At 59.5% G+C, this 56,062-nt stretch carries 57 protein-coding genes (2 of these 57 cut by a window edge); 33 read left to right on the top strand and 24 right to left on the bottom strand.

All coding sequences use genetic code 11. The features are described 5' to 3' along the window. The 21 genes from mnmG to C9411_RS17145 all read left to right on the top strand — a co-directional run. A protein-coding gene (gene mnmG / locus C9411_RS17245; protein WP_033631384.1) for a tRNA uridine-5-carboxymethylaminomethyl(34) synthesis enzyme MnmG crosses the window boundary here: on the top strand, positions 1-1,010 show its 3' portion. Its footprint begins 880 nt before the window's first position; only the last 1,010 of its 1,890 coding nucleotides appear in the window; its start codon lies beyond the left edge, outside the window; it ends in the stop codon at positions 1,008-1,010. Positions 1,011-1,148: 138 nt separating this feature from the next. Then, positions 1,149-1,769, top strand: coding sequence for a 16S rRNA (guanine(527)-N(7))-methyltransferase RsmG (gene rsmG, locus C9411_RS17240; RefSeq protein WP_015379471.1), 621 nt, complete (start codon positions 1,149-1,151; stop codon positions 1,767-1,769). A gap of 639 nt (positions 1,770-2,408) precedes the next feature. Next, positions 2,409-2,792, top strand: a complete 384-nt coding sequence (gene atpI, locus C9411_RS17235) for a F0F1 ATP synthase subunit I (protein ID WP_004933796.1) — start codon at positions 2,409-2,411, stop codon at positions 2,790-2,792. Positions 2,793-2,814: 22 nt separating this feature from the next. Continuing rightward, complete coding sequence (atpB, locus tag C9411_RS17230) at positions 2,815-3,594, top strand: F0F1 ATP synthase subunit A (RefSeq protein WP_025160299.1); 780 nt, start codon at positions 2,815-2,817, stop codon at positions 3,592-3,594. A gap of 49 nt (positions 3,595-3,643) precedes the next feature. Continuing rightward, positions 3,644-3,883 carry a F0F1 ATP synthase subunit C gene (gene atpE / locus C9411_RS17225; protein WP_004093904.1) on the top strand — a complete coding sequence of 80 codons (240 nt, stop codon included), beginning with the start codon at positions 3,644-3,646 and terminating at the stop codon, positions 3,881-3,883. A 57-nt stretch (positions 3,884-3,940) separates the two neighbouring features. After that, the gene (gene atpF / locus C9411_RS17220) at positions 3,941-4,411 is read left to right on the top strand and encodes a F0F1 ATP synthase subunit B (RefSeq protein WP_004933804.1); all 471 of its coding nucleotides are present in this window, start codon (positions 3,941-3,943) and stop codon (positions 4,409-4,411) included. Positions 4,412-4,425: 14 nt separating this feature from the next. Further along, positions 4,426-4,959, top strand: coding sequence for a F0F1 ATP synthase subunit delta (gene atpH / locus C9411_RS17215; protein WP_025304741.1), 534 nt, complete (start codon positions 4,426-4,428; stop codon positions 4,957-4,959). A 12-nt stretch (positions 4,960-4,971) separates the two neighbouring features. Next, a complete protein-coding gene (gene atpA / locus C9411_RS17210) occupies positions 4,972-6,513 on the top strand; it encodes a F0F1 ATP synthase subunit alpha (protein ID WP_004933808.1) in 1,542 nt (513 codons plus the stop codon). A 59-nt stretch (positions 6,514-6,572) separates the two neighbouring features. Next, positions 6,573-7,436: a F0F1 ATP synthase subunit gamma gene (gene atpG / locus C9411_RS17205; protein WP_004933811.1), complete on the top strand. Its 864-nt coding sequence runs from the start codon at positions 6,573-6,575 to the stop codon at positions 7,434-7,436. A gap of 32 nt (positions 7,437-7,468) precedes the next feature. Beyond that, positions 7,469-8,851: a F0F1 ATP synthase subunit beta gene (gene atpD, locus C9411_RS17200; RefSeq protein ID WP_004933813.1), complete on the top strand. Its 1,383-nt coding sequence runs from the start codon at positions 7,469-7,471 to the stop codon at positions 8,849-8,851. Positions 8,852-8,871: 20 nt separating this feature from the next. Next, the gene (locus C9411_RS17195; protein WP_004933814.1) at positions 8,872-9,291 is read left to right on the top strand and encodes a F0F1 ATP synthase subunit epsilon; all 420 of its coding nucleotides are present in this window, start codon (positions 8,872-8,874) and stop codon (positions 9,289-9,291) included. Between the two features lie 290 nt (positions 9,292-9,581). After that, positions 9,582-10,955, top strand: coding sequence for a bifunctional UDP-N-acetylglucosamine diphosphorylase/glucosamine-1-phosphate N-acetyltransferase GlmU (glmU, locus tag C9411_RS17190; RefSeq protein ID WP_063989183.1), 1,374 nt, complete (start codon positions 9,582-9,584; stop codon positions 10,953-10,955). A gap of 151 nt (positions 10,956-11,106) precedes the next feature. Beyond that, positions 11,107-12,936, top strand: a complete 1,830-nt coding sequence (gene glmS / locus C9411_RS17185) for a glutamine--fructose-6-phosphate transaminase (isomerizing) (protein WP_049200563.1) — start codon at positions 11,107-11,109, stop codon at positions 12,934-12,936. A gap of 336 nt (positions 12,937-13,272) precedes the next feature. Then, the gene (pstS, locus tag C9411_RS17180; protein ID WP_043140725.1) at positions 13,273-14,313 is read left to right on the top strand and encodes a phosphate ABC transporter substrate-binding protein PstS; all 1,041 of its coding nucleotides are present in this window, start codon (positions 13,273-13,275) and stop codon (positions 14,311-14,313) included. A gap of 91 nt (positions 14,314-14,404) precedes the next feature. Next, complete coding sequence (pstC, locus tag C9411_RS17175) at positions 14,405-15,361, top strand: phosphate ABC transporter permease PstC (RefSeq protein ID WP_004933822.1); 957 nt, start codon at positions 14,405-14,407, stop codon at positions 15,359-15,361. Position 15,362: 1 nt separating this feature from the next. After that, positions 15,363-16,253, top strand: coding sequence for a phosphate ABC transporter permease PstA (pstA, locus tag C9411_RS17170; RefSeq protein ID WP_025304746.1), 891 nt, complete (start codon positions 15,363-15,365; stop codon positions 16,251-16,253). A 54-nt stretch (positions 16,254-16,307) separates the two neighbouring features. Next, positions 16,308-17,078 carry a phosphate ABC transporter ATP-binding protein PstB gene (gene pstB / locus C9411_RS17165; protein WP_016929614.1) on the top strand — a complete coding sequence of 257 codons (771 nt, stop codon included), beginning with the start codon at positions 16,308-16,310 and terminating at the stop codon, positions 17,076-17,078. Between the two features lie 11 nt (positions 17,079-17,089). Continuing rightward, entirely contained in the window at positions 17,090-17,824 is a 735-nt protein-coding gene (gene phoU, locus C9411_RS17160; RefSeq protein WP_063989181.1) for a phosphate signaling complex protein PhoU, read from the top strand. Between the two features lie 168 nt (positions 17,825-17,992). Next, positions 17,993-18,832, top strand: coding sequence for an ABC transporter substrate-binding protein (locus C9411_RS17155; protein ID WP_063989180.1), 840 nt, complete (start codon positions 17,993-17,995; stop codon positions 18,830-18,832). An 81-nt stretch (positions 18,833-18,913) separates the two neighbouring features. Continuing rightward, positions 18,914-19,627 (top strand): amino acid ABC transporter permease, encoded by a 714-nt coding sequence (locus tag C9411_RS17150; protein WP_025304748.1) that lies wholly within the window; start codon positions 18,914-18,916, stop codon positions 19,625-19,627. Between the two features lies 1 nt (position 19,628). Then, positions 19,629-20,369, top strand: a complete 741-nt coding sequence (locus C9411_RS17145) for an amino acid ABC transporter permease (RefSeq protein ID WP_049200565.1) — start codon at positions 19,629-19,631, stop codon at positions 20,367-20,369. Here C9411_RS17145 and yieH read toward each other — a convergent pair. Both yieH and C9411_RS17135 read right to left on the bottom strand, forming a co-directional pair. Continuing rightward, positions 20,366-21,034, bottom strand: coding sequence for a 6-phosphogluconate phosphatase (gene yieH / locus C9411_RS17140; RefSeq protein ID WP_063989178.1), 669 nt, complete (start codon positions 21,032-21,034; stop codon positions 20,366-20,368). The genes C9411_RS17145 and yieH overlap by 4 nt on opposite strands. A 46-nt stretch (positions 21,035-21,080) precedes the next feature. Next, positions 21,081-21,485 carry an NUDIX domain-containing protein gene (locus C9411_RS17135; protein WP_063989177.1) on the bottom strand — a complete coding sequence of 135 codons (405 nt, stop codon included), beginning with the start codon at positions 21,483-21,485 and terminating at the stop codon, positions 21,081-21,083. A 235-nt stretch (positions 21,486-21,720) separates the two neighbouring features. On the opposite strand from C9411_RS17135, the gene C9411_RS17130 reads away from it, so the two are divergent. Further along, on the top strand, positions 21,721-23,058 hold the full coding sequence (locus C9411_RS17130; protein WP_063989176.1) for an NCS2 family permease: 1,338 nt from the start codon (positions 21,721-21,723) through the stop codon (positions 23,056-23,058). Between the two features lie 35 nt (positions 23,059-23,093). Here C9411_RS17130 and C9411_RS17125 read toward each other — a convergent pair whose 3' ends face one another. From C9411_RS17125 to rpmH, 9 genes are all read right to left on the bottom strand, one after another. Then, entirely contained in the window at positions 23,094-24,146 is a 1,053-nt protein-coding gene (locus tag C9411_RS17125; RefSeq protein WP_063989175.1) for a hypothetical protein, read from the bottom strand. Between the two features lie 77 nt (positions 24,147-24,223). Further along, positions 24,224-24,790, bottom strand: a complete 567-nt coding sequence (locus C9411_RS17120) for an NADPH-dependent FMN reductase (RefSeq protein WP_025304752.1) — start codon at positions 24,788-24,790, stop codon at positions 24,224-24,226. 161 nt (positions 24,791-24,951) lie between these two features. Continuing rightward, on the bottom strand, positions 24,952-25,677 hold the full coding sequence (locus tag C9411_RS17115; RefSeq protein ID WP_107227541.1) for a 4'-phosphopantetheinyl transferase superfamily protein: 726 nt from the start codon (positions 25,675-25,677) through the stop codon (positions 24,952-24,954). 133 nt (positions 25,678-25,810) lie between these two features. Further along, a complete protein-coding gene (locus tag C9411_RS17110; protein WP_107227540.1) occupies positions 25,811-26,611 on the bottom strand; it encodes an MBL fold metallo-hydrolase in 801 nt (266 codons plus the stop codon). A gap of 149 nt (positions 26,612-26,760) precedes the next feature. Then, the gene (gene mnmE, locus C9411_RS17105) at positions 26,761-28,125 is read right to left on the bottom strand and encodes a tRNA uridine-5-carboxymethylaminomethyl(34) synthesis GTPase MnmE (protein ID WP_004933873.1); all 1,365 of its coding nucleotides are present in this window, start codon (positions 28,123-28,125) and stop codon (positions 26,761-26,763) included. Between the two features lie 96 nt (positions 28,126-28,221). Beyond that, entirely contained in the window at positions 28,222-29,859 is a 1,638-nt protein-coding gene (yidC, locus tag C9411_RS17100) for a membrane protein insertase YidC (RefSeq protein WP_063989172.1), read from the bottom strand. 2 nt (positions 29,860-29,861) lie between these two features. After that, the gene (gene yidD / locus C9411_RS17095) at positions 29,862-30,119 is read right to left on the bottom strand and encodes a membrane protein insertion efficiency factor YidD (RefSeq protein WP_074181168.1); all 258 of its coding nucleotides are present in this window, start codon (positions 30,117-30,119) and stop codon (positions 29,862-29,864) included. Continuing rightward, positions 30,083-30,442: a ribonuclease P protein component gene (gene rnpA / locus C9411_RS17090; RefSeq protein ID WP_004933883.1), complete on the bottom strand. Its 360-nt coding sequence runs from the start codon at positions 30,440-30,442 to the stop codon at positions 30,083-30,085. The genes yidD and rnpA overlap by 37 nt, the downstream gene beginning before the upstream one ends. 17 nt (positions 30,443-30,459) lie before the next feature. Beyond that, the gene (rpmH, locus tag C9411_RS17085) at positions 30,460-30,600 is read right to left on the bottom strand and encodes a 50S ribosomal protein L34 (protein ID WP_000831330.1); all 141 of its coding nucleotides are present in this window, start codon (positions 30,598-30,600) and stop codon (positions 30,460-30,462) included. Positions 30,601-31,282: 682 nt separating this feature from the next. Between rpmH and dnaA the strand changes: the two genes are divergently transcribed. The 5 genes from dnaA to yidA all read left to right on the top strand — a co-directional run bounded on the left by dnaA (position 31,283) and on the right by yidA (position 38,401). Next, positions 31,283-32,677 (top strand): chromosomal replication initiator protein DnaA, encoded by a 1,395-nt coding sequence (dnaA, locus tag C9411_RS17075; protein WP_071826153.1) that lies wholly within the window; start codon positions 31,283-31,285, stop codon positions 32,675-32,677. Between the two features lie 4 nt (positions 32,678-32,681). Further along, positions 32,682-33,782, top strand: coding sequence for a DNA polymerase III subunit beta (dnaN, locus tag C9411_RS17070; protein WP_107227539.1), 1,101 nt, complete (start codon positions 32,682-32,684; stop codon positions 33,780-33,782). Between the two features lie 161 nt (positions 33,783-33,943). Then, positions 33,944-35,029, top strand: a complete 1,086-nt coding sequence (gene recF, locus C9411_RS17060) for a DNA replication/repair protein RecF (RefSeq protein ID WP_107227538.1) — start codon at positions 33,944-33,946, stop codon at positions 35,027-35,029. Between the two features lie 18 nt (positions 35,030-35,047). Beyond that, positions 35,048-37,462, top strand: a complete 2,415-nt coding sequence (gyrB, locus tag C9411_RS17055) for a DNA topoisomerase (ATP-hydrolyzing) subunit B (protein ID WP_107227537.1) — start codon at positions 35,048-35,050, stop codon at positions 37,460-37,462. A 123-nt stretch (positions 37,463-37,585) separates the two neighbouring features. Next, complete coding sequence (gene yidA, locus C9411_RS17050; RefSeq protein ID WP_063989169.1) at positions 37,586-38,401, top strand: sugar-phosphatase; 816 nt, start codon at positions 37,586-37,588, stop codon at positions 38,399-38,401. 25 nt (positions 38,402-38,426) lie between these two features. On the opposite strand, the gene C9411_RS17045 is transcribed toward yidA, so the two are convergent. Both C9411_RS17045 and C9411_RS17040 read right to left on the bottom strand, forming a co-directional pair. Beyond that, the gene (locus tag C9411_RS17045; RefSeq protein WP_063989168.1) at positions 38,427-39,368 is read right to left on the bottom strand and encodes an ornithine cyclodeaminase family protein; all 942 of its coding nucleotides are present in this window, start codon (positions 39,366-39,368) and stop codon (positions 38,427-38,429) included. Beyond that, entirely contained in the window at positions 39,355-40,323 is a 969-nt protein-coding gene (locus C9411_RS17040) for a threonine/serine dehydratase (RefSeq protein WP_107227536.1), read from the bottom strand. The genes C9411_RS17045 and C9411_RS17040 overlap by 14 nt, the downstream gene beginning before the upstream one ends. Positions 40,324-40,358: 35 nt before the next feature. Here C9411_RS17040 and C9411_RS17035 point away from each other — a divergent pair, with 35 nt between their 5' ends. Together C9411_RS17035 and C9411_RS17030 are read left to right on the top strand one after the other, a co-directional pair. Beyond that, positions 40,359-40,634, top strand: a complete 276-nt coding sequence (locus tag C9411_RS17035; RefSeq protein WP_107227535.1) for a hypothetical protein — start codon at positions 40,359-40,361, stop codon at positions 40,632-40,634. A gap of 175 nt (positions 40,635-40,809) precedes the next feature. Continuing rightward, positions 40,810-42,090, top strand: a complete 1,281-nt coding sequence (locus C9411_RS17030; RefSeq protein WP_107227534.1) for a DUF3748 domain-containing protein — start codon at positions 40,810-40,812, stop codon at positions 42,088-42,090. Positions 42,091-42,120: 30 nt separating this feature from the next. On the opposite strand, the gene C9411_RS17025 is transcribed toward C9411_RS17030, so the two are convergent. Next, complete coding sequence (locus C9411_RS17025) at positions 42,121-42,468, bottom strand: YceK/YidQ family lipoprotein (RefSeq protein ID WP_016929593.1); 348 nt, start codon at positions 42,466-42,468, stop codon at positions 42,121-42,123. A gap of 309 nt (positions 42,469-42,777) precedes the next feature. On the opposite strand from C9411_RS17025, the gene ibpA reads away from it, so the two are divergent. From ibpA to C9411_RS17010, 3 genes are all read left to right on the top strand, one after another. Beyond that, entirely contained in the window at positions 42,778-43,191 is a 414-nt protein-coding gene (ibpA, locus tag C9411_RS17020) for a small heat shock chaperone IbpA (RefSeq protein ID WP_004933919.1), read from the top strand. A gap of 100 nt (positions 43,192-43,291) precedes the next feature. Next, positions 43,292-43,720: a small heat shock chaperone IbpB gene (gene ibpB, locus C9411_RS17015; RefSeq protein ID WP_004933922.1), complete on the top strand. Its 429-nt coding sequence runs from the start codon at positions 43,292-43,294 to the stop codon at positions 43,718-43,720. Between the two features lie 167 nt (positions 43,721-43,887). Next, positions 43,888-45,546, top strand: coding sequence for a putative transporter (locus C9411_RS17010; RefSeq protein ID WP_107227533.1), 1,659 nt, complete (start codon positions 43,888-43,890; stop codon positions 45,544-45,546). Between the two features lie 10 nt (positions 45,547-45,556). On the opposite strand, the gene C9411_RS17005 is transcribed toward C9411_RS17010, so the two are convergent. From C9411_RS17005 to C9411_RS16990, 4 genes are all read right to left on the bottom strand, one after another. Continuing rightward, complete coding sequence (locus C9411_RS17005; protein WP_063989163.1) at positions 45,557-45,937, bottom strand: type II toxin-antitoxin system VapC family toxin; 381 nt, start codon at positions 45,935-45,937, stop codon at positions 45,557-45,559. After that, positions 45,937-46,158, bottom strand: a complete 222-nt coding sequence (locus C9411_RS17000; RefSeq protein WP_063989162.1) for a ribbon-helix-helix domain-containing protein — start codon at positions 46,156-46,158, stop codon at positions 45,937-45,939. Before C9411_RS17000 ends, C9411_RS17005 begins: the two co-directional genes overlap by 1 nt. Before the next feature lie 74 nt (positions 46,159-46,232). After that, a complete protein-coding gene (locus C9411_RS16995) occupies positions 46,233-47,483 on the bottom strand; it encodes a valine--pyruvate transaminase (RefSeq protein ID WP_004933935.1) in 1,251 nt (416 codons plus the stop codon). A 135-nt stretch (positions 47,484-47,618) separates the two neighbouring features. Further along, complete coding sequence (locus C9411_RS16990) at positions 47,619-49,682, bottom strand: alpha-amylase (protein WP_107227532.1); 2,064 nt, start codon at positions 49,680-49,682, stop codon at positions 47,619-47,621. Between the two features lie 195 nt (positions 49,683-49,877). On the opposite strand from C9411_RS16990, the gene C9411_RS25855 reads away from it, so the two are divergent. Next, positions 49,878-50,030, top strand: a complete 153-nt coding sequence (locus tag C9411_RS25855; protein WP_165384406.1) for a hypothetical protein — start codon at positions 49,878-49,880, stop codon at positions 50,028-50,030. A 1-nt stretch (position 50,031) separates the two neighbouring features. Here the strand turns inward: C9411_RS25855 and ghrB are convergent, their stop codons facing one another. The 6 genes from ghrB to C9411_RS16960 all read right to left on the bottom strand — a co-directional run. Continuing rightward, positions 50,032-51,009, bottom strand: a complete 978-nt coding sequence (gene ghrB, locus C9411_RS16985; RefSeq protein WP_063989160.1) for a glyoxylate/hydroxypyruvate reductase GhrB — start codon at positions 51,007-51,009, stop codon at positions 50,032-50,034. 73 nt (positions 51,010-51,082) lie between these two features. After that, positions 51,083-52,351: an MFS transporter gene (locus C9411_RS16980; protein ID WP_055317378.1), complete on the bottom strand. Its 1,269-nt coding sequence runs from the start codon at positions 52,349-52,351 to the stop codon at positions 51,083-51,085. A 140-nt stretch (positions 52,352-52,491) separates the two neighbouring features. Next, positions 52,492-53,457 (bottom strand): sugar kinase, encoded by a 966-nt coding sequence (locus C9411_RS16975; RefSeq protein WP_063989205.1) that lies wholly within the window; start codon positions 53,455-53,457, stop codon positions 52,492-52,494. Positions 53,458-53,464: 7 nt separating this feature from the next. Next, positions 53,465-54,217, bottom strand: a complete 753-nt coding sequence (locus C9411_RS16970) for a sugar phosphate isomerase/epimerase (RefSeq protein WP_049200595.1) — start codon at positions 54,215-54,217, stop codon at positions 53,465-53,467. 166 nt (positions 54,218-54,383) lie between these two features. Beyond that, positions 54,384-55,418: a LacI family DNA-binding transcriptional regulator gene (locus C9411_RS16965; protein WP_107227531.1), complete on the bottom strand. Its 1,035-nt coding sequence runs from the start codon at positions 55,416-55,418 to the stop codon at positions 54,384-54,386. A gap of 124 nt (positions 55,419-55,542) precedes the next feature. Further along, positions 55,543-56,062, bottom strand: partial view of an OmpA family lipoprotein gene (locus C9411_RS16960; RefSeq protein ID WP_033631402.1) — the 3' portion only. It continues 143 nt past the right edge of the window; the window shows 520 of its 663 coding nt (coding positions 144-663); its start codon lies beyond the right edge, outside the window — the gene reads right to left on this strand; its stop codon occupies positions 55,543-55,545.

The raw sequence follows: 56,062 nt of genomic DNA, 5'->3' as shown, positions 1-56,062 counted from the left end.
AGATCTTCCTCGAGCCGGAAGGCCTGACCAGCAACGAGATTTACCCTAACGGGATCTCCACCAGCCTGCCGTTCGACGTGCAGATGCAGATCGTCCGTTCGATGGAAGGCATGCAGAACGCGCGTATTATTCGCCCTGGCTACGCCATTGAGTACGATTTCTTCGATCCGCGCGATTTGAAGCCGACGCTGGAAAGCAAATTCATTCAGGGGCTGTTCTTCGCCGGCCAGATCAACGGCACTACCGGGTATGAAGAAGCCGCTGCGCAGGGCCTGCTGGCTGGTCTGAACGCCGGGCGCTTCGCCGACGAACAGGAAGGCTGGGCGCCACGTCGCGATCAGGCTTATCTGGGCGTGCTGGTGGACGACCTCAGCACCCTCGGTACCAAAGAGCCATACCGCATGTTTACCTCACGCGCCGAGTATCGTCTGATGCTGCGTGAAGACAACGCCGATCTCCGCCTGACGGAAAAAGGCCGTGAACTGGGCCTGGTGGACGACGTCCGTTGGGCGCGTTATAGCGAGAAGCTGGAGCGAATCGAACGCGAACGTCAGCGCCTGCGCGACATCTGGATGCACCCGCACGCCGAGAACGTCGAACAGGTCAATGCGCTGCTGAAAGCGCCGTTGTCGCGTGAAGCGAACGGCGAAGAGCTGCTGCGCCGCCCTGAGATGGATTACGCGCAGTTGACCGGCACCGACGCCTTCGCGCCGCCGCTGGACGACGTACAAGCGGCCGAACAGGTCGAGATCCAGGTCAAATACGAAGGCTACATCGCTCGCCAGCAGGAAGAGATCGAAAAACAGCAGCGCAACGAGAATACCGTGCTGCCGTTGGATCTCGATTACCGTCAGGTTTCGGGGCTGTCGAACGAAGTGATCGCCAAGCTGAACGATCACAAACCGAACTCCATCGGCCAGGCTTCGCGCATTTCCGGCATTACGCCGGCGGCGATCTCAATTTTGCTGATTTGGCTGAAAAAGCAGGGACTGCTGCGCCGCAGCGCATAAATCTCGCACCCAGGCGGCCGTTTGTTCATCCCGTAGCCAAACGGCCGCTGACATCACTTGCGCCCTGAATTATCATAGTCGCCTCATTGCGCCAGCTAACCATCCGCTGGTCGTTCAGCGCCTGCCAGAGGATCCGTTGTGCAAAAAAAATTAGACTCGCTGCTCGCTGCAGCAGGCATTGAGCTGCCCGATCAGCAGAAACAGCAGCTGCTGGGCTATGTCGGCATGCTGGATAAGTGGAACAAGGCTTATAACCTCACGTCGGTGCGCGATCCGCAGCAAATGCTGGTGCGCCACATCCTCGACAGCATCGTGGTCAACCCGCATCTGCAGGGCTCGCGTTTTATCGATGTCGGCACCGGCCCCGGCTTGCCGGGCATTCCGCTGGCGATCGTGCGCCCGGACGCACATTTCACGCTGCTCGACAGCCTGGGCAAGCGTGTGCGTTTCCTGCGCCAGGTGCAGCATGAGCTGGGTCTGAACAATATCGAACCGGTGCAGAGCCGCGTCGAAGCCTTTCCGGCCGAGCCGCCGTTCGATGGCGTGATCAGCCGCGCGTTCGCTTCGCTGCAGGATATGCTGTCCTGGTGTCATCACCTGCCGGCGAAAGGGCAGGGGCGTTTTTACGCGTTGAAAGGCGTGCGCCCGGATGAAGAGCTGACGCAGCTGCCGGCAGGCGTTAGCCTGGAGTCTATCGTGCGGTTGCAGGTGCCTGAACTGGAAGGCGAACGCCATCTGGTGATTCTTAAGGCAAACTGAGTTTGCTTTTGATCAAACAAGCGTGAATTAAAGGCAGTACCAATCAGAAAGATAAGCAGGCTAATTAGTTGGTCGCTTTTTTTAGTTAATTTACTTCCTATTAACACAAAAAGCGCGGCTAATTAGCGACAATAGGGTAATTGCATTTGGAAATAGTCACGTTAGCAATCATGTGCGAAAGATTGGCGTTTGCTGCTAATGTTAATTGGCTGTTGGAATATTGCCCCGCTGCTTGTCAATAAAAGGTTTTCATCGAGTATACGGATTGTTTTTGAACAGTTAACTGATAATGTTTTGATTTATATAATCTTTTGATCGCTCAAATTGCTAAAGACGGTTTGGTTGACCATCGGCTATAAATCAGGAAGGGACATTACTGTGATCGGCTTCGCGTTTCTAAACGCAACGCTGGAATAATCAGACAATTAAATGCGCCCTATTATTCCGACCGTTTTCTTGTGAAAATAGGCTGGAATAGGGAAATTTAAATAATTGTTCACCTTTTCGCTACTTATCGATTGAATTCGTTGGTATGCCCCGTATAATTTGCTCGTTTTTTGCTGCTTGACTCAGGACAGCAAAAACAGTTGTATACGTCACTCAGCATACCCCCTCAGGGGTACGGAGAGAACAAACGTCATGTCTGTGTCCCTTTACAGCGGGAAAGTCGCACGCAAACTGCTGTTTTTGCAGTTAATGACTTTTGTTCTGATCAGCGTTGCTTTCTGGCTGAAAAGCCCGGAATGGAGCGCTTCGGCGCTGGCAGGCGGTCTCGCCGCCTGGTTGCCGAGTGCAATGTTTATGCTGTTTGCCTTGCGCCACCAGGCGCAAACGCCGGCGCCCGGTAGGGTTGCCTGGTCGTTCGCCATCGGCGAGGGGCTAAAGGTCGTGATCACCATCGTTTTGCTGATCGTGGCGCTGGGGGTGTTCAAGGCGGAGTTTATACCGCTTGGCCTGACCTATTTAGCGGTGTTAGTGGTGCAGATAGTGGCACCAGCCGTGATTAACAGTTACCGAACTTAACTAAATAAGGGTAAGAGGCATCATGTCTGCAGGAGAAGTCTTGACTCCACAGGAGTATATCGGTCACCACCTGACGCAGCTTCAGGTCGGGACTGGGTTTTGGTCGATTAACCTCGACTCGATGTTTTTCTCCGTCGTCCTCGGGGCGCTCTTCCTGGTGATCTTCCGTAAAGTGGCCAAAAACGCCACCAGCGGCGTGCCGGGTAAACTGCAAACCGCCGTGGAGCTGGTGGTCGGTTTCGTCGACAGCAGCGTGCGCGACATGTACCACGGCAAGAGCAAGGTGATTGCGCCGTTGGCACTGACCGTGTTTGTCTGGGTGTTCCTGATGAACCTGATGGACCTTATCCCGGTTGACTTCCTGCCTTATCTCGGCACCCACGTTCTCGGTCTGCCTGCGCTGCGCGTCGTGCCTACCGCTGACGTGAACGTCACGCTGTCTATGGCGCTGGGCGTGTTTATCCTGATTCTGTTCTATAGCATCAAAATGAAAGGCGTTGGCGGGTTCGTTAAAGAGTTGACCATGCAGCCGTTCAACCACCCTGTATTCATTCCTATCAACCTGATTCTTGAAGGTGTCAGCCTGCTGTCCAAACCTGTTTCACTGGGTCTGCGACTGTTCGGCAACATGTATGCGGGTGAGTTGATCTTCATCCTGATTGCCGGCCTGTTGCCGTGGTGGTCACAGTGGGTCCTGAGCTTGCCTTGGGCTATCTTCCACATCCTGATCATTACGCTTCAAGCCTTTATTTTCATGGTTCTGACGATCGTCTATCTGTCGATGGCGTCTGAAGAGCACTGATTTTCTTAAAACACTTGCACTTTTAAACTGAAACAAACTGGAGACTGTCATGGAAAACCTGAGTATGGATCTGCTGTACATGGCTGCCGCTGTGATGATGGGTTTAGCGGCAATCGGTGCTGCGATCGGTATCGGCATCCTGGGTGGTAAATTCTTGGAAGGCGCTGCTCGTCAGCCTGACCTGATTCCTCTGCTGCGTACACAGTTCTTTATCGTTATGGGTCTGGTCGACGCCATCCCGATGATCGCTGTAGGTCTGGGTCTGTACGTGATGTTCGCCGTCGCGTAAGTAGAGCAACCCTCTACGACGTAACCAAACTATTAACTTTTAAAGAGGCATTGTGCTGTGAATCTTAACGCAACAATCCTCGGCCAGGCCATCGCGTTCGTTCTGTTTGTCTGGTTCTGCATGAAGTACGTATGGCCGCCGATCATGGCTGCCATCGAGAAACGTCAGAAAGAAATCGCTGACGGCCTCGCTTCTGCAGAGCGTGCCAAAAAAGATCTGGACTTAGCGCAAGCCAATGCGACCGACCAGCTGAAAACTGCTAAAGCAGAAGCTCAGGTGATCATCGAGCAAGCGAACAAACGCAAAGCTCAGATCATGGATGAAGCGAAAGCCGAAGCCGAGCAGGAACGTAACAAAATCGTGGCGCAGGCTCAGGCTGAGATCGAAGCCGAACGTAAGCGCGCTCGTGAAGAGTTGCGTAAGCAAGTCGCGATGCTGGCAATTGCCGGCGCCGAGAAGATCATCGAACGTTCCGTGGATGAAGCTGCTAACAGCGACATCGTTGATAAACTGGTCGCTGAACTGTAAGGAGGGAGGGGCTGATGTCTGAATTTGTAACTGTAGCTCGCCCCTACGCCAAAGCAGCTTTTGACTTTGCCGTTGAGCACCAAAGCGTAGAGCGCTGGCAGGAAATGCTGGCGTTTACTGCTGAAGTCACTCGCAATGAACAGATTTCTGAACTGCTGTCTGGCGCAGTTGCGCCAGAAACGCTGTCCAAGACGTTCATCGCGGTTTGTGGCGATCGGCTCGACGAACATGGCCAGAACTTTATCCGTGTAATGGCCGAAAATGGACGTTTACTGGTTCTTCCTGCCGTGCTGCAGCAGTTCATCGAACTGCGCGCCTCGCTGGAATCCACCGTCGAAGTCGAAGTGCTCTCTGCGAGCGCGCTGAGCGACGAACAGCAGGCGAAAATCGCCGCTGCGATGGAAAAACGTCTGTCACGCAAAGTTAAGCTGAATTGCAAAATTGACAAGTCTGTACTGGCCGGCATCGTTGTTCGCGCCGGCGATATGGTGATTGATGGCAGCGTTCGCGGTCGTCTTGAACGCCTGACAGACGTCTTGCAGTCTTAAGGGGACTGGAGCATGCAACTGAATTCCACCGAAATCAGCGAACTGATCAAGCAGCGCATTGCTCAGTTCAATGTAGTGAGCGAAGCTCACAATGAAGGTACTATCGTTTCCGTCAGCGACGGGATCATCCGCGTACACGGCTTGGCCGAAGTTATGCAGGGCGAAATGATCGCGCTGCCAGGCAACCGTTACGCAATCGCATTGAACCTGGAGCGCGACTCCGTCGGTGCCGTGGTTATGGGTCCGTACGCGGATCTGGCCGAAGGCATGAAGGTTAAATGTACCGGCCGTATCCTGGAAGTTCCAGTCGGTCGTGGTCTGCTGGGCCGCGTAGTTAACACCCTGGGCGCGCCAATCGACGGCAAAGGCCCGATTGAGAACGACGGTTTCTCTCCGGTAGAAGCTATCGCGCCAGGCGTTATCGAGCGTCAGTCCGTTGATCAGCCGGTTCAGACTGGCTACAAATCCGTTGACGCCATGATTCCAATCGGCCGTGGCCAGCGTGAGCTGGTGATCGGTGACCGTCAGACCGGTAAAACCGCGCTGGCGATCGATGCGATCATCAACCAACGCGACTCCGGCATCAAATGCGTTTACGTGGCTATCGGCCAGAAAGCGTCCACCATCGCTAACGTGGTGCGCAAACTGGAAGAGCACGGCGCACTGGCCAACACCATCGTGGTGGTGGCGACCGCTTCCGAATCCGCTGCACTGCAATACCTGGCACCATACGCCGGTTGCGCAATGGGCGAATACTTCCGTGACCGCGGTGAAGATGCGCTGATCGTGTACGATGACTTGTCCAAACAGGCCGTTGCTTACCGCCAGATTTCCCTGCTGCTTCGTCGTCCGCCAGGTCGTGAAGCTTACCCAGGCGACGTATTCTACCTGCACTCCCGTTTGCTGGAGCGTGCAGCGCGCGTTAACGCCGAATACGTTGAAGCCTTCACCAAAGGTGAAGTTAAAGGCCAAACTGGTTCACTGACCGCACTGCCGATCATTGAAACCCAGGCGGGTGACGTTTCCGCGTTCGTTCCGACCAACGTAATCTCGATTACCGATGGTCAGATCTTCCTGGAATCCAACCTGTTCAACTCCGGTATTCGTCCGGCAGTTAACCCGGGTATCTCCGTATCCCGTGTTGGTGGCGCCGCGCAGACCAAGATCATGAAGAAACTGTCCGGTGGTATCCGTACCGCGCTGGCGCAGTATCGTGAACTGGCTGCGTTCTCCCAGTTCGCCTCCGATCTGGACGACGCGACCCGCAAACAGCTGAGCCACGGTCAGAAAGTGACCGAGCTGCTGAAACAGAAACAGTATGCGCCGATGTCGGTCGCACAACAGTCTCTGGTGCTGTTTGCCGCAGAACGCGGTTACCTGAACGACGTCGAAGTCGCCAAAGTGGTGAGCTTCGAAGCCGCGCTGGTCGCCTATGCGGACCGCGAGCACGCCGAGCTGCTGAACCACATCAACCAAACTGGCAACTTCAATGACGAGATCGAGGGCAAGTTGAAAGACATCCTCGAGACCTTCAAGAAAACCCAGTCCTGGTAACGCCGAACGGTCCTGCTGTTGAAAGACAGCAGGCCGTCTGGCACTGAGGAGAAGCAGAGATGGCCGGCGCAAAAGAGATACGTAGTAAGATCGCTAGCGTGCAAAACACGCAAAAGATCACTAAAGCGATGGAAATGGTCGCCGCCTCCAAAATGCGTAAATCGCAGGATCGCATGGCGGCCAGCCGTCCTTATGCAGAGACCATGCGCAAAGTGATTGGTCACCTTGCGTTAGGGAATCTGGAGTACAAGCACCCGTACCTGGATGAGCGTGACGTTAAGCGCGTTGGGTATCTGGTGGTGTCTACTGACCGTGGTCTCTGCGGCGGCTTGAACATCAACCTGTTCAAAAAGCTGCTGGCGGAGATGAAAGCCTGGTCCGAAAAAGGCGTCGAAACCGATTTGGCGCTGATTGGCTCTAAAGCGGCCTCTTTCTTTGGCTCCGTGGGCGGCAACGTGGTTGCCCAAGTGACCGGCATGGGGGACAAACCTTCCCTGTCGGATCTTATCGGGCCGGTGAAAGTGATGCTGCAGGCCTACGACGAAGGTCGTTTGGACAAGCTGTACATTGTCAGCAACAAATTTGTTAATACGATGTCCCAAGAGCCGCAGGTGCTTCAGCTGCTGCCGTTACCGCCAGCCGATGACGAAGAGCTGAAGAAAACGCCTTGGGATTACCTGTATGAACCCGATCCAAAAGTGCTGCTTGATACCTTGCTGCGCCGCTATGTGGAGTCGCAGGTTTATCAGGGCGTCGTGGAAAACCTGGCCAGCGAGCAGGCCGCACGAATGGTCGCGATGAAAGCCGCAACCGATAACGGCGGTAGCCTGATCAAAGAGCTGCAGTTGGTATACAACAAGGCGCGTCAGGCCAGCATCACTCAGGAACTCACCGAGATCGTTTCGGGAGCCTCCGCGGTTTAAGCTAGGTTTACGAATTACGTAGAGGATTCAAGATGGCTACTGGAAAGATTATCCAGGTAATCGGCGCCGTGGTGGACGTCGAGTTCCCTCAGGATGCCGTACCAAAAGTGTACGACGCCCTTGAGGTAGAAAACGGCACCGAAAAACTGGTGTTGGAAGTTCAGCAACAGCTGGGCGGTGGCGTGGTTCGCTGTATCGCAATGGGGACCTCCGACGGTCTGCGTCGCGGTCTGAAAGTGAACAACCTGGACCACCCGATTGAAGTGCCGGTGGGTAAAGCTACCCTGGGCCGTATCATGAACGTATTGGGTCAACCGATCGACATGAAAGGCGACATCGGCGAAGAAGAGCGTTGGGCGATTCACCGCGCGGCGCCGAGCTACGAAGAGCTGTCCAGCTCCCAGGAACTGCTGGAAACCGGTATCAAGGTAATGGACCTGATTTGTCCGTTCGCCAAGGGCGGTAAAGTCGGTCTGTTCGGCGGTGCGGGCGTAGGTAAAACCGTAAACATGATGGAGCTGATCCGTAACATCGCGATCGAGCACTCCGGTTATTCCGTGTTTGCGGGTGTGGGCGAGCGTACTCGTGAGGGTAACGACTTCTACCACGAAATGACCGACTCCAACGTTCTGGACAAAGTATCCCTGGTTTACGGCCAGATGAACGAGCCACCAGGTAACCGTCTGCGCGTTGCGCTGACCGGTCTGACCATGGCGGAGAAATTCCGTGACGAAGGCCGTGACGTTCTGCTGTTCGTTGACAACATCTACCGTTACACCCTGGCCGGTACCGAAGTGTCCGCACTTCTGGGCCGTATGCCATCCGCGGTAGGTTATCAGCCAACGCTGGCGGAAGAGATGGGCGTTCTGCAAGAACGTATCACCTCGACCAAGACCGGTTCCATCACTTCCGTACAGGCCGTTTACGTTCCTGCGGATGACTTGACTGACCCGTCACCAGCCACCACCTTTGCGCACTTGGACGCAACCGTGGTACTGAGCCGTAACATCGCTTCTCTGGGTATCTACCCGGCCGTTGACCCGCTGGATTCCACCAGCCGTCAGCTGGATCCGCTGGTTGTTGGCCAGGAGCACTACGACGTAGCGCGTGGCGTGCAGTCCATTCTGCAACGCTACCAGGAACTGAAAGATATCATCGCGATCCTGGGTATGGACGAGCTGTCTGAAGAAGACAAACTGGTCGTATCCCGTGCGCGTAAGATCCAACGTTTCCTGTCTCAGCCGTTCTTCGTGGCAGAAGTCTTCACCGGTTCTCCGGGCAAGTTCGTATCGCTGAAAGACACCATCCGTGGTTTCAAAGGCATTATGGACGGCGACTATGACCACCTGCCGGAGCAGGCGTTCTACATGGTTGGCACCATTGAAGAAGCAGTGGAAAAAGCCAAGAAACTGTAACGCCTTGAGAGGAGGGTGATATGGCTATGACTTACCATCTGGATGTAGTCAGCGCGGAAAAACAGATGTTTTCCGGCCTGGTGCAGAAGATCCAGGTGACAGGCAGCGAAGGTGAACTGGGGATCTTCCCTGGCCATGCGCCGCTGCTGACTGCCATCAAGCCTGGCATGGTGCGTATTGTTAAGCAGCACGGTGAAGAAGAGTTCATCTACCTGTCCGGCGGCATCCTTGAGGTGCAGCCGAGCGTGGTTACCGTGCTGGCGGACACTGCTATCCGTGGTACTGACCTCGACGAAGCGAGAGCGTTGGAAGCTAAGCGTAAAGCTGAAGAACACATTCGCAGCTCTCATGGCGATGTCGACTATGCTCAGGCATCCGCTGAACTGGCGAAAGCGATCGCAAAACTGCGCGTTATCGAGCTCACCAGAAAAGCGATGTAATGTTTGGGTGTTCTGCACCCAACTTTAAGAAAGCGGCCTATAGGGTCGCTTTTTTTTTACTTTAAAATAAGCATTTCAGCCCGGCGGGCGGTGTGGTGTATAACCCCTGATATTGGGAAGGAAACGTCGCCGAACGCCGACAGTTTTTTCGTCCTGAAGCCGAATCGGCCATGGTGGCGGCAGGCCAAGAGCCGCGCGGCCTGCGCCGGGTTCGTGATGAGAAATATGTAGTAATATCGTCGCTAAACGGTTTTACTTTCGTCTATCAAAATGGAGTTATCAGGTTGCTTATGTCGAACAGCGCAATGAGCGTGGTCATCCTCGCCGCAGGCAAGGGTACGCGCATGTATTCCGATCTTCCCAAAGTGTTGCATCCTTTGGCCGGCAAGCCGATGGTGCAGCACGTCATTGATGCCGCGATGAAACTGGGCGCGCAACATGTTCACCTGGTATACGGCCACGGCGGCGATTTGTTGAAAAGCACGCTGACTGACGGCGCGCTGAACTGGGTGCTGCAGGCCGAGCAACTGGGTACCGGTCATGCAATGCAGCAGGCTGCGCCGCACTTTGCCGACGATGAAGACGTGCTGATGTTATACGGCGACGTGCCGTTGATCTCCGTAGATACGTTGCAACGCCTGCTGGCGGCCAAGCCGCAGGGCGGCATTGGTCTGCTGACGGTCAAGTTGGACGATCCGAGCGGTTACGGCCGTATCGTGCGCGAGCAGGGCAACGTGGTGGGCATCGTCGAACACAAGGATGCCAGCGAGGCGCAGCGCCAGATTAACGAAATCAATACCGGCATCCTGGTGGCGAACGGGCGCGATCTGAAGCGCTGGCTGGGGATGTTGAATAACGACAACGCACAGGGCGAGTTTTACATCACCGATATCATTGCGTTGGCCCATGCCGACGGCAAAAAAATCGAGGCTGTGCACCCGTCGCGCCTGAGTGAAGTGGAAGGCGTAAACAACCGCCTGCAGCTGGCGACCCTGGAGCGCGTCTTCCAGTCGGAACAGTCTGAAAAGCTGTTGTTGGCCGGCGTGATGTTGCTGGATCCGGCGCGTTTCGATCTGCGCGGGGAACTTGTTCACGGCCGCGACATCACTATTGATGCGAATGTGATTATCGAAGGTCACGTCAAGCTGGGCGACCGAGTGAAAATCGGCGCCGGCTGCGTGCTGAAAAACTGCGTGATTGGCGATGACTGCGAGATCAGCCCTTACAGCGTGCTGGAAGACAGCGTGCTGGAGGCCGACTGCACCGTGGGGCCGTTCGCCCGCCTGCGCCCAGGCGCGGAGCTGGCGGCAGGGGCCCACGTCGGCAACTTCGTGGAAATGAAAAAAGCGCGTCTGGGCAAAGGCTCCAAGGCCGGCCACCTCAGCTACCTGGGCGATGCCGAAATCGGCGATGACGTGAATATCGGCGCCGGCACCATCACCTGCAACTACGATGGCGCCAACAAGCACAAGACGCTGATCGGCGACGGCGTATTCGTCGGTTCCGATACTCAGCTGGTGGCGCCGGTGTCAGTCGGCAAAGGCTCCACCATCGCCGCCGGCACCACGGTGACGCGCGATATCGCCGAGAACGAATTGGTGCTGAGCCGCGTCAAGCAGGTGCACATTCAGGGCTGGCAACGTCCGGTGAAGAAGAAGTCATAGTGTGTTTTGCGTTGGGCTCCGTTCACGAGCCCAATACAAAACATAATAACCCCACCATCTACAGGCTCGGGGGACGCACGGTAAAAACCGGCAAAAATCAGGTCAAGGCATCGAAAGCGCCCATGAAGGGCGTTCATTAGGAATATAACTGATGTGTGGAATTGTAGGCGCAGTAGCGCAACGTGATATCGCAGAAATCCTGTTGGAAGGTTTACGTCGTCTCGAGTACCGCGGTTATGACTCCGCCGGTCTGGCGGTGGTCGACGAGAAAGGCAACGTCAGTCGCCTGCGCCGCGTAGGCAAGGTACAAAAACTGGCCGAAGCGGCGGAGCAAACCGATCTACACGGCGGTACCGGCATCGCTCACACCCGCTGGGCAACGCACGGTGAACCGACCGAGGCGAACGCGCACCCGCATGTTTCCGACTACATTACCGTAGTGCATAACGGCATCATCGAAAACCACGAACCGCTGCGCGAACTGCTGATCGAACGCGGTTATCGCTTCAGCTCCGAAACCGACACCGAAGTGATTGCGCACCTGGTGCACTGGGAACAACTGCAAGGCGGTACGCTGCTGGAAGTGGTTCAGCGCGTGATCCCACAGCTGCGCGGCGCCTACGGCACCGTGGTGATGGACAGCCGCGATCCGAGCGTATTGGTCGCTGCGCGCTCCGGCAGCCCGTTGGTTATCGGCCGCGGTGTCGGGGAAAACTTCATCGCTTCCGATCAGCTGGCGCTGCTGCCGGTCACCCGCCGCTTCATCTTCCTGGAAGAAGGCGACGTGGTGGAAGTGACTCGCCGCACCGTCAACATCTTCGACAAGCAGGGCAACGCCATCGAGCGCCCTGAGATCGAATCCCAGGTGCAGTATGACGCCGGCGACAAGGGCGCTTACCGTCACTACATGCAAAAAGAGATCTACGAACAGCCGCTGGCGCTGAAAAACACCCTGGAAGGGCGTTTCAGCCATGGCCAAATCAACCTGAGCGAGCTGGGCCCGCGTGCCGATGAGCTGTTGGCCAAGGTGCAGCACGTGCAGATTATCGCCTGTGGCACTTCTTACCACTCAGGTATGGTGGCGCGCTACTGGTTTGAAGCGTTGGCCGGCGTGCCATGCGATGTCGAGATCGCGTCCGAATTCCGTTACCGCAAATCGGCGGTGCGTCCAGGCAGCCTGATCATCACCTTGTCGCAATCCGGCGAAACCGCCGACACATTAGCGGCGCTGCGCCTGTCCAAAGAGCTGGGTTATCTCGGTTCGCTGGCCGTTTGTAACGTGGCGGGTTCTTCGCTGGTGCGCGAATCCGATCTGGCGTTGATGACCAAGGCCGGCACGGAAATCGGCGTAGCTTCGACCAAAGCCTTCACCACGCAGCTCACCGTGCTGTTGATGCTGGTGGCACGTCTGGGCCGTCTGAAAGGCATGGCGGAAAGCGTGGAGCAGGAGATCGTGCACGGCCTGCAGGCGCTGCCGGCGCGCATCGAGCAGATGCTGTCGATGGATAAAGAGATCGAAGCGCTGGCGGAAGGGTTCTCCGACAAGCACCATGCGCTGTTCCTCGGCCGCGGCGATCAGTATCCGATCGCCATGGAAGGGGCGCTGAAGCTGAAAGAGATCTCCTATATTCACGCCGAAGCTTATGCGGCGGGCGAGCTGAAACACGGCCCGCTGGCGCTGATCGACGCCGATATGCCGGTGATCGTGGTGGCGCCGAACAATGAACTGCTGGAAAAGCTGAAGTCCAACATTGAAGAAGTGCGCGCGCGCGGCGGCCAGCTGTACGTGTTCGCCGATCAGGACGCCGGTTTCGTCAGCAGCGAAGGCATGACCATCATTCCTCTGCCACACGTCGAGGAAATCGTGGCGCCGATCTTCTACACCGTGCCGTTGCAGCTGCTGTCTTACCACGTGGCGCTGATCAAAGGCACCGACGTTGACCAGCCGCGCAACCTGGCGAAGTCTGTCACCGTAGAGTAATCTGCCGCAGGTAAACTGCAAAAGCCGGCCTTAGCGCCGGCTTTTTTCATGAGCAACGCGAAAGATGACTGCGGCGCCTATTCAGGGATAAACGTTGTCATATTCAAGCGGATAGGCCGCGCCAAAACGGTTTTTTTATTGCTTGGCAATTGCGCTGTTTTTGATTTAACGAATTGATTTTTATATAAATCATTACTCCTCAAATACACTGTAATATAACTGTCATATTGCGTACATTTTTCTGTCACCAAACTGTCCTATTTTCCCTCCTGCAGCAATACTTACTCTGATTAAAACGACTCGAAGTCGATTTTAAGTATCCCATTAGGAGGGATTATGAAACTGATGCGTACCACCGTCGCCAGTATTGTGGCAGCGACCTTCTCCCTGACCGCCGTGTCCGCGTTCGCTGCTGCCAGCCTGACCGGTGCAGGTGCGACATTCCCCGCTCCGGTTTACGCCAAGTGGGCAGATTCTTATCAGAAAGAAACCGGCAACAAAGTTAACTATCAGGGCATCGGCTCCTCTGGCGGCGTGAAGCAAATCGTGGCCAACACCGTTGACTTTGGCGCCTCCGATGCCCCGCTGTCTGACGACAAGCTGGCGGCCGACGGCCTGTTCCAGTTCCCGACCGTGATCGGCGGCGTGGTGCTGGCCGTGAATATCCCGGGCATCAAATCCGGCGAACTGACTCTGGACGGTAAAACCCTGGGCGATATCTACCTGGGCAACGTCAAAAAATGGAACGACCCGGCTATCACCAAGCTGAACCCAGGCGTGAAACTGCCTGACCAGAACATCGCCGTGGTGCGCCGCGCCGACGGTTCCGGCACCTCGTTCGTGTTCACCAGCTACCTGTCCAAGGCCAACGCGCAGTGGAAAGAGAAGATTGGCGCCGGTTCTACCGTTAACTGGCCGACCGGTCTGGGCGGCAAAGGCAACGACGGCATCGCCGCCTTCGTTCAGCGTCTGCCAGGCTCTATCGGCTACGTAGAATACGCTTACGCCAAGCAGAACAACCTGGCTTACACCAAGCTGGTTTCCGCCGACGGCAAACCGGTCAGCCCGACCGAAGAGAGCTTCAGCAACGCGGCCAAAGGCGTGGATTGGAGCAAGACCTTCGCTCAGGATCTGACTGACCAGAAAGGCGACAACGTGTGGCCAATCACCTCCACCACCTTCATCCTGGTGCACAAAGAGCAGAAAAACCCTGCTCAGGGCGCCGAAGTGCTGAAGTTCTTCGACTGGGCTTACAAAACCGGCGCCAAGCAGGCGAACGAGCTGGATTACGCCACCCTGCCGACAGAAGTGGTTGAGCAGGTGCGCGCGGCCTGGAAAACCAACGTAAAAGACAGTTCAGGTAAAGCGCTGTACTAACAACGCAGGGGCGCGGGTTCGCCGCGCCCCACACAGTTCTTCAGGCTCCGATCCCGGTTGGGGCTGCCAGGGTTCAAACAGAGAGTAATCTATGGCTGAGTACAAGCCGACCATCAAAGCACCGGGCAAAAACGGTGACATCATTTTCAGCGCGCTGGTGAGACTGGCTGCGCTGATTACCCTATTGTTGCTGGGCGGCATCATCGTTTCGCTGATCTTCGCCTCCTGGCCAAGCATGCAGAAATTCGGCTTCGCCTTCCTGTGGACCAAAGAGTGGGATGCGCCGGCGGAGCAGTTCGGCGCGCTGGTGCCGATCTACGGCACCGTGGTCACCTCGCTTATCGCGCTGATCATCGCCGTGCCGGTGAGTTTCGGCATCGCGCTGTTCCTGACCGAACTGGCGCCGAACTGGTTGAAGCGGCCGCTGGGCATCGCCATTGAGCTGCTGGCGGCCATCCCGAGCATCGTCTACGGCATGTGGGGCCTGTTCGTGTTCGCTCCACTGTTCGCCGAATACTTCCAGACGCCGGTGGGCGAAGTGTTGTCGGGCATTCCGATCGTCGGCGAGCTGTTCTCCGGCCCCGCCTTCGGCATCGGCATCCTGGCCGCCGGGGTGATCCTGGCGATCATGATCATTCCTTACATCGCTGCGGTCATGCGCGACGTGTTCGAACAGACCCCGGTAATGATGAAAGAGTCGGCCTACGGCATCGGCTGCACCACCTGGGAAGTCATCTGGCGCATCGTGCTGCCGTTCACCAAAAACGGCGTCATCGGCGGCGTGATGTTGGGCCTGGGCCGTGCGCTGGGGGAAACCATGGCGGTGACCTTTATCATCGGCAACACCTACCAGCTCGACAGCGCTTCGCTGTACATGCCGGGCAACAGCATCACCTCGGCGCTGGCCAACGAATTCGCCGAAGCCGAGTCCGGCGTGCACACCGCCGCGTTGATGGAGCTGGGCCTGATTCTGTTTGTTATCACCTTTATCGTGCTGGCGCTGTCGAAACTGATGATCATGCGTCTGGCCAAGAATGAGGGGCGTTAACATGGCGACGATGGATATGCAAAACGCAGTCGTTCTGGCGGAAAGCCGCCGCAAAATGCAGGCCTGGCGCCGGCAAAAAAACCGCCTCGCGCTGTTCCTGTCGATGGCGACCATGGCGTTCGGGCTGTTCTGGTTGATCTGGATCCTGATCGCCACCGTCACCAAAGGCTTCGACGGTATGTCGCTGGCGCTGTTCACCGAAATGACCCCGCCGCCGAATACCGCGGGCGGCGGCTTGGCCAACGCCATCGCCGGCAGCGGCCTGTTGATCCTGTGGGCGACCCTCTTCGGTACACCGCTGGGCATCATGGCCGGCATCTACCTGGCGGAATACGGCCGTAAATCCTGGCTGGCGGAAGTGATCCGCTTTATCAACGATATCCTGCTGTCCGCACCGTCGATCGTGGTGGGCCTGTTCGTTTACACCATCGTGGTGGCGAAGATGGAACACTTCTCCGGTTGGGCCGGTATCGTGGCGCTGGCGCTGCTGCAGGTGCCGATCGTCATTCGTACCACCGAGAACATGCTGAAGCTGGTGCCGGATACGCTGCGCGAGGCCGCCTACGCCCTGGGCACGCCGAAATGGCGCATGATTTCCGCCATCACGCTGAAGGCGTCGGTGTCCGGCATCATCACCGGCGTGCTGCTGGCGATTGCGCGCATCGCGGGGGAAACCGCACCGCTGCTGTTCACCTCGCTGTCGAACCAGTTCTGGAGCACCGACCTGATGCAGCCGATCGCCAACCTGCCGGTGACCATCTTCAAATTCGCCATGAGCCCGTTCGCCGAATGGCAACAGCTGGCCTGGGCCGGGGTGCTGTTGATCACCCTGTGCGTACTGTTACTGAATATCCTGGCGCGCGTGGTTTTCGCCAAGAAAAAGCATTCATAAAATTTTGAGCGCCGTTTTGGCGGCGCTGATGAAAAGAGAGAAGTCTTGATGAGTATGGTTACTGACGCTTCCAGCAGCAAAATTCAGGTACGCGATCTGAACTTCTACTATGGCAAATTCCATGCGCTGAAGAACATCACGCTGGATATCGCCAAGAACAAGGTCACCGCGTTTATCGGCCCGTCCGGCTGCGGCAAATCCACCCTGCTGCGCACCTTCAACAAGATGTACCAGCTGTACCCGGAACAGCGCGCGGAAGGCGGCATCCTGCTGGACGGCCAGAACATCCTGACCGACAACTCGGATATCGCGCTGCTGCGCGCCAAGGTCGGCATGGTGTTCCAGAAGCCGACGCCGTTCCCGATGTCGATTTACGACAACATCGCTTTCGGCGTTCGCCTGTTTGAAAAGCTGTCGCGCGCCGATATGGACGAACGCGTGCAGTGGGCGCTGACCAAGGCGGCGCTGTGGAACGAAACCAAGGACAAGCTGCACCAGAGCGGCTACAGCCTCTCCGGCGGCCAGCAGCAGCGTCTGTGCATCGCCCGCGGCATCGCCATTCGTCCGGAAGTGCTGTTGCTGGATGAACCTTGCTCGGCGCTGGATCCGATCTCCACCGGCAAGATTGAAGAGTTGATCAGCGAGCTGAAGGCCGATTACACCGTGGTGATCGTAACGCACAACATGCAGCAGGCGGCGCGCTGCTCCGACTCTACCGCATTTATGTATCTGGGCGAGCTGATCGAGTTCAGTGATACTGATAACCTGTTCACTGCGCCGCAGAAAAAGCAGACTGAAGACTACATCACTGGCCGTTATGGTTGATAGGAAGCATCATGGATAACCTGAATTTAAACAAACACATTTCCGGCCAGTTCAACGCAGAGCTCGAGCATATCCGCACCCAGGTGCTGACCATGGGCGGGCTGGTGGAGCAACAGCTGACCGACGCCATCACCGCGATGCACAATCAGGATGGCGAGTTGGCCAAGCGCGTGATCGAAGGCGACGCCAAGGTCAACATGATGGAAGTGGCGATCGACGAAGCCTGCGTGCGCATCATCGCCAAGCGTCAGCCGACCGCCAGCGATCTGCGCCTGGTCATGGCGATCATCAAAACCATTTCCGAGCTGGAGCGTATCGGCGACGTGGCGGACAAAATCTGCCGCACCGCGCTGGAGAAGTTCTCGCACCAGCACCAGCCGCTGCTGGTCAGCCTGGAATCGCTGGGGCGCCACACTGTGCAGATGCTGCACGACGTGCTGGACGCGTTTGCGCGCATGGATCTGGACGAGGCGATCCGTATTTACCGCGAAGATAAAAAGGTCGACCAGGAATACGAAGGCATCGTGCGTCAGCTGATGACCTACATGATGGAAGACTCACGCACCATCCCGAGCGTGCTGACCGCGTTGTTCTGCGCCCGTTCTATCGAGCGTATCGGCGACCGCTGCCAGAACATCTGCGAATTTATCTTCTATTTTGTCAAAGGGCAGGACTTCCGTCATTTGGGTGGCGACGCCCTGGAAAAGCTGCTCTCTCCGGGCGCTAAAGACGAAAAAGCCGACTAACCCTTTCCGGGTAATATCCTTCAAAGGCGCGGTTTCCCGCGCCTTTATTCCATCTTAAGCGCGTAAAGATAAAAAGGTTATAAATATAGCTTTTTATATTATTTCCTGACCTATGTGGCGCTTGCTAGCTTATCCGCCAGCAGGACATCAACCACTTAGGAGCTTTCTATGAAACATCGCGCTTTGGCCTTAACGTTGTTAGCCAGTCTGACCGGCCTCGCCGCCGGCGCCGCGCACGCGGACAAACTTGACGATATCAAGCAAGCCGGCGTGGTGCGCATCGCGGTGTTCGACAGCAACCCGCCGTTCGGCTACATCGATCCGCAGAGCAAGAAGCTGGTGGGCTACGATGTGGACGTCGCCGACGCGATCGGCAAAGCGCTGGGGGTAAAAGTGGAGCTGCGCGCCACCAACCCGGCCAACCGCATTCCGCTGCTGGTGTCGAAGAAGGTTGACCTGATCGCCGCCAACTTCACCATTACCGACGAGCGCGCCAAGGAAGTGAACTTCAGCGTGCCGTACTTTGCCACCGGCCAGAAATTCATCGCCCGCAAAGGCGTGCTGAAAACCCCGGAAGACATCAAGAAGCTGCGCATCGGCGCGGACAAGGGCACGGTGCAGGAAATCACCCTGCGCGAGCGTTTCCCGACGGCGAAAGTGATCTCCTACGATGACACCCCGCTGGCGTTCGTGGCGCTGCGCAACGGCAACGTGCAGGCGATCACTCAGGATGACGCCAAGCTGGTCGGCCTGCTCGGCAACCTGCCGGCGGCACAGAAGGCGGAATTTGAAATTTCGCCGTTCAGTCTTACCAAAGAATACCAGGGCGTCGGCATTCCCAAGGGCGAAGATCGCCTGACCGCCGCGGTGAACGAGACGCTGATCACGCTGGAAAAAGACGGCGAAGCGGTTAAGATTTACGATCGCTGGTTCGGGCCGGAAACCCAATCCGCCCAACCGCGCGGCGATTTCAAAATCGCGCCTTTGGATCAGCAACCGAAAGCCTGATTTAACCGCTCGCGCTGAGATCGGCACGGAGGGGCGCAGCTTGCTGCGCCCCTGATGCATTCTGCAAGACAAGGATTGAACATGAACCTGGACTGGCTGCTGGCGCCGCAATACCTGAGCTGGCTGTGGCACGGCTTTCTGCTGACGCTGTGGCTTTCCGCCTGCGCGGGCCTGGCGGCCACGCTGCTGGGCTTTGTGCTGGCGGCGATGCGCGACAGCAGCCTGCGGCCGTTGCGCTGGCTGGCGATGGGGTACAGCTCGCTGTTTCGCAATACGCCGCTGCTGGTGCAGCTGTTCTTCTGGTACTTCGCCGCCGGGCAGATCCTGCCGTCCGCCGCCATGCAATGGCTGAACAGTTCACATCAGGTTGGCCCGCTTGAGTGGCCGTCGTTCGAGTTTCTCGCCGGTTTCTTCGGCCTGACGCTCTACTCCACCGCCTTTATCGCCGAAGAGATCCGTTCCGGTATTCGCGGCGTCGCCGGCGGGCAGAAATATGCCGCGCAGGCGCTGGGGCTGACCGGCTGGCAGGCGATGCGCTACGTGGTACTGCCACAGGCGCTGAAAATCGCGCTGCCGCCGCTGCTGGGCCAATACATGAACGTGATCAAGAACTCGTCGCTGACCATGGCAATCGGCGTTGCCGAACTCTCTTACGCCTCGCGCCAGGTCGAAACCGAAACGTTGCGCACCTTCCAGGCGTTCGGCGTGGCGACGGTGCTGTATATCGCCATTATCGCGCTGCTGGAAGGCTGGGGCATGTGGCGCCAACAGCGTAAACCGCTGGGAGGACATTGAGATGGATTTCAGCGTAATTCACGATAACCTGGGCTACCTGCTGTGGGGCACCTGGCCGGATGGCCCATTAGGCGGCGCCGCGCTGACGTTGGCGATCAGCCTGATGGCTGGCGTAGCCTCGGCGGTGCTCGGCACGTTATTCGGCGTGGCGCTGGCGATGTCGCGCGGCGTCGCCGCCGGGCTGCTGGCGGCGGTGCTGGGCTTTTTCCGCGCCATTCCGGTCATCATGCTGATCTTTTGGACCTATTTCCTGCTGCCGATGGTGTTTGGCGTCGAGATCCCGGAAATCACTACCGTGGTGTGCGCGCTGGCGCTGATCGCTTCGGCCTATCTGGCCCATGCGGTGAAGGCCGGCATCGCCGCGATCGGTCCCGGCCAGTGGCAGGCCGGGCTTTCTCTGGGGCTGACCCGTTGGCAGACGCTGCGCATGATCGTGCTGCCGCAGGCGCTGCGCATGATGGTGCCGTCGTTCATCAACCAGTGGATCTCCCTGATCAAAGACACCTCGCTGGCTTATATCGTCGGCGTTGGCGAACTGACCTTTCTGGCGACCCAGGTCAACAACCGCAGCATGGTCTACCCGATGGAAGTGTTCCTGTTCGTGGCGCTGGTCTATTTCGTGTTCTGTCTGGCGCTCGATCTGCTGGCCAACGCGGTCAACCGCCGCTTCGGCGCGCAAACCCGCGCGCTAAAACGGTCCTGGCGCTGGTGGCGCAACAAGCCACCGTTGCCGGCCAGTTAATCGGCCGTCAGCCGCCAGCCGCGTTCGCGCCACAGCGCGGGCAGCTGAGCCAGGTTGTCAAAGGTCGTTACCAATGGGTGATCGATCGGCGGGTTATGCGGATCGGCGCAGAAGTAAAAGACCGGAATGCCGGCGTTGATGCCGGCCTGGGCGCCGGCGGGCGAGTCGTCCACCAGGATGCAGCGCGTCACCGGCACCTGCATCTGTTCGGCGGCGTGAAACACGATCGCCGGATCCGGCTTCCAGCGCTGAATGTCATAGCCGCTGAACAACCGGTCATCAAAATAAGGCAGCATGCCGGTCAGGCCGAGCGAGTGCTGCATCTTGCTGACCGGCCCGTTGGAGACGGTGCAGACAGGTACCGTCACCTGCGCCAGCAGCTCGCGGGCGCCGGCAATCTGCTGTAATTCGCTGTCGAACAGCCGCGCCACTTCCTGCCGATACAGTGGCTCCAGTGTCTCTTTTGCCAGGTCAGTGCCCTGCTCGGCGTTGACCCGATCGATGATCTCGTACAGCTTCACCCCTTTGTATTTCTTGAATACCTCTTCCAGCGACAGGTGAATACCGTAGTGGGCGAACATGTGTACATAGGCTTTGCTGCACAGCACTTCGCTGTCCACCAGCGTGCCGTCGCAGTCGAACAAAATGCAGTCAATCTGATTCATGCGGGACAGGTTCCTTCGGGTTAACGCCGCTGAGGCCGCTCAGCGATCACTTGATCAGGCTACGCGCCTTAAGATCGTGCAAAATCAGTGCGGCGACGTGCGAGCAGTGCGGCAAGTCGCGGCTGTCGCACCATCTCAGCTCGGCGATTTCGGCGGCCGGCTGCAGCTGCCCGGTAAAGTCGGCCTGGTAGCAGCGAATGCGCACCTGGGTGCCGTCCTGTTTGCCGTCCGCCGGGCCGGCGAACTCGCCGTAAAATGCGATGGAGTTCGGCAGCAGCGCAACGGTCAGCTCTTCGTCGATTTCGCGGCACAGCGCCTGTTCGTCGGTTTCACCCGCTTCGCGTTTTCCGCCCGGCATATAAAACAGCGTCTTATTATGTGAGCGCACCAGCGCCACTTTGTCATCTTTCAGCGCGATCAACGCGAGCTTATCGATAAAGGTCGAAGACATGCGGATTCCTGTTTTTTTAGCGGGTAGGGTAAGAGATGCGATAGGCCATTTTATCGGCCGTGCCGGCAAACGGCAACGCAGCGGGCGGCAACGGGGGATGAATGCCTGTAAATACAAGCCGTTGAGGCGTTTAGCCGTAAAGACGGCGAAAAAAACCTGTGACCGGCGTCAAAAGCCCCACTTTTTGTTATAGGATAGCCGGCGACTGTCCATTCCCATTTTCGGAATTCTGATAATGACCAAACCAGTATCTGGCCTTGACGCTGAGCAAGGCTTGCTTGGGCGCGTGTTTAAACTCAAGCAACATGGCACGACGGCGCGTACGGAAACGATTGCCGGTATCACCACCTTCCTCACCATGGTGTATATCGTGTTCGTTAACCCGCAAATTTTGGGCGCGGCGGGCATGGATACCCAGGCGGTATTTGTCACCACCTGTCTGATCGCCGCCTTTGGCAGCATCTTTATGGGCCTGCTGGCGAACCTGCCGGTGGCGCTGGCGCCGGCGATGGGCCTGAACGCCTTCTTCGCCTTCGTGGTAGTCGGGGCGATGGGCATCTCCTGGCAGGTGGGCATGGGCGCCATCTTCTGGGGGGCGGTCGGCCTGCTGCTGCTGACCATTTTCCGCATCCGCTACTGGATGATCGCCAACATACCGGTCAGCCTGCGGGTCGGCATCACCAGCGGCATCGGTCTGTTCATCGGCATGATGGGGCTGAAAAACGCCGGCATCGTGGTGGCCAACCCGGACACGCTGGTGACCATCGGTAGCCTGACCTCGCACAATGTGCTGCTGGGGGCACTCGGCTTCTTCATCATCGCCGTGCTCTCTTCGCGCAACTTCCATGCGGCGGTGCTGGTGTCAATCGTGGTCACCACCCTGATCGGCTGGATGCTGGGCGACGTGAAATACGGCGGCCTGTTCTCCCTGCCGCCGAGCATCACCTCGGTGGTGGGCCAGGTCGACGTGGCCGGCGCGCTGAACATCGGGCTGGCCGGGATCATCTTCTCGTTTATGCTGGTGAACCTGTTCGACTCCTCCGGCACCCTGATCGGCGTCACCGATAAAGCCGGCCTGACCGACAGCCAGGGCAAGTTCCCGCGCATGAAGCAGGCGCTGTACGTAGACAGCATCAGCTCGGTGGCCGGTTCGCTGGCGGGCACCTCTTCCGTGACCGCTTACATCGAAAGTTCGTCCGGCGTCGCCGTCGGCGGCCGCACCGGTTTAACGGCGGTGGTCACCGGCCTGCTGTTCCTGCTGGTGATCTTCCTGTCGCCGTTGGCGGGCATGGTGCCGGCCTACGCCGCCGCCGGCGCGTTGATCTACGTCGGCGTGCTGATGACCTCCAGCCTGGCGCGGGTGAAGTGGGACGATCTGACCGAAGCGGTACCGGCGTTTGTCACCGCGGTGATGATGCCGTTCAGCTTCTCGATCACCGAAGGCATTGCGCTCGGCTTTATCTCCTACTGCGTGATGAAGCTCGGCACCGGCCGCTGGCGTGAAATCAGCCCGTGCGTGGTGGTGGTGGCGCTGCTGTTCGTGCTGAAGATCGTCTTCGTCGACGGTCATTGACCGCCAAAGGGCCGACGCCTGTCGGCCCTGAACCCCTAGACGCCCGGCGTCGCATCCGGCGCCCGATCCAACACCCACTGCAACGGTCGCCTGAAGCGCGCCTGCCAACTGCCGGCGGCATCCTCGCCCTGGGCGAAGTGCAGCGTCTGCACCTGATTATCCTCCCCGAACAGATTGGCGAAGTGTAATGCCAGCGCCTGCTCGCTGAAGTTCTGCCGATCGTAATACGCCATCACGATTTTCTTTTGCGCCGCCAGCGACTGCTGGGCCGGCTTGATCTCGCCGTTGGGGGCGATCAGGAGCGCGCCGGCATAAAACTGCGGGTACTTCGCGATCAGGTTGGCGGCGTGCAGTGCGCCCTGGCCGCGGGCGCTGAGGTAAATCCGTTGGGTATTCAGCTTTAGCTGCGGAGCCAGCTGTTGCAGCGTACGCTGAATGGCGGAGTGGGTGCTCTCATCGCTGTAATTCGACCAGCGGAAGCTGTTTTCCGACAGCATTTGCGTGCCGTTGATCTCGATGTAGGCCACGCCCATTTCGCCGAACAGCAGCCGTTCTTCCGGGCTGATGGCGGCGGCTTTGCCGTAGGTATGCAGGAAGATCACCGTTGGCCAGCCTTCTGGCGGCGCTTCGCCGTCCGGCATCGCGTAGCTGGCCTTGCCTTCATAGTGGCGGGCGTGCTGCAGATAGCGCGCTTTGGTGGCGGCCAGGATCGATTGGTAGGTGGCGGAGTGTTGGATGCTGTTGAAGGCGTCGTCCTCCAGCAGGTTGTAGTAGTACCACAGGCCGCGATCGGCGCTCAGCTGCAGGTAGCGCTCCGCCAGCTCGGTTTGGCCTTTCTCCGCCGACGATACCGCCAGCTGGTAGGGCGCCCAGACGTTGCGGCCGTCTTCGCGCATCAGCGTCAGGTACAGCGACATGGCGCCCAGCTTTTTGTCTTCCTGGTTTTGCGCGGATCGCGACAGCTGGGCGTTGAGCGCACTGTGTGCCGGCAGCTCCAGCGGCTCTTCACCGGCGGGATAACGCATGTCTGCGGCGAAAGCGGGACTGGTGATGGAAACAAAAAATAACGCTAAAATGAAAAAATACATGATGCTATGGCTTTAATTTTCAATGAATTGACGGACTTCATGTCCTGTTACGGCGCCCCGCGGGCGCCGCGAGACGGTCACTCCACGCGGCGAATAAAATCGCTGAATGCGGACAGCTGGCCGGTCAGGAAATCCAGCGTTCCCTGATCGCTCAGTTCACCGGCCTGTTCATCGACCTTGCTCTGGATCACGCCGCCCATAAACTCAGGCTTGTTCATTACCATCGCATCGAGGAACACCAGGATCTGGCGCAGATGGTATTGGCAGCGCGCGCCGCCGATCGGCCCCATCGAGCTGGTTTGAATGGCGACCGGCTTGCCGGCCAGCGGCTGATTCGGCAAACGCGACAGCCAGTCGATGGCGTTCTTTAACCCGCCGGGCACGGAATAGTTATATTCAGGGGTGACGATGATCACGCCGTCGGCCTGGCGGATCTGCTCGGCGATCGCCTCGACCGCGGCAGGGAAGCCTTCACCCTGTTGCATGTCGGCGTCATACAGCGGGATATCGCGGATGGAAGGCAGCGCTTCAATGGTGACGCCTTGTGGAGCCAGGCCAGGCAGGGCGCGGGCCACCATGGCGTTGTAGGAGCCTTTGCGCAGGCTGCCGAGCAGAGTGACGATTTTCAAGGCTTGGTCTGACATGGTGATTCTCCCTTTCGAATGAGCAGATTCAGCGTACAACATGGGCGAATAGTAGGCTAAAGCGCGGGGCGAGAATAGGCGATTGCTCAACATTTAGCTGTCTTTACAATTTAATCCAGCAACTCGTGCGATAAAGACAGCGTTATCCGCTTTGCGCTGCGTTAACCGGGCGTCTTCAGGCCCGTCAGTTTGACGAAGCGCGAGGACGCCGCCGGGCTGCGCGGCGAGATTTCCCCGTCTTTGCGCAGTCCGCCGCGCTCTTCGTAGCGCCAGCACAGCAGGCGGTCCAGGCCGGGGCTGCCGGCGCAGGCCCAGCTCAGGTATTCGTCGGCGTCGCTCATCACCTGAACGTCCGGCGTGGCGCTGGAGCGCAGGTGGCCGGAGAAGGGATGCAGACGCAGCGTAGCCTGGCCGCTGTTGCCGAGGCCGGGAATTTTCAGCACGCTTTGCCGGATGCTCCACAGCTGTGTCTCTGCCTCCAGCCGATCGTCCTGCGCGGCGATCCAGGCACTTTCTGCCGGCGTCTGATGCGCGTGTTGCAGCGCGGTTTGCCGGGTGCCGCGCGCCCGCATCACTTCGATATCCAGTCCGACTTTGCCCTCGTCGCTGAGCAGCACGCCCACGGTGTTGCTGGCGTAAGCGAGGCTGAAATCGGGCAGCTGATGATCGGCGAAACAGGGGCGGCCGGTCGGCGTGGTGGCGATGGGGGGCAGCGTCGGCAGGCCGTACAGGTAGAACATCATTTCGGCGAGCAGAATACGCCCTTGCAGAAAGCGCGTGCGGCGTTTAACGGAAAAGGTGCGGGTGGCGGCTATCACTTCGTCGGAGAGTCTCTGGGTATCCAGGACAGCGGAGGCCGGGGTCCATCGGGCAAAATGACACGCCATTGTTCACTCCATGACAGAGGGTCGCTAAGAACGCAGGGGTGTTAGATTAAGACTAAGTTGAGGATTTATCATCAAAAAACACTATGCGTTTTATCCGATTTGTTGCCGATTTCAATCATGAGCGGCGCAGGCGTTATTCCAGGATCCAGCTATCGCCAGTGGCCGGCGCGATCGCTTCCGGTAACCATAGCCGGCCCCAGGCGCCGGTACAGTGGCAGCCCATGATCTTTTCCGGTTGATGCTGCCGCAAAAAACGGCGGACGTGCCAGAGCGTGCGCGGGGAAGCGCAGCGCAGATGAAAACCGCCGATCAGGGCGTGGATCCGACCGATCCCGGTGATTTTCTGGCAATGGCGCACGATATTGATGATCCCGCGGTGCCCGCAGCCGGTCACGATCACCAGACCGCGATCCGATTTGTAAATCAGCCCCCCTTCGTCGATCACGTAGTCCACCGCCGCGTTTTCCCCGGCGATCACCCCGTAGGCGCGCGGGGCGGGCACCGCGATCTCGCCTGACCACATAAAGCGATCGCCGATCGCCAGCGGTTCACGGCTGTAGTGCATGCGGTGGCGCGCGTAGTCGATATCCAAAGAGAGCTTTTTGATCTTCTGGCTGTAGCCCAGCACCTTAAGTGCCGCATAGCGCTCATCGCCGACCTGCGGGTGGCAGATGATGCGGCTGTTGTCCGGCAGCCAAGCGACGCCGCCGCAGTGATCATAGTGGCCGTGGGAGAGCACCGTTGCGGTGATACGGGAGAGATCGACGCCCATCAGCGCCGCATTGCGCAGAAAGCTGTCGTCGGGGCCGGTATCGAACAGTATGGACGTCGTCTCATCCTCAATCAGCAGGCTTAGCCCGGCCTTGGCCTGCAATCGTGGGTCGGCACCGGCGGCGCGCCGGTTTTCCAGCAGGACCCTGAGGGTTAATGCCATGTTGACTCGTTCCTGAGTGAGATTCCTGACTTTCCAGTATAGCGCGGGGCGCTGCGGCGGCTCTGTGAGCCGGCGCGCAGAGCGAGCGCGGGAAAGAAAAACGGCCGGAACAAGGGTTTTGTCCCGGCCGTGAAAGCGTTATGGCGGTGTTATTTACCGATACAGAAGCTGGAGAAGATGCGGCCCAGCAGGTCGTCGGAGGTGAATTCGCCGGTGATTTCGCTCAAGGCCAGCTGCGCCTGGCGCAATTCCTCGGCCAACAGCTCGCCCGCGTAAGCGCTCACTAACTGTTCTTTGCCCTGCACCAGGTGCTGTGCCGCCAGTTCCAGCGCCTGCAGGTGGCGACGGCGCGCCAGGAAGCCGCCTTCCATGTTGCTGGTGAAGCCCATGCTCTGTTTGAGATGATCGCGCAGCACATCGACACCCTCGCCGGTGCGGGCCGACAGGCGAATAAGTGAGTGGTTGTTCACTTCCGTCAGACCCAGCGTTTCACCGGTGATGTCGGCCTTGTTGCGCACCACGGTGATCGGCAGCGTGCCTGGCAGGCGCGCCATAAACTCCGGCCAGATCTCCGCCGGCTCGGTGGCGGCGGTGGTGGTGCCGTCAACCATAAACAGCACTCTGTCGGCCTGTTCGATCTCGTTCCACGCACGTTCGATGCCGATACGCTCAACTTCGTCGCTGGCGTCGCGCAGGCCGGCGGTGTCGATGATGTGCAGCGGCATGCCGTCGATATGGATATGTTCGCGCAAGACGTCGCGAGTGGTGCCGGCGATATCGGTGACAATCGCCGCCTCGCGCCCGGCCAACGCATTGAGCAGGCTCGATTTACCGGCGTTGGGGCGCCCGGCGATCACTACCTTCATTCCTTCGCGCAGCAGGCTGCCCTGGCGCGCTTCACCACGCACGTTATCCAGATCCGCCATCACGTCGTTGAGCTGCGCCTCGATTTTACCGTCGGACAGGAAGTCGATTTCCTCGTCCGGGAAGTCGATCGCCGCTTCCACGTAGATTCGCAGGTGAGTGAGCGCTTCCACGAGCTGGTGGATACGGGTGGAAAACGCCCCCTGCAGCGAGTTCATCGCTGAACGCGCCGCCTGCTCGGAGCTGGCGTCGATCAGATCGGCGATCGCTTCGGCCTGCGCCAGATCGAGCTTGTCGTTGAGAAATGCGCGCTCGGAGAACTCGCCGGGCCGTGCGATGCGCACGTCAGGCAGCGCCAGCACGCGCTTGAGCAGCAGATCGAGGATCACCGGCCCGCCGTGGCCCTGCAGCTCCAGCACGTCTTCGCCGGTGAAGGAGTTCGGCCCCGGGAACCACAGCGCGATGCCCTGATCGAGGGTGGCACCCGTGGCGTCGCGGAACGGCAGATAGTCAGCGTAGCGCGGCTTCGGCAGCTTGCCGAGCAACGCCTGGGCGACGTCTTTGGCCTTGCTTCCGGAAATGCGCAGAATGCCGACGCCGCCGCGTCCCGGCGGGGTGGCTTGGGCTACGATGGTATCGGTGGTGCTCATAACGGTTCTCTCTGACGATTAAGATGCAAAAAGGCGGTCTAATGACCGCCTTTGGGGTGACTGCAAGGGTCGGCGCGCCGAACCCCTACAATACGCTTAGCTTTTTTTCTTGTCGCGGCTGTGCAGACCGCGTTTTTCCAGACCACGGTAAATCAGCTGCTGCTGCAGGATGGTCACCAGGTTACTGACGATGTAGTACAGCACCAGACCGGACGGGAACCACAGGAAGAACACTGTGAAGATCACCGGCATGAAGGTCATGATTTTCTGCTGCATCGGGTCAGTCACGGTGGTCGGCGACATCTTCTGAATGAAGAACATCGTCACGCCCATCAGGATTGGCAGGATGTAGTACGGGTCTTGCGCCGACAGGTCATGGATCCACAGGGCGAACGGCGCGTGGCGCAGCTCAACCGAGCCCATCAGCATGTAGTACAGCGCCAGGAAGATCGGCATCTGAATGATCAGCGGCAGGCAGCCGCCGAGCGGGTTCACTTTCTCCGACTTGTACAGCGCCATCATCTCTTGGCTCATGCGCTGTTTGTCGTCACCGATACGCTCGCGCATCGCCTGCAGCTTCGGCTGCAGCATGCGCATTTTCGCCATCGAGGTGTACTGCGCTTTGGTCAGCGGGTACATGATGCCGCGCACGATGAAGGTGATGATGATGATGGAGAAGCCCCAGTTACCGATAAAGCCGTGGATGAACTTCAGCAGTTTGAACAGCGGCTGGGAGATGAACCACAGCCAGCCGTAATCCACGGTCAGGTCCAGATGCGGCGCCAGCTGGGCCATCTGATCCTGCAGCTCCGGGCCGACCCACAGGGTCGCGTTCAGCTGCTGCTGAGCGCCCGGCTGCACCACGACCGGCGTAGATTTAAAGCCGATGGTGGACAGGTTGTCACCCGGTTTGGCGGTGTAGAAGGTGTTGTCACCCTTGGTCGCCGGTACCCACGCGGTGGCGAAGTACTGTTGCAGCATGGCGACCCAACCGTCTTTGGTGGTGACGCTCAGGTTTTCGTCTTTGTCGAACGCGTATTTCTGGTACTTGTCCTCGCTGGACGAGTACGCCGCGCCGCGGAAGGTGTGCAGCGCGAAGTTGCTGCTGCCGGTATCGCGGTGCTTAGGCAATTCGGTGGTCTGCTTCAGCTGGCCGAACAGGGTCAGCTCCAGCGGCGTCGCGCCTTTGTTGTCGATGCTGTAATCCACGCCGACCGCATAGTGATTGCGTTTGAGCACGAAGGTTTTGGTGTAGATCGCGCCGTCTTTATCGGTGTAGCTCAGCGGGATGCGCAGCTCGTCCTGGCCTTCCGGCAGGGTGTAGCTGTCCTGCGCCGCCTGATACAGCGGGCGCTCGCCGTTGGCCGGGTTGTCCGGGCCGTTTTTACCGGTCAGGCCGCTTTGCGCCTGATAGACGAACGACGGAGTGGTTTCCAGCAGTTGGAACGGAGTCGATGAACCCAGAGTATCCGGGTAGGCCAACAGTTTAGCCTGCTCGATATCGCCACCACGGGTGTTGATGGTCAGTGACAGCACGTCGGTGTTCACGGTAATCAGCTTACCCTGACCACTGGCTGGCACGGCCTGGCTGGCGGCATCACCGGCTACTGCGTTCGAAGTCTGTTGCGTGGTCTGTGCGGCCGGCTGCGGAGCGTTGTCCGTTTGCCATGCCTGCCAGATCATGAAAGACACGAACAGCAGAGCGATGAGGAGAAGATTGCGTTGCGAATCCATCGTTAGAGTTCTCTGTTATCGTCGGTTTTTGGCGGCACCGGATCATCGCCACCTGGGTTCAAAGGGTGGCATTTTAATACGCGTTTCAATGCTAACCAACTGCCTTTTATCATGCCAAACCTGCTTAATGCCTCAATTGCGTAATGAGAGCATGTCGGCTGGAAGCGACAACGAGGCCCTAGCAGCGGACTGATGACGAGCTGATAGGCCCGCACCAGCCCGATCAGGATGCGGGAGCCTGGCGACAGTGGCGACGCCATAATTTATCCAAAGCTTCCGTCAGCGCGCGGTTATCCAAATCCGCTATCCCCTTTTTGGCCACCACGACAAAATCCATCGCCGGTAATTCGTGCTGGCGCAGGCGGAAACTTTCGCGGGTTAGGCGTTTGATCCGATTACGCTCGTGCGCGCGTTTGACGTGTTTTTTGGCGACGGTAAGACCGATGCGGGGATGCCCCAGCTGGTTCAGGCGGCCGAGGATGGTGATTTGCGGCGTGCCAGCCCGTTGTGGCTGCTGGAAGACGAAAGTGAAATGAGTGGGAGTTAACAAACGTAACTCCCTGGGAAAAGCGAGCTTAACCACTCAGCGGGTTAGCTTTATTACTTAGAAACAGTCAGACGAGCACGGCCTTTCGCACGACGGCGGGCCAGAACTTGACGACCATTTTTGGTGGCCATACGAGCACGGAAACCGTGGCTACGGTTGCGCTTCAATACGGACGGTTGGAAAGTGCGTTTCATAGCGATTTCTACCTAAACTTAAAATAATTACTGATCAGTAAACGCGTTTGGCTACTCGGCGTGAAGATGACCGACGCCTCAATCGCAATACATAAAGAAGCGGGATTGTAATAATTGTACAGTCCTGAGTCAATTCGCATCGCGCCAGCCTACCTGGTTGTCTGCCAATAACGGAACAAAATCCGGTCTTGGCCCGTGGTCACCGCAGAATCCTGTCTGGCTAATGACGCACCATAAGGAACCAGGTATCACACGTAGGGCGAAGATTATACGGACTCGGGGTGAAATCGCAAGGATCCCCGTGAGATCCTTTGCGCGCGATCGCAGGATCCGGCGTGGATAACAGGGTATAACCGGTTGACAATGTAAAAAACGCGGCGCAGCGGCCGGGATCTGCGCGGTCATTCGGCGCCGGCGGTGAAAAGATCGCCGCTGGCCGCGGCCTGTGGATAAAATGGATCTAATCTGTGAGGAAGGGGAGGATCTCTTGCTCGGATTGCGCTATGATCCGTCATTCCGATCGCGATCCCCCATACCGGGATCGTGAGGGACACAAACCGTGAAAGGCGGTTCGCATCCCCCACAGGCAAACCGCCGATGCCGGGTATGTGTCAAAAATCATGAGTTATAAAAAAGTTGCCCGTTTCTTTTCTTTATTGATCTTGTTCGAGTGGAGTCCGCCGTGTCACTTTCGCTTTGGCAGCAGTGTCTTGCCCGATTGCAGGATGAGTTACCTGCCACAGAATTTAGTATGTGGATACGCCCATTGCAGGCGGAACTGAGTGACAATACCCTGGCGCTGTATGCGCCTAACCGCTTTGTGCTGGATTGGGTTCGCGATAAGTACTTAAACAACATCAATGGTCTGCTGAATGATTTCTGCGGCACGGACGCGCCTTTGCTGCGTTTTGAAGTCGGCAGCAAGCCGATCACGCAGGTGATCAGCCAGACCGTGACCGCCAGCGTCAGCAGCGCCCCTGCGGCCCCGGCGGCGCGCACGGCCGCGCCTTTGCGCCCGAGCTGGGACAACGCGGCGGCGCAACCCGAGCTCTCTTACCGTTCCAACGTCAACCCTAAACACACTTTCGACAACTTCGTCGAGGGTAAGTCCAACCAGCTGGCGCGCGCGGCGGCTCGCCAGGTGGCGGATAATCCGGGCGGCGCCTACAACCCTTTGTTCCTGTATGGCGGCACTGGCCTGGGTAAAACTCACCTGTTGCACGCGGTCGGCAACGGCATCATGGCGCGCAAGGCCAACGCCAAAGTGGTCTACATGCACTCGGAACGCTTCGTGCAGGACATGGTCAAAGCGTTGCAGAACAATGCCATCGAAGAGTTTAAGCGCTACTACCGCTCGGTCGACGCCTTGCTGATCGATGACATCCAATTCTTCGCCAACAAGGAGCGTTCGCAGGAAGAGTTCTTCCATACCTTTAACGCCCTGTTGGAAGGCAATCAGCAGATCATCCTGACCTCGGATCGCTACCCTAAAGAGATCAACGGGGTGGAAGATCGTCTGAAATCTCGCTTCGGCTGGGGGCTGACGGTGGCGATCGAGCCGCCGGAGCTGGAAACCCGCGTGGCGATCCTGATGAAAAAGGCCGACGAAAACGACATCCGCCTGCCGGGCGAAGTGGCGTTCTTCATCGCCAAGCGCCTGCGTTCCAACGTGCGTGAGCTCGAAGGGGCGCTGAACCGCGTGATCGCCAACGCCAACTTTACCGGCCGGGCCATCACCATCGATTTCGTGCGCGAAGCGCTGCGCGATCTGCTGGCGCTGCAGGAAAAGCTGGTCACCATCGACAATATTCAAAAGACGGTGGCGGAGTATTACAAGATTAAAGTCGCGGATTTGCTGTCCAAGCGGCGTTCGCGATCCGTTGCCCGCCCGCGCCAGATGGCGATGGCGCTGGCGAAGGAACTCACCAACCACAGCCTGCCGGAAATCGGCGATGCGTTTGGTGGCCGCGACCATACCACGGTGTTGCACGCCTGCCGGAAGATCGAGCAGCTGCGTGAGGAAAGTCACGACATCAAAGAAGATTTCTCCAATTTAATCAGAACATTATCTTCATAGCGCTATGAAATTTATCGTTGAACGTGAGCATCTGCTAAAACCGCTGCAACAGGTGAGCAGCCCGCTGGGCGGCCGCCCGACCTTACCGATCCTGGGCAACCTGCTGCTGCAGGTGACGGAAGGTTCCCTGCTGCTGACCGGCACCGATCTGGAGATGGAGATGGTGGCACGCGTCGCCCTGTCCCAACCGCACGAGCCGGGCGCGACCACCGTGCCCGCGCGCAAATTCTTTGATATCTGCCGTGGCCTGCCGGAAGGGGCGGAGATCGCCGTCACGCTGGAGAGCGAGCGCATGCTGGTGCGGTCCGGCCGCAGCCGCTTCTCGCTGTCCACGCTGCCGGCGGCGGACTTCCCGAACTTGGACGATTGGCAGAGCGAGGTGGAGTTCAGCTTGCCGCAGGCGACGCTGAAGCGCCTGATCGAAGCCACCCAGTTCTCGATGGCCCATCAGGACGTGCGTTATTACCTGAACGGCATGCTGTTTGAAACCGAAGGCGAAGAGCTGCGCACCGTCGCGACCGACGGCCACCGCCTGGCGGTGTGCTCGATGCCGATCGGCCAACAGCTGCCGTCCCATTCGGTGATCGTGCCGCGTAAAGGGGTGATGGAGCTGGTGCGTCTGCTGGACGGCGGCGATTCGGTGCTGCAGCTGCAGATCGGCAGCAACAACATCCGCGCCCACGTTGGCGATTTCATCTTCACGTCCAAGCTGGTTGACGGCCGTTTCCCTGACTATCGCCGCGTCTTGCCGAAGAACCCGGATAAAACGCTGGAGGCCGGCTGCGATCTGCTCAAGCAGGCGTTTGCCCGCGCGGCCATTCTCTCGAACGAGAAATTCCGCGGCGTGCGGCTGTATGTCAGCCAGAACCAGCTGAAGATCACCGCCAACAATCCGGAGCAGGAAGAGGCGGAAGAGATCCTCGACGTCAGCTACGACGGCGCGGAGATGGAGATCGGTTTCAACGTCAGCTACGTGCTGGACGTGTTGAACGCGCTCAAGTGTGAAGACGTGCGCCTGCTGTTGACCGACTCGGTCTCCAGCGTGCAGATCGAAGACGGCGCCAGCCAGGCGGCGGCCTACGTTGTCATGCCAATGCGGTTGTGATCGATATCCGGGCTATCTTGCTTGCCATTTTACGCTTGGGCAGTGCTCGCAATCCTCACGTACTCTGTGTACGCTCCGGTTGCTGTGCGCTGTCCGCACGTAAACTGCCTGCGCCGATAACGCCCTTACATTGAGCGTAGTTTCCCGGTGATAGAGTTGGCATGGCATTAACGCGTTTATTGATTAAAGATTTCCGCAATATCGAGGCGGCGGATTTGGCGCTGGCACCGGGATTCAACTTCCTGGTCGGTGCCAACGGCAGCGGCAAGACCAGCGTGCTGGAAGCGGTGTATACGCTCGGGCACGGCCGCGCCTTTCGCAGCCTGCAGGCCGGTCGGGTGATTCGCCACGACCAGCCGGAGTTCGTGCTGCACGGCCGCATAGAAGGTACGGAGCGCGAGCTGTCGATAGGATTGAGCAAGAGCCGTCAGGGTGACAGCAAAGTACGCATCGATGGCAGCGACGGCCACAAGGTGGCCGAGCTGGCGCAGCTGCTGCCCATGCAGCTGATCACCCCCGAAGGTTTTACCCTGCTGAATGGCGGGCCGAAATTCCGGCGCGCTTTCCTGGACTGGGGCTGTTTTCATAACGAACCCGGTTTTTTCACCGCCTGGAGCAACCTGAAACGGTTACTGAAGCAGCGCAATGCCGCGCTGCGCCAGGTGAGTCGCTATGCGCAGATCCGCGCCTGGGATCAGGAACTGATCCCGCTCGCGGAGCGCATCAGCGAATGGCGGGCGGAATACAGCGACGCGATCGCCGCGGATATCACCGCGACCTGCGCGCAGTTTCTGCCTGAATTCGCCCTGAGCTTCTCCTTCCAGCGCGGCTGGGACAAAGAGAGCGACTACGGCGAGCTGCTGGAGCGCCAGTTCGAGCGCGACAGGGCGTTGACCTATACCGCGGTGGGGCCGCATAAAGCGGACTTCCGCATTCGTGCCGACGGCACGCCGGTAGAGGATTTGTTATCGCGCGGTCAGCTTAAATTGCTGATGTGCGCGTTGCGCTTGGCGCAGGGTGAGTTTCTCACCCGGCAGAGCGGGCGGCGTTGCCTGTATCTGATTGATGATTTTGCCTCCGAGCTGGACACCGGCCGTCGCCGGTTGCTGGCCGATCGCCTGAAAGCCACCCAGGCCCAGGTTTTTGTCAGCGCGGTCAGCGCTGAACAAGTGACCGACATGGCCGGTGAAAAGGGCAAGATGTTCCGCGTGGAACAGGGTAAAATAGAGGTTCAACCACAGGACTAAAATGAGCGAGAAACGTTGATGTCGAATTCTTATGACTCCTCAAGTATCAAGGTATTAAAAGGGCTGGATGCGGTGCGCAAGCGCCCGGGCATGTATATCGGCGATACCGATGACGGCACCGGTCTGCACCACATGGTATTCGAGGTTGTGGACAACGCTATCGACGAAGCGCTCGCGGGCCACTGTAGTGACATTCAGGTCACCATCCATGCCGACAACTCGGTATCGGTACAGGATGACGGCCGCGGCATTCCGACCGGCATTCACCCGGAAGAAGGGGTTTCAGCCGCAGAGGTCATCATGACCGTGCTGCACGCCGGCGGTAAATTCGACGACAACTCCTATAAGGTTTCCGGCGGCCTGCACGGCGTGGGCGTCTCGGTGGTTAACGCCCTGTCGGAGAAACTGGAGCTGGTGATCCGCCGCGAAGGCAAAGTGCACGAACAAACTTACAGCCACGGCGAGCCACAGGCGCCGCTGAATGTGGTGGGCGAAACCGAACAGACTGGCACCATGGTGCGCTTCTGGCCGAGCCACCAGACCTTCACCAATGTGACCGAATTCGAATACGACATTCTGGCCAAGCGTCTGCGCGAGCTGTCCTTCCTCAACTCCGGCGTGTCTATCCGCCTGAAGGACAAGCGCACCGACCGTGAAGACCACTTCCACTACGAAGGCGGCATCAAGGCGTTTGTCGAGTACCTGAACAAGAACAAAACCCCGATCCACCCGAACGTGTTCTACTTCTCGACCGTGAAAGACGATATCGGCGTGGAAGTGGCGCTGCAGTGGAACGACGGTTTCCAGGAAAACATCTACTGCTTCACCAACAACATTCCGCAGCGCGACGGCGGCACGCACCTGGTCGGTTTCCGTACCGCGATGACCCGTACGCTGAACAGCTACATGGAGAAGGAAGGCTACAGCAAGAAGGCCAAGGTCAGCGCCACCGGCGATGACGCGCGTGAAGGTCTGATCGCCGTGGTGTCGGTGAAGGTGCCGGATCCTAAGTTCTCTTCTCAGACCAAGGACAAGCTGGTCTCTTCCGAGGTGAAAACCGCGGTTGAAACGCTGATGAACGAGAAGCTGGTGGATTACCTGATGGAAAATCCAAGCGACGCGAAAATCGTGGTCGGCAAAATCATCGACGCGGCGCGCGCGCGCGAAGCGGCGCGTAAAGCACGTGAGATGACCCGCCGCAAAGGCGCACTGGATCTGGCCGGCCTGCCGGGCAAGCTGGCGGACTGCCAGGAACGCGATCCGGCGCTGTCCGAACTGTACCTGGTGGAAGGGGACTCCGCGGGCGGCTCTGCCAAGCAGGGGCGCAACCGCAAGAACCAGGCTATCTTGCCGCTGAAGGGGAAAATCCTCAACGTCGAGAAAGCGCGTTTCGACAAAATGCTCTCCTCGCAGGAAGTGGCGACGCTGATCACTGCGCTGGGTTGCGGCATTGGTCGCGACGAGTACAGCCCGGATAAGCTGCGTTACCACAGCATCATCATCATGACCGATGCCGACGTCGACGGTTCGCACATCCGTACGCTGCTGTTGACCTTCTTCTACCGCCAAATGCCGGAAATTATCGAGCGTGGCCACGTGTTCATCGCACAGCCGCCGCTGTACAAGGTGAAGAAAGGCAAGCAAGAGCAGTACATCAAAGATGACGAGGCGATGGATCAGTACCAGATCGCCATCGCGATGGACGGCGCCACGCTGCACACCAATGCCAGCGCACCGGCGCTGGGCGGCGAGCAGTTGGAGAAACTGGTGGCCGAGCACTACGGCGTGCAGAAGCTGATCGGCCGCATGGAGCGCCGCTACCCGCGCGCGCTGCTGAACAGCCTGATCTATCAGCCGACGCTGAACGAAAGCGACCTCAGCGATGAAGCCAAGGTGAAAACCTGGATCGCTTCGCTGGTGCAGGTGCTGAACGACAAAGAGCAGCACGGCAGCAGCTATGACTTCGTGATCTTCGAGAACCGCGAACGCCAGATGTTCGAGCCGGCGCTGCGCATCCGCACCCACGGCGTGGATACCGACTATAAGCTGGACTTCGACTTCATCCACGGCGGCGAATACCGCAAGATCTGCCAGCTGGGTGAGAAGCTGCGCGGGCTGGTCGAAGAGGGCGCGTTCATCGAGCGCGGCGAACGCCGTCAGCCGGTGGACAGCTTCGAGCAGGCGCTGGAGTGGCTGGTGAAAGAGTCGCGCCGCGGCCTGTCGGTGCAGCGTTATAAAGGTCTGGGCGAGATGAACCCGGAACAGCTGTGGGAAACCACCATGGATCCGGAAAGCCGCCGCATGTTGCGCGTGACCGTCAAGGACGCCATCGCTGCCGATCAGCTGTTCACTACGCTGATGGGCGATGCGGTTGAACCGCGCCGCGCCTTTATCGAAGAAAACGCCCTGAAAGCGGCGAACATCGATATCTGATGCGTTAATCGCTGTGAAATCCGCGCCGGGCGACCCGCGCGGATTTTTTTTGCGCTTTTTTGGCGCTGACAGCCGAGGCTGAAACGCGTTAGCATGGGAAAAAACCACTGGGAGAAGCGTTGAATGGCTATTGAACTGATTGCGATCGACATGGACGGCACGTTGCTGGATCCGCAGCACCAAATCACGCCGGCGGTAAAGCAGGCTATCGCGGCAGCGCGGCGCAAAGGGGTGCACGTGGTGCTGGCCACCGGGCGGCCTTATGTCGGCGTGCAGGACTATCTGCGCCAGTTGGACATTCAGGGCCCCGGCGATTTTTGCATAACCTACAACGGCGCGCTGGTGCTGCGCGCGGCCGACGGCGCCTGCATCCTGCAGGAAACGCTGGGCTTCGAGGACTATCTGCACTTCGAGCAGATGGCGCGCGAGTTCGGCGTTCACTACCAGGCGTTCGATTTCGACACCCTGTATACCCCGAACAAAGACATCGGCAAATACACCATACATGAGGCGGCAATGACCGGTATCCCGCTGAAATACCGCAGCGTGGAAGAAATGGATCGCCAGATGCGTTTCCCGAAAGTGATGATGATCGACGAGCCGGAGTTGCTGGACCGCGCTATCGCGCGCATCCCGGCGGAAACGCGCGAGCGTTACACCATTCTGAAAAGCGCGCCTTATTTCCTCGAGATCCTGCACAAGAACGTCGATAAAGGGGCTGGGGTGAGAATGCTGGCCGAGCACCTCGGCGTGGCGCGGGAAAATATCATGACGCTGGGGGATCAGGCCAACGATACGGCGATGATCGAGTATGCCGGCGTCGGTGTGGCGATGGGCAACGCCATTCCCGAGCTGAAAGCGGTGGCGCAGTTTGTCACCAGCGCCAATACCGAAGATGGCGTAGCGCACGCCATCGAGAAGTTCGTGCTCAACGCCTGAGAACGCGGGGCGCTGCGGCGCCCCTTTATATTGCCGCCAACACCCCTTTGGCGATCTGCAGATCCTGAATCGCCAACCCGGTAAGATCGGCGATGGTGATATGCTGCGGCTCGCTTCGCAACCGCCCACCCTGTGCCAAGACGGCGCCCATTTCGACAATTGGCGTTGAAGTGAGCCTAGTTTGCCGATAAGCCGTCGCGATCTCGCCATAGTCAGCACATTGCGCCAGCGCATCGACCAGCAGCGCGTCTGCATTAGCCACCAGATCGGTCGCCAGCTCCTGCTTGCCGGGCGCGTCGGCGCCCACGGCGGTGATGTGCGTGCCGGGCCGGATATCCGCCGCCTGCAAGATCGGTTCGCGGCTGGGCGTGGTGGTCACGATCAGCTGACAGTGCGCCGCCAGCTCTGCCGCGTCCTGCGTGGTCAGCACCCGAAAACCTTCGGCCTCGGCATCGCGCCGATACGCCGCCAGCGCCTGTTCGTTGCGGCCCCACACCCATACCTCGCGGCAATCGGTCACCGGTTTTAGACATTGCAGCTGTAGCCGCGCCTGCAGGCCGGTGCCGACCATGCCGATCGCCTGAATATGCGGCGGCGCGCACAGCTCGGCGGCGATGCGGCCGGCCAGGGCGGTGCGCAGTGCGGTCAGCCAGCCCTCATCCTGCAGCAGCGCCCGGGGTTCGCCGGTCTGGGCGGAGAACGCCATCACCAACCCCTGATTGCTGGCCAGGCCGCGTTCGGCGTTGCGATAAAAACCGGCGGACACCTTGACCACGAACAGCTCGTCACCTTCCAGCCAGGCGGATTTGATGCAGCAATCGCCGGCGCCCTGTTCGAACAGGAAATGCTGCACCGGCGGCTGTTGCACCCGCCGCTGCGAATAGGCGATAAAACCCTGCTTCAGCAGCGGGGTTATAGCCTCGGCGTCGAACGCGGCGAGGATTTGCTGCCGATTAAAGATGTGCATCGGCGACGGCCTTGAGGTATTTCTCCAGCACGATGTTTTTACCGCACAGCACCACCGCCACTTTTTTCCCCTGGTATTCCGGCGCCAGCTTGATCGCCGCCGCCAGCGCCACGCCGGCCGCGCCTTCGATAATCCATCGATCGCTGGCGGCGATCCGGCGCATCGCGTGCTTGATCTCCGTTTCGCTGACCAGCACTTTGCGGTCGATCAGCTGTTGGCACAGCGGGAAGGTTATGGCGCCCGGCTCGACGCTGCCGGCGGTGCCGTCGGACAGGGTTTCTTGTTCTTCCACCGGGAAGATGTGGCCCGTTTCCAGCGCGCTGTACATGCTGGTGGCGTTTTCCGGCCAGCAGGCGATAAGCTGTGTATTCGGCGACAATTGCCGCAGAACGGTACCGATACCGGCGATATAGCCACCGCCGCCCACCGCCACGAACACGGCGTCCAGGCCGGTGAGTTGTTCAACCAGCTCCATGCCGCAGGTGCCCTGGCCGGCGATGACCTGCTCGTCGTTATACGGCGAGATATAGGTTTTTCCCTGTTCGCGGGCGGCCTGTTCCCCGGCCAGTTCGGCGTTCAGCGCATCGCCCGGCACCAATTCCACGGTGCCGCCCAGTGCGCGGATGGTGTCTAGCTTGATGCTCGCGGCCGTCTCCGGCGCATAAACCGTGACGCCAACGCCCATCAGTTGCCCCGCCAGGGCGACCGCCTGGCCGTGGTTGCCGGTTGAGGCGGCGATCACGCCGCGCCGGCGTTGCTCGCTATCCAGCAACCGCAGCTTGTTGCTGGCGCCGCGAAATTTAAAGGAGCCGGTGTGCTGCAGATGGTCACATTTCAGGTACAGCTCGCAGCCCAGCTGCTGTGAAAGCAGCACGCTGCGCTCCAATGGCGTGACCCGTACCTGAGGGCGCAGTTGCTGATGGGCAGAAACAATGGCATCGAAGAGGGGATTCATACCAACTCCAGAATATTTTGGACTAAAAATCCAGTTTGTACTTTTTTGTATTTTTTGTAAACCCCGTCGCCCGACCGCCGGGCAACCCGGCCAGCCAGCGGCAACGGCCGGGGAAGATCATCGCGTTGGTGGTGAAAATAATCATTAACCTGTCGTTTAGCGACACGATTTTTTATTTATTTGCGTTAAGAAAGGTGCTGTCGCTGATTTATTTTGATGAAGGAAAAGATAATGAAAAAATAGCGCTCGTGGCATCCGCCGATACGGCATGGGCGCCGTTGAGTTTCGCCGCCAGGAATGCGAGCGCCTAATCGGCCGCTTATTTCCTGCCGACGCCGTCGTTCGGCTTAAATGATAAGACGCTGAAAATAATTGCGTCATTTCGAACCGAAAAATCCTCCGGCCTTACCCTCGCAGGCCATGTGAAACGCTGTCGCCGATCCGGTAAGATGGCGACTCAGTGCCGGCATGCGCAGGAGAACCGCCATGAGCCATCGGGAAAAACAACTGACTTTCGACCCTCGCGGGCATCAGTTAACCAATATCAACGTCTGGACGCCGGACAGCCAATGGCTGGCTTATGACGTGCGTCCGCGCGGCGCCTCTTTCACCGGTCTGAGCATCGAGCGGGTCAACGTCGCCAGCGGCGCGGTGGAGGTGGTTTATCGCGCCCAGCACGGCGCCCACGTCGGCGTGGTCACGGTCAGCCCCGATGCGCCGGCGCGTTATGCTTTTATCCACGGCCCGGAGCACCCGGACAGCGCCTGGCAGTATGATTTTCACCACCGCCGCGGGGTGATCGTCAGCGAACCGGATCGCGAGTTGGCCATCACCCTCGACGCGCTGGATATCACCGCCCCCTATACGCCCGGCGCGCTGCGCGGCGGCAGCCATGTGCACGTTTTCAGTCCGGACGGCAGCCGCCTCAGCTTTACCTACAACGATCACGTCATGCATGAACACGACCCGGCGCGCGATCTGCGCAACGTCGGGGTGGCCGTGCCGCTGCACGGAGTCAATCCGCCGAAACAACATCCGCGCGAGTATGACGGCAGCCACTATTGCGTGCTGGTCAGCGAGACGGTGCCGCAGCCGCAGCCGGGCAGCGATCAGATCAATCGCGCCTACGAAGAAGGCTGGATCGGCCGCGAAGGCTACCGTAAGGCCGACGGCAGCCGGCAGCGCTGGGCGCTGGCATTCATCGGCGATACGCTGTCCGCTGCCGGCGTGAAGCTGCCGGAGGTGTTTATCGTCGATCTGCCGGAGAACGATGCCGATTACGCCAGGGCGGGCGCTTTGCCGCTGCAGGGGACGGAAAGCGAGCTGCCGACACCGCCGCACGGCGTCAGGCAGCGGCGAGTGACCTTTACCGGCGATCGTCGTTTTCCGGGCGTGGCCGGCGCGCCGCGCCACTGGCTGCGCAGCTCGCCGGACGGCAGCCAGATCGCTTTTCTGATGAAGGACGACGGCGGCGTGGTGCAGCTGTGGACGGTATCGCCGAACGGCGGGGAGCCGCGCCAGGTGAGCCGCAGCGAGCATGACATCCAGTCGGCGTTCAGCTGGCACCCGCAGGGCGGGACGATAGCCTTGGTGTGTGACAACAGCGTGATGCTGTGTGAGATCGCCGGCGGCCGCCTGCAGCGTTTAACGCAGCGCAGCGTGCAGCCGCCGTCGGGGGATGCCGTGGTGTTTTCACCGGATGGCAAGAAAGTGGCGTTTATGCGCGAGATAGCGGGGTTCAACCAGATCTTTGTGGTTGAGGTGTAAGGCGGGCCTGGCGGCCCGCTGCGTGCGTGATTAGTGGGTGGCGGTGCTGTCGTTGCCTTCGCCGGGATTGCCGGTTGCCGCCAGATTCTGCTGCTCGCTGCGCAGGATGCGCGCTTTTGGCGAGTCTGCGGTGGCGTCGTTGCCGGAACGCAGATAGTCGTAAGGCAGCAGTACGGTGTCCATCACCGCGGAGAACGGCAGATCCAGCGCCACCAGCGGCATCATTGCCCAACTGGTGTTGTCGTCCTTCAGCATGTCCACGCTGGCGCGGGTGCCGGGATAGTAACCCTGATTCGGGCCGGTATGGCTCATCACGCTGGAGCAACCGCTGGTCGCCAACAACATGCAGCCCGTCGCTATCGCTTTCATCGTCGTCATTAATCCATCCTGCAGGGTTGCTGTTCCCCTAAATTAAGCTGATTTATAACATCCTGTTGCTGCTTTTAAAGAAGCAAAATCCCGCTCTGTGGCGGCTCTCTCACTTTAGTGTAAGTGGTAAAAAAACTTTCGCCTAATCGGTGCGAAGTTTTTTTGATCCTCGCCTGTTGAATTGATGAAATCAACCCCCATTTTATCATCAGAGCCGAATTGAGAATTCGCCGTAAGGGAATTCTGGCTTAATTAGCCTGTCCAGAGTGGAAGGCGTATTTATTTCAACCTCGCTGAAGTGCCTTAGGAGGCTGTTTTATGCGTAATTTTGATCTTTCCCCGCTATACCGTTCCGCCATTGGTTTCGATCGCTTGTTCAACGCGCTGGAAGCCGGTCAGAGTCAGGGCAACGGCGGTTATCCGCCTTATAATGTCGAGCTGGTGGACGAAAATCATTATCGCATCGCCATCGCGGTAGCCGGGTTTGCCGAGCAGGAGCTGGAGATCACCACGCAAGATAATCTGCTGATCGTGCGCGGGGCGCACAATAACGAACCGGCAGAAAAAACCTATTTATACCAGGGCATCGCCGAGCGTAATTTCGAGCGTAAATTCCAGCTGGCCGAACATATTCAAATTAAAGGCGCCAAACTGGAGAATGGCCTGTTGTATATCGACATGCAACGCATCGTGCCGGAAACATTAAAACCGCGCCGCATCGAAATTAAATAAATTTCCGTTTCGCCGGCAGGTACGCTGCCGGCAAATAATACCTAGCCTGCCGTCAGGGGGCTGAATAAACACATCTCGCTTAATGAAAGGAGTTGTTCCTATGCGTAATTACGATTTATCCCCACTTCTGCGTCAGTGGATTGGTTTTGATAAATTGGCCAGTTCAATGGGTGGCCAGGAACCCCAAGGGTTCCCACCGTACAACATCGAGAAAAGCGATGACAATCACTACCGCATTTCTCTGGCGCTGGCCGGTTTCCGGCAGAGCGAACTGAATATCGAGGTGGAAGGGCCGCGGTTGACCGTCAGCGGTAAACCTACGCCGCCGGAAAAACAGGTCGAATACCTGCATCAAGGCCTGGTGTGCAAAGAGTTCCAGCTGACCTTCACCCTGGCGGAGCATCTGCAGGTGTCCGAGGCCAAATTTGAAAACGGCCTGCTGCACATCGATCTGGTGCGTCAGGTGCCGGAAGCCTTGCAGCCGCAGCGCATCGCCATCGGCGCGACGCCGGAGCTGGAAGCCAAATAACCGACTGAAAAACGGTCATCATCATGCGGGGGAGATCCAGACGGGTCTCCCCCGTTGCGTTATGTGGCGCACGCCACAGTCCCCCCGACAGTCCGATGTCATAATCCTTGTTAATTGTGTGTCTTTGGCCGCAAATTCCCGATTCAACTTTGGCAAGGATGTGACCTATGAGCGATATCGCCCTGACCGTCAGCATGTTGGCGCTGGCGGCCGTCATTGGGCTGTGGATGGGGAACTGGAAGCTGTACGGCGTCGGGCTGGGCATCGGCGGCGTGCTGTTCGGCGGTATCCTGGTCGGTCACTTCGCCCAGAGCGGGCAAATCAGCCTGAACGGGGACATGCTGCACTTTATCCAGGAGTTCGGCCTGATCCTGTTCGTCTACACCATCGGTATTCAGGTCGGCCCCGGTTTCTTCTCTTCGCTGCGCGTCTCAGGTCTGCGCCTCAACGCTTTCGCGGTGCTGCTGGTGCTGACCGGCGGCGTCGTGGCGGCGGCGGTGCACAAGCTGTTCGACGTGCCGCTGCCGATCATCCTCGGCGTGTTCTCTGGCGCGGTCACCAACACCCCGGCGCTGGGTGCCGGTCAACAAATCCTGACCGATCTCGGTTCCGATCCGGCGTTGGTGGACGGGATGGGGATGGGCTACGCCATGGCCTATCCGTTCGGTATATGTGGCATTCTGCTGGTGATGTGGCTGATCCGGCTGTTTTTCCGCATCAATATCGAGCGCGAGGCGCAGGCGTTTGAAAACGGCCTGGGCAATCAGCGTGAGCTGCTGCACGCCATGAACGTGGCGGTGCGCAACCCCAATCTGCAGGGTATGGCGATCAAAAGCGTGCCGCTGCTCAACGGTGAAGCGATCGTCTGTTCGCGCCTCAAGCGCGGGGAGTTGCTGATGGTACCTGCGCCGCACGAGCGGCTGGAGCTTGGCGACTACCTGCACCTGGTGGGCAAACGCGAAGATCTGGAAAATGCCCGGCTGGTGATCGGCGAAGAGGTGGACGCCTCGCTGTCGACGCGCGGCACCGCGCTGCAGGTGGTGAGGGCGGTGGTGACCAACGAGCAGGTGCTGGGCAAGAAAATCCGCGATCTGAACCTGAAGCAGAAATATGACGTGGTGATTTCACGCCTCAACCGCGCCGGCGTGGAGCTGGTGGCCGGCAGCAACGTGACGCTGCAGTTCGGCGACATTCTCAACCTGGTCGGCCGGCCGGAGGCCATCGACGCGGTGACGGCAATCGTCGGTAATGCCCAACAAAAACTGCAGCAGGTGCAGATGCTGCCGGTCTTTATCGGCATCGGCCTCGGGGTGCTGCTCGGCTCCATTCCGCTGTTCGTGCCGGGCTTCCCGGCGGCATTGCGGCTGGGGTTGGCCGGCGGGCCGCTGGTGGCGGCGCTGATCCTGGGGCGCATCGGCAGCATCGGCAAGCTGTATTGGTTTATGCCGCCGAGCGCCAACCTGGCGCTGCGCGAACTGGGCATCGTGCTGTTTCTGGCGGTGGTCGGATTGAAGTCGGGCGGCAACTTCATCGATACGTTGTTGCACGGCGAGGGGCTGACGTGGGTCGGGTACGGCGCGCTGATCACCGCCATTCCGCTGCTGAGCGTCGGTATTCTGGCGCGCACGATGGGCAAGATGAACTACCTGACGCTGTCCGGCATGTTGGCGGGATCGATGACCGATCCGCCGGCGCTGGCCTTCGCCAACGGCCTGCATCCCACCAGCGGCGCCGCCGCGCTGTCTTACGCCACCGTGTATCCGCTGGCGATGTTCCTGCGCATCATGTCGCCGCAGCTGCTGGCGGTGCTGTTCTGGACGCTGTAGCGCTGCCCGACTACAGCCGGTAAGGCATTAACACGCCGTTGTCAGTGCCAAAATCTTTGGGGTTGCGGGAGATGAGCGTCCGGAACCCCACCTGCGCGGTGGCCCAGATAATGGCGTCCGGCAGCTTCACATGCTGTGAGTGGCGCAGTTCTACGGCGCGTTCGGCAACTTCATCGGTAATAGGCAGCAGCAGGAATTGCCCTAAAAACTGGCGCGTTTTCAGCTCCAGCGACGGCCCCTGCTTTTTGGCACCCACCATCACTTCCATCCAGGTGATGGCGCTAATAGCCGGGTTGATGTGGTATTCGGTCAGAACGTCTTTGGCTTGAGGAATGCCGTTGAGATAATCGATCAGGATATTGGTGTCGAATAACGCCCGTTGAGCCACCATTATTCCCACTCCTCGCGCTGACGATTTTCGTAGTCTACGCCATCGCCCATCGCCCCGGACCAGAGCCCGAAAGCACTGCTGGGATCTTCAACGTGGTTCTCCGTCAGATAACGGGATACGGCCTGACGGATGATTTCGGCCCGGGGAACGTGGCGGATATTTTTCAGATTGTCGAGCTGCCGCAGGTCTTCCTCAGGTAAATCGATCACGATGCGAGTCATCGCTAGCCCTCCCCAAAAAGATATACGATATATGCATCGTATATCTTTATCGGTCGATTTTCAATCAGCTGGCGTTAGCCTTCCTGATGCGCGCGTTCGATCTCTTCCGCCAGGATCGCCACGCCGCGCTCGATTTTCTCCGGGTCGGGCACGTAGTTCATGCGCATGCACTGGTGGGTGTGCGGCCAGTCGTGCTCCAGCCCCGGGAAGAAGTAGTGGCCCGGCACCATCAGCACGCCGCGTTTTTTCAGGCGCTGATACAGCACCTCGGTGGTGATCGGCAGATCTTTGAACCACAGCCAGAGGAAGATAGCCCCTTCCGGTTTGTGGATCAGGCAGCGCTCCGGCGACAGGTAACGGCGAATAATCTCGATGGTGTGCTCGACGCGCTGTTTGTAGAACGGGCGAATTACCTCGTTCGACAAGCGCAGCAGATCGCCGCGCGCGATCATTTCCGTCGCCATCGCCGGCCCCATGCTGCCCGGCGACAGGCTGATGATGCCGTTCATGTTGGTCAGCGCGGTGATCACCTTCTCGTCGGCGATCACGATACCGCAGCGTGAGCCCGGCAGGCCGAGCTTGGACAGGCTCATGCACAGGATGGTGTTCGGGTTCCACAGCGGCGTGGCGTCGCTGAAGATGATGCCGGGAAACGGCACGCCGTAGGCGTTGTCGATCACCAGCGGAATATCGCGCTGCTGCGCCAGCAGGTCGAGCTTCATCAGCTCTTCGTCGGTGATCACGTTGCCGGTCGGGTTGGTCGGCCGTGAAACGCAGATCATACCGATGTCGTCGCCGATAGTGAGGTGTTCGAAATCAACGTGATACTTGAACTGACCGTCCGGCAGCAGCTCGATGTTCGGTTTGGCGGAGACGAACAGCCCTTCGTCCAGCCCGGCGTCGGCATAGCCGATATATTCCGGCGCCAACGGGAACAGCACGCGGCGACGCGAACCGTCGGCGTAGCGGCCGGCGAACAGGTTGAACAAGTAGAAAAACGCGCTTTGGCTGCCGTTAGTCAGTGCAATATTCTGTGGCGAAATCTCCCAGCCGAGCTCGTCGCGCAGCAGATTGGCCAGCGCTTTCAGCAACGCGTCCTTGCCTTGCGGGCCGTCGTAGTTGCACAGCGCTTCGGTCAGTTTGCCCTGGTCGAGCATCTCCTGGCACAGCTGTTTGAAGTAGGCTTCCATCTCAGGGATCTGCGCCGGGTTGCCGCCGCCGAGCATGATGGCACCGGGGGTGCGCAGGCCTTCGTTCAGGTCGTCCATCAAACGGGTAATGCCCGCATAACGGGTAAATTTTTCGCCGAAAAGTGAGAAAGTCATAGGTGTAGCAGTACTGTTTCTTAGCAGGTAATCGCCCACCATACCGCCAGACAAATCCCGCTGCAATGCGGCCGACAAATCGACCAGTGGGCACAAATTTCTCTCCTTGGCCAATTTTCAGCATATTACGCTAGATTATTGTGACCGTTCGCCGGCCCATACCACCATCACCTTATCGTCGCCGAGCCGGCGGCTGAAGGCATAGTAGGCGGCGCCCGGCTGCGGGGTTTGCACGCCGCCGCCGATCGCCGGATGGCGAGCGCGGAACTGCCCCAACCGCTGCCAGTGGGCCAGCAGCGGGGCTTTTTCTCCCTGCAGCTCACGCCAGTTCATGTCGGAGCGGGTACCCTGCAGTGGATCGGAACCGGCTGGGCCGAGCGGACGGCCGCTTTCATCGCCGTAGTAAATCTGCACCGCGCCCGGTGCCAGCAACAACAGGTTCGCCGCCCGCTGTTGCAGCGGCAGCGAGCCTTTGGCGTCGCTGGCGAAGAACAGCCGGGTGTCGTGCGAAGAGAGGTAGCTCAGTACGTTGAAATCCTGCAGCCGTTCGGCCATCTGCCGGTAGGTGGCGTCGATATCGGCAAAGCAGCCCAACGCCTGCGACGCCTGATCCTGGAAATCGAAGTTGATCATCGCGTCGAAGCCGTTTTGGTAATAATCGCTTTTCATCACCCCGTGGCCCCAGGCCTCGCCGGTCATCCAAAACGGCGCATCATCCAGCGCCTGTTGCGGATGCTCCGCTTTCCACGCCGCCAATGCCGCCGTGGCACGCTGTTTCAACAGCGCCAGCGTCGGTTTTTCCACGTGCTTGGCGGTGTCGACGCGGAAACCGTCGATGCCGTAATCGCGCACCCACTGGCTGAGCCAGACGGTCAGGTAATCGCGGGTAGTGGCGCCGGGCATGTCGCGTGCGGCGGTGTCGGGCTTGTGGCGGTAGAACAGCGGCAGGCCGCTGGCGCCGGTCGCTTCGGTTTTGATGTCCGGCAGGAAGGCCAGCGACATCGTCAGATCGTCATAGCCCGGCGAGCCATAGTCGCCGATGTCGGTGCGGATCCAGTTTTTCCCCCACCATTGGCGCCAGCCCGCCTTGTCGCTGAAGTTGATGTAGTCGTTGAAGCTGTGCCAGTTTTGCCCTGGCCCGGGGCGCCAGTCGCCCCAGTTTTTCCCCAGGGTTTTCTCCACCTCCGCGCCTTGCAGATACAGCGAGCCGAAGTGGAACGCCTGCATATCCGCCAGCGTGGCGTAGCCGACGTGGTTCACCACCACGTCGAACAGAATACGAATGCCGCGCCGATGCGCCTGCTCGACCAGTGTGCGCAGCGCCTGTTCGGTGCCCATGTTGGCGTCGAGGCGAGTCCAGTCCAGCGCGTAATAGCCGTGATAGGCGTAATGCGGGAAATCACCTTTGGTGCCGCCGCCAACCCAGCCGTGGATCTGCTCCAGCGGCGAGCTGATCCATAAGGCGTTGACGCCCAGCTGCTGCAGATAATCCAGCTTCTGCGTCAGGCCGGCCAAATCGCCGCCGTGAAAGGTGCCTATTTCCTGCAGGCCGTCGCTGCGGCGCCCGTAGCTGTGGTCATTGGCCGGATTGCCGTTTTCAAAGCGATCGGTCAGCACGAAGTAGACCGTGGCGTTATGCCAGCTGAACGCCGCCGGTTTCGCCGTGGCGGCGGATTCCAGCAGCAACAAACCGCCGCTGGCGGCGGCGGGTTGCAGCGTGATTTTCCCCTGAGTCACCTGCGCCGTTTGGCCGGAATAGAAATCGCGCAGCGTTTCGCCTTCGGCGAAGGTGGAGGCGACGTCGACCGTGACCGGCTTGCCGTCCCAGCGCGGGCAGCTGCGGACGGCAACGGTGGCACTTTCCGGCGCGCTGTGCAGGCTGAGCTGCAGCGTCGGCGTGCCGCTGCGCGTGTCGATGCGCACCTGATAGTCGCCGGCGCGGAACTGCCGCCAGTTGACCGGTGGATGAGTGCCGCAGGGCTGCAGCGACAGCGTCTGGTTAAGTTTCACCGCCTCGGCCGGCTGCCAGCAGTGATTATCCTGATACAGCCGCAGCGGCAGCTGGCCTTTGGGCAGCGCGGCCTGGCTGGCGAACAGCCCGACGGCAGTTTCGTCGAAGGCCGGGAAACCCGGCAGCGTCCAGCCGGCCAGCGCCGAAGGCGACAGCAGTATCAACAAGGGCAGAGGTAACAGTTTCATGGCTCTCCTTACGCGCGGCAGGAAGCGTTTTTTCTCAGGGTAGCGCCCAGTGTGGCAAACGGTGAAAAAATGGCCTCCTCCCTGCGGGGGTTTTTCGGGGAGGAGAGGAAGGGCGGAGCGTTTTCGGATTGATTCGGCTTGGCTTTGCGCACGCGCTGCGGCAGATTAAACGATGAACATCAAAGGAGGTTAGCGATGACGGACAAAAACTGGCGAGAAGAGATCGTTCAGGCAATTCAGGATGCCGAATTGCAGCGCTTCGCCGAAGAACATCAGCTGCAGGCGCTGTTCGCGCCGCAGCAGGAAGAGCAACACGGCCGGTTATCTGCAGACCACCGGCCGCGCTGAGTTATTTCCGCAACAGCTGCGGGTTGACGCAGTTTTCTTTCACCGTGCCGGTCAGCGCGGCGATCAGGTTATCCACCGCGCAGGCGGCCATGCCGTAGCGCGTTTCATGGGTGGCGGAGCCGATGTGCGGCAACGCCACCACGTTCGGCATGCTGAGCAGCGGCGAGTTGGCCGGCAGCGGCTCTTTCTCGAACACGTCCAACCCGGCGGCGTGGATCACGCCGTTTTGCAGCGCTTCGATCAGCGCCTGCTCATCCACCACCGGCCCGCGGCCGGCGTTGATCAGAATGCCGCTTTTCTTCATTTTCGCCAGCTGATCGCGGCCGATCATGTGGAAGGTTTGTTCGGTCAGCGGCAGCGTGATGCACACGAAATCCGACTCGGCCAGCAGGGTATCCAGATCGCAGCGGCGCGCGTTAAAGCGCTGCTCCGCTTCTTCGTGCGTACGGCGGGCGTTGTACAGCACCGGCATGCCGAAGCCGAAATGCGCGCGCTGCGCCAGCGCCAGGCCGATACGCCCCATGCCGAGGATACCGATGGTTTTATGGTGCACGTCGACGCCGAACCAGTCCGGCCCGATGCTGCCGCGCCATTCGCCGGCCTTCACCCGCTCCGCCACTTCCACCACCCGGCGCGCGGTGGCCAGTACCAGGCTCATGATGGTGTCGGCGACGGTTTCGGTCAGCACCGTCGGGGTGTGCATCAGCAGCACGTTATGGGCGTTGAGCGCCTCGACGTCGAAGTTGTCGTAGCCGACGGAAACGGTCGAGGCCGCGCGCAGTTTGGGCGTCTGTTGCAGGAAGGCTTCGTCAATTTTACCGCCGGAACCGATGATCCCTTCGGCCTGCTGCAGCGCCTGGCGCAGTTCGTCGCGGTTCTCCGGCTGCAGGCCGTTGAAGGCGTGCACGGTGAAGTGCTGTTCCAGACGTTCATGCAGATCGGCGGGCAGGCTTTTGTACAATACGATAGAAGGCTTCATCACGAACTCCAGCTGGGCCAAAGGGGGCATGGCGCCCCCCCGGTTGGGTTAACAGAGAGAAAGTATAACCGGATCAAGCCAATTGCGGCTGGATCTCGTTGCGGGCGGGTTTGACGATCAGCGTCAGCACCACCGCCACCACCAGTGCGATGGCCATAAACATGTAAGAGGCCGCCGGGCTGCCTGTGGCGCCATTCAGATAGCCTACGAACCACGAACCGAAGAACGACCCCAGCGCGCCCATGCTGTTGATCAGCGCCATGGCGCCCCCGGCAACGTTTTTCGGCAGCATTTCCGGAATGATGGCGAAGAACGGCCCGTAGGGGGCGTACATCGCGGCGCCGGCGACCACCAGCAGGCCGTAGGAGATCCAGAAGTGGTTGGTGCCGACGGCGTAAGAGCCGAAGAACGCCAGCGCGCCGATCAGCAGCAGCGGCCAGACGAACAGCTTGCGGTTTTGCATTTTGTCCGACGCCCAGGAGACCACGATCATGGCGATGGTCGCCGCCAGGTAAGGCACCGCGGACAGCCAGCCGGCTTCCACCATGCCCATCTGCATGCCGCTGCGCAGGATGGAAGGCAGCCACAGCACGAAGCCGTACACGCCGATGCTCCAGGCGAAGTACTGCACGCACAGCAGGATCACGTTGCGCGAACGGAAGGCTTCGCCGTAGTTGCGCACGGCCTTGATGCCTTTCTGCTCTTCGTCCAGCTGCTGTTGCAGCGCCTGTTTCTCCTCGGCGCTCAGCCAGCCGGCCTGCGCCGGTTTGTCTTTCGCCAGCACCCACCAACAGAACGCCCAGATAACCGCCGGAATGCCCTCGATGATGAACATTTCACGCCAGCCGAAGGCGTGGATCAGGTAGCCGGACACCACCGACATCCACAGCACCGTCACTGGGTTGCCGAGGATCAGGAAGGTATTGGCGCGTGAGCGCTCCGATTTGGTGAACCAGTTGCTGATGTAGATCAGCATTGCCGGCATCACCGCCGCTTCCACCACGCCGAGGATAAAGCGGATGGCGGCCAGCATCGGGATATTGCTGACCACGCCGGTCAGCGAGGCGCAGCCGCCCCACAGGATCAGGCACCAGAAGATCAATTTCTTGACGCTGCGGCGTTCGGCGTAGATGGCGCCGGGAATTTGGAAGAAGAAATAACCGAGGAAAAACAGCGCGCCCAGCAGCGAGGCCATGCCTTTGGTGATGCCGAGATCTTCATTGATGCCGGCGGCAGAGGCGAAGCTGAAGTTGGCGCGATCGAGATAGGCCAGGCTGTAGGTGATAAACACGATGGGCATGATGTACCACCAGCGTTTGGCCGCGACAGTCGCTTTGTTCATGTTCAGTATCCTTCAGTGGTGTTGCATCCCCTTCGCCCGGCACGCTGGGCATGCAAGACGACGGGGCAGATGCTCTCCCGACGCGTCCCGGTTGTAGGGCCAGAGGCTGACGTCATGCGGAGAAGTCGTTTTTGTTATTGTTATTCGGCCAGCGCCGCGCGGGTTGGCAGGCCTTCGCTGTCGCCGATGGCCTGGATCGCCAGCGAGCCGATTTTGTTGCCGCGCTGCACCGCCTGTATCAGCGTTTTACCTTCCAGCAGGGCGCTGAGGGTGCCGACGGCAAAGCCGTCACCGGCGCCGACGGTATCCACCACGTTGTCGACCTTGACCGCGGCCACTGCCGCCTTGTCGCCGGCGGCGGTTTTAAACCAGGCGCCGTCCGGGCCGGTTTTGATGATCACCGCCTGCACGCCGCGTTCCAGATAGAAATCGGCGATGCCTTCCGGCGTCGATTGGCCGGTGAGGATCTGCCCCTCTTTCAGCCCCGGCAGCACCCAGTCGGCGGCGAACGCCAGCTGGTTCAGCTGCTCGATCATCACCTCGCGGCTGGGCCACAGCACCGGGCGCAGGTTGGGGTCGAACGAAATGGTTTTGCCCATGGCGCGCATCTCGCGCGCCGCATGGTGGCACAGCGCCAGCGACTGGCTGGACAGCGCCGCCGCCACGCCGCTCAGGTGCAGGTGGCGCGCGGAACCGAAATACTCACGGTCGAAATCGGCGACCGACAGGTGGCTGGCCGCCGAGCCTTTGCGGAAGTATTCCACGCTGGGATCGGTACCATCGGTGGTTTTGGATTTCACCTGAAAACCGGTGGGATAGTGGCCGTCGACCGTCACCTGCCGGTAGTTGATGCCTTCTTTTTTCAGCTGCTGCAGGGTGAAGCGGCCGAACGAATCGTTGCCGACGCGGCTGACCCAGCCGACGTTCATGCCCAGACGCGCCAAGCCGATCGCCACGTTCAATTCGGCCCCGGCGATGCGTTTGGTGAAGGTTTCCACTTCCGCCAAATCGCCGGTTTGCGCCGCCACGAACATCGCCATGGCTTCGCCCAGCGTGACCACATCCAGGGGCGCCTGCTGCGCCGTCGTTGCCGTTAACGTTGTCATCATGGGGTTACTCCGCACGCAAAATATTGACGTAATGGCGGGTGACGGCTTCCAGATCATCGCCCTGCAACGGGAATTCGATGCCGCGCGGCGCATCGTGCGGCAGACGGGCCAGCAGATCGCGCCAGCTGCCGTCGGTATCGTCCAGCGCGACGGCGCGCCAGCCGCGCGGGCCTTGGGTGGCGGCTTTGACGTGCACGTAACCGACGTGGCGGGCCAGGCGCTCGGCGGCGGCGAAGGCGTCTTGCCCCACCCACAGCCAGTTGGCCATATCGAAGGTCATGCTGACCGGCAGGTGGCTATCTTCCGCGGCGTGGAAAAAGGCGTTCAGCATCGATAAAATGCCGCAGTCCGGCGTCTGATCGTTTTCGACCACCAGTTTGACCGGGTGTTGCTCCAGCGCCACTTTCAGCTCGGTAAAATCGAAGCCGGGGCGGAAATGGCCGAGGGACAGTTTCAGCTGGCGCGCGTTCAGCGCCTGTGCTTCTGCCAGCAGCGCCGGCAGGTTGGGGTTCAGCGTATGTTGCGGGGTGAACAGCGCCTCAGGGGCGGAGTAGACGGCGAACAGCTGTTGGCGTTCAATCTCTTGCGCCAGGGCCGGCAGGCTGTCCAATTCGCCGGCGGCGAACAGTTCGCGGCGGATTTCCACCCCGTCGGCGCCTGCTCCGGCGATGATGGGTAACAGCGCGCGCTGGCCGCCGTGTTGTTTGACGGTATCGGTGCCGTAGGCGCCGGTGACCACGATGATTTCTGTTTTCATTTTGACTCCTGAGGCGGCATAGTCGCCGCCGCTGCTGTTACCGGTACGTTAAATGGAACCGGTTCCAGCGAAAAGCGACAGAGTGTAAAAATATGATCGCAATCACGAAGCTGAGCAAAAAACAGCCGATGAGGGCGGGGCGAGCAACGGCCCCGGAGAGGGTGGGTTAGCGGGTGGTGGAGCTGCGGACGATCAGCTCACCGGAGAACATCTGCTCGCCGCTGGGGGCGGCCAGGCCCTGAATGCGCTGCACCAGCCGCTCCAGCGCCGCGTGCCCCATTTGGTAGGTGGGCTGTCTTAGCGTGGTGATGCCGACGCCCGCCAGCTCCGCCCACTCCAGTTCGTCGAAGCCCAGCAGGCCGATGTCGTTGCCCCACTGGATGCCGAGCCGGCGCATGGCGCGCGCCACCTGCAGCGTCAGAGCGCCGTTGGCGGAGATCACCGCCTTGCGCATGCCGCGATGGCGGCCGCTGAAATCGCTCAGTACCTGCTCCAGCTTCTGCCGATCGTTGAGCGGCGTTTCGGCCTGCTCCGCCAACAGCGTGGGGTGCTGCGCCATGGTATGTCTGAAAGCGTGCAGGCGTTCGAGACGGGTATTGACCGTACCGAGCGGCTCGCTGAGGAACAGGATCGCTTCGAAACCTTGTTGCAGCAGGTGTTCGGTGGCGACGGTGGCGGCTTCGCGGTTGTTCAGGCCCACCACGTCGCAGGCGAAGTCGGGGATTTTGCGGTCGATCAGCACCATTGGCAGCATCGACTGTTGCAGTGTGGATAACGCTTCCTCGCGCATGCCGACCGCGTTGACCACGATGCCTTCCACCCGGTAACTGCTGAGCAGCTGCAGGTAGTGCTGTTCCTGATTGACTTCGTTGTTGGTGTTACACACCAGCAAGGTAAAGCCGTGCTGGCGGCAGGCGGCCTCGATGCCGCGCATCACGTCCACCGAATAGGGGTTGGTGATATCGGCGAGGATCAGGCCGATCAGGCGGGTCTGGCCGCCCTTCAGGCTGCGCGCCATTTGGCTTGGCCGGTAGTCGAGCTGCTGGATCGCCTGTTCGATGCGCTGTTTGAGATCGTCGGAAAGCAGGTGTTGTTCACCATTCAGATAGCGCGACACGCTGGTCTTGCCGGTTTTGGCGATGCTGGCCACATCGCTGATGGTGGCGCGCCCTGAGGCGCGCGTTGCCTTGCCTGTGCTCACAGCCGATCCCTCCTGCGGTTAATTGCCAAGGAGACTACCATACCCGATGTGCGGGCGGGAGTGTTGAAGGGTAAGGAGAAAATCGCAGGGAGGCGGCGGGGCGCCGGTGGCGCCCCGCACGGGATTACTGCAGCGGGCTGAGAGTGATCTCGACGCGGCGGTTTTGCGCCTTGCCTTCCGCGGTGCTGTTGGAGGCGATCGGGTTGTCCGGGCCGGCACCGGTGGTGCGGATACGGTTCGCCGCCACGCCCTGGGTGATCAGCGCGCTGGCTACGCCGTCGGCGCGCTGCTGCGACAGGTTCATGTTGAGCGAGCGGGAGCCGGTGCTGTCGGTGTAGCCGACAACGTTGACCGCGGTTTTCGGATACTCTTTCAGCACCATGGCGACGCCGGTCAAGGTGTTGGCGCCCGCCGGTTTCAACGTGGCGCTGCTGCTGTCGAAGGTCACGTTGTTCGGCATGTTCAGCACGATGTTGTCGCCCTGACGGGTGACGCTGACGCCGGTGCCTTTCATCTTGTCGCGCAGTTTGGCTTCCTGCACGTCCATGTAATAGCCTGCGCCGCCGCCGAGGGCTGCACCGGCCGCTGCGCCGATCAGCGCGCCTTTGCCGCGATCTTTCTTGGAAGAGGACAGCACGCCGACA

It is taken from the genome of Serratia sp. Nf2, from assembly GCF_003028435.1.
GTDB lineage: Bacteria > Pseudomonadota > Gammaproteobacteria > Enterobacterales > Enterobacteriaceae > Serratia > Serratia marcescens_L.
This window is presented reverse-complemented; position numbering and strand designations above follow the sequence as displayed.

Bases quoted from the DNA above. Each gene is read 5' to 3' on its own strand.
- pstS (WP_043140725.1), top strand. From the start codon at position 13,273: ATGAAACTGATGCGTACCACCGTCGCCAGTATTGTGGCAGCGACCTTC.
- yidD (WP_074181168.1), bottom strand. From the start codon at position 30,119: ATGGCGTCGCCACTGTCGCCAGGCTCCCGCATCCTGATCGGGCTGGTG.
- atpI (WP_004933796.1), top strand. From the start codon at position 2,409: ATGTCTGTGTCCCTTTACAGCGGGAAAGTCGCACGCAAACTGCTGTTT.
- gyrB (WP_107227537.1), top strand. From the start codon at position 35,048: ATGTCGAATTCTTATGACTCCTCAAGTATCAAGGTATTAAAAGGGCTG.
- C9411_RS17195 (WP_004933814.1), top strand. From the start codon at position 8,872: ATGGCTATGACTTACCATCTGGATGTAGTCAGCGCGGAAAAACAGATG.
- C9411_RS17145 (WP_049200565.1), top strand. From the start codon at position 19,629: ATGGATTTCAGCGTAATTCACGATAACCTGGGCTACCTGCTGTGGGGC.
- ibpA (WP_004933919.1), top strand. From the start codon at position 42,778: ATGCGTAATTTTGATCTTTCCCCGCTATACCGTTCCGCCATTGGTTTC.
- ghrB (WP_063989160.1), bottom strand. From the start codon at position 51,009: ATGAAGCCTTCTATCGTATTGTACAAAAGCCTGCCCGCCGATCTGCAT.
- C9411_RS17130 (WP_063989176.1), top strand. From the start codon at position 21,721: ATGACCAAACCAGTATCTGGCCTTGACGCTGAGCAAGGCTTGCTTGGG.
- C9411_RS16970 (WP_049200595.1), bottom strand. From the start codon at position 54,217: ATGAAAACAGAAATCATCGTGGTCACCGGCGCCTACGGCACCGATACC.
- C9411_RS16980 (WP_055317378.1), bottom strand. From the start codon at position 52,351: ATGAACAAAGCGACTGTCGCGGCCAAACGCTGGTGGTACATCATGCCC.
- yidA (WP_063989169.1), top strand. From the start codon at position 37,586: ATGGCTATTGAACTGATTGCGATCGACATGGACGGCACGTTGCTGGAT.
- atpD (WP_004933813.1), top strand. From the start codon at position 7,469: ATGGCTACTGGAAAGATTATCCAGGTAATCGGCGCCGTGGTGGACGTC.
- phoU (WP_063989181.1), top strand. From the start codon at position 17,090: ATGGATAACCTGAATTTAAACAAACACATTTCCGGCCAGTTCAACGCA.
- yidC (WP_063989172.1), bottom strand. From the start codon at position 29,859: ATGGATTCGCAACGCAATCTTCTCCTCATCGCTCTGCTGTTCGTGTCT.
- mnmE (WP_004933873.1), bottom strand. From the start codon at position 28,125: ATGAGCACCACCGATACCATCGTAGCCCAAGCCACCCCGCCGGGACGC.
- atpG (WP_004933811.1), top strand. From the start codon at position 6,573: ATGGCCGGCGCAAAAGAGATACGTAGTAAGATCGCTAGCGTGCAAAAC.
- C9411_RS17155 (WP_063989180.1), top strand. From the start codon at position 17,993: ATGAAACATCGCGCTTTGGCCTTAACGTTGTTAGCCAGTCTGACCGGC.
- C9411_RS17115 (WP_107227541.1), bottom strand. From the start codon at position 25,677: ATGGCGTGTCATTTTGCCCGATGGACCCCGGCCTCCGCTGTCCTGGAT.
- C9411_RS17030 (WP_107227534.1), top strand. From the start codon at position 40,810: ATGAGCCATCGGGAAAAACAACTGACTTTCGACCCTCGCGGGCATCAG.
- C9411_RS17045 (WP_063989168.1), bottom strand. From the start codon at position 39,368: ATGCACATCTTTAATCGGCAGCAAATCCTCGCCGCGTTCGACGCCGAG.
- C9411_RS17000 (WP_063989162.1), bottom strand. From the start codon at position 46,158: ATGACTCGCATCGTGATCGATTTACCTGAGGAAGACCTGCGGCAGCTC.
- rpmH (WP_000831330.1), bottom strand. From the start codon at position 30,600: ATGAAACGCACTTTCCAACCGTCCGTATTGAAGCGCAACCGTAGCCAC.
- C9411_RS17150 (WP_025304748.1), top strand. From the start codon at position 18,914: ATGAACCTGGACTGGCTGCTGGCGCCGCAATACCTGAGCTGGCTGTGG.
- C9411_RS16995 (WP_004933935.1), bottom strand. From the start codon at position 47,483: ATGACTTTCTCACTTTTCGGCGAAAAATTTACCCGTTATGCGGGCATT.
- atpA (WP_004933808.1), top strand. From the start codon at position 4,972: ATGCAACTGAATTCCACCGAAATCAGCGAACTGATCAAGCAGCGCATT.
- C9411_RS16990 (WP_107227532.1), bottom strand. From the start codon at position 49,682: ATGAAACTGTTACCTCTGCCCTTGTTGATACTGCTGTCGCCTTCGGCG.
- C9411_RS17125 (WP_063989175.1), bottom strand. From the start codon at position 24,146: ATGTATTTTTTCATTTTAGCGTTATTTTTTGTTTCCATCACCAGTCCC.
- C9411_RS16975 (WP_063989205.1), bottom strand. From the start codon at position 53,457: ATGACAACGTTAACGGCAACGACGGCGCAGCAGGCGCCCCTGGATGTG.
- pstA (WP_025304746.1), top strand. From the start codon at position 15,363: ATGGCGACGATGGATATGCAAAACGCAGTCGTTCTGGCGGAAAGCCGC.
- pstC (WP_004933822.1), top strand. From the start codon at position 14,405: ATGGCTGAGTACAAGCCGACCATCAAAGCACCGGGCAAAAACGGTGAC.
- yieH (WP_063989178.1), bottom strand. From the start codon at position 21,034: ATGAATCAGATTGACTGCATTTTGTTCGACTGCGACGGCACGCTGGTG.
- C9411_RS17120 (WP_025304752.1), bottom strand. From the start codon at position 24,790: ATGTCAGACCAAGCCTTGAAAATCGTCACTCTGCTCGGCAGCCTGCGC.
- atpB (WP_025160299.1), top strand. From the start codon at position 2,815: ATGTCTGCAGGAGAAGTCTTGACTCCACAGGAGTATATCGGTCACCAC.
- C9411_RS17135 (WP_063989177.1), bottom strand. From the start codon at position 21,485: ATGTCTTCGACCTTTATCGATAAGCTCGCGTTGATCGCGCTGAAAGAT.
- glmU (WP_063989183.1), top strand. From the start codon at position 9,582: ATGTCGAACAGCGCAATGAGCGTGGTCATCCTCGCCGCAGGCAAGGGT.
- atpE (WP_004093904.1), top strand. From the start codon at position 3,644: ATGGAAAACCTGAGTATGGATCTGCTGTACATGGCTGCCGCTGTGATG.
- dnaN (WP_107227539.1), top strand. From the start codon at position 32,682: ATGAAATTTATCGTTGAACGTGAGCATCTGCTAAAACCGCTGCAACAG.
- C9411_RS25855 (WP_165384406.1), top strand. From the start codon at position 49,878: ATGACGGACAAAAACTGGCGAGAAGAGATCGTTCAGGCAATTCAGGAT.
- atpH (WP_025304741.1), top strand. From the start codon at position 4,426: ATGTCTGAATTTGTAACTGTAGCTCGCCCCTACGCCAAAGCAGCTTTT.
- pstB (WP_016929614.1), top strand. From the start codon at position 16,308: ATGGTTACTGACGCTTCCAGCAGCAAAATTCAGGTACGCGATCTGAAC.
- C9411_RS17110 (WP_107227540.1), bottom strand. From the start codon at position 26,611: ATGGCATTAACCCTCAGGGTCCTGCTGGAAAACCGGCGCGCCGCCGGT.
- glmS (WP_049200563.1), top strand. From the start codon at position 11,107: ATGTGTGGAATTGTAGGCGCAGTAGCGCAACGTGATATCGCAGAAATC.
- C9411_RS17010 (WP_107227533.1), top strand. From the start codon at position 43,888: ATGAGCGATATCGCCCTGACCGTCAGCATGTTGGCGCTGGCGGCCGTC.
- C9411_RS17040 (WP_107227536.1), bottom strand. From the start codon at position 40,323: ATGAATCCCCTCTTCGATGCCATTGTTTCTGCCCATCAGCAACTGCGC.
- ibpB (WP_004933922.1), top strand. From the start codon at position 43,292: ATGCGTAATTACGATTTATCCCCACTTCTGCGTCAGTGGATTGGTTTT.
- recF (WP_107227538.1), top strand. From the start codon at position 33,944: ATGGCATTAACGCGTTTATTGATTAAAGATTTCCGCAATATCGAGGCG.
- C9411_RS17005 (WP_063989163.1), bottom strand. From the start codon at position 45,937: ATGGTGGCTCAACGGGCGTTATTCGACACCAATATCCTGATCGATTAT.
- C9411_RS17025 (WP_016929593.1), bottom strand. From the start codon at position 42,468: ATGACGACGATGAAAGCGATAGCGACGGGCTGCATGTTGTTGGCGACC.